58 protein-coding genes and 4 riboswitches (1 of these 62 running past the window's edge) are annotated in these 57,671 nt (G+C 38.5%); of the genes, 47 read left to right on the top strand and 11 right to left on the bottom strand.

Features of this window, described 5'->3' with window-relative positions:
• From LMF89_RS12125 to thiC, 20 genes are all read left to right on the top strand, one after another.
• A protein-coding gene (locus LMF89_RS12125) for a VRR-NUC domain-containing protein (RefSeq protein ID WP_229535307.1) crosses the window boundary here: on the top strand, positions 1 to 358 show its 3' portion. The gene continues 35 nt to the left of window position 1, outside the view; only the last 358 of its 393 coding nucleotides appear in the window; the start codon falls outside the window, past its left edge; the stop codon is at positions 356 to 358.
• A gap of 51 nt (positions 359 to 409) precedes the next feature.
• Positions 410 to 706 carry a hypothetical protein gene (locus tag LMF89_RS12120; protein ID WP_229535306.1) on the top strand — a complete coding sequence of 99 codons (297 nt, stop codon included), beginning with the start codon at positions 410 to 412 and terminating at the stop codon, positions 704 to 706.
• A 27-nt stretch (positions 707 to 733) separates the two neighbouring features.
• Positions 734 to 1,558 (top strand): DUF2935 domain-containing protein, encoded by an 825-nt coding sequence (locus tag LMF89_RS12115; RefSeq protein ID WP_229535305.1) that lies wholly within the window; start codon positions 734 to 736, stop codon positions 1,556 to 1,558.
• A 342-nt stretch (positions 1,559 to 1,900) separates the two neighbouring features.
• The gene (pdaB, locus tag LMF89_RS12110) at positions 1,901 to 2,641 is read left to right on the top strand and encodes a polysaccharide deacetylase family sporulation protein PdaB (RefSeq protein ID WP_007957817.1); all 741 of its coding nucleotides are present in this window, start codon (positions 1,901 to 1,903) and stop codon (positions 2,639 to 2,641) included.
• A gap of 148 nt (positions 2,642 to 2,789) precedes the next feature.
• Positions 2,790 to 3,893, top strand: coding sequence for an aminofutalosine synthase MqnE (gene mqnE / locus LMF89_RS12105; RefSeq protein WP_229535304.1), 1,104 nt, complete (start codon positions 2,790 to 2,792; stop codon positions 3,891 to 3,893).
• Positions 3,886 to 4,725 (top strand): menaquinone biosynthetic enzyme MqnA/MqnD family protein, encoded by an 840-nt coding sequence (locus LMF89_RS12100; RefSeq protein WP_229535303.1) that lies wholly within the window; start codon positions 3,886 to 3,888, stop codon positions 4,723 to 4,725. The genes mqnE and LMF89_RS12100 overlap by 8 nt, the downstream gene beginning before the upstream one ends.
• The gene (gene mqnC / locus LMF89_RS12095; protein ID WP_229535302.1) at positions 4,722 to 5,756 is read left to right on the top strand and encodes a cyclic dehypoxanthinyl futalosine synthase; all 1,035 of its coding nucleotides are present in this window, start codon (positions 4,722 to 4,724) and stop codon (positions 5,754 to 5,756) included. Before LMF89_RS12100 ends, mqnC begins: the two co-directional genes overlap by 4 nt.
• Positions 5,757 to 5,835: 79 nt before the next feature.
• Positions 5,836 to 6,657, top strand: coding sequence for an MTAP family purine nucleoside phosphorylase (locus tag LMF89_RS12090; protein ID WP_439651941.1), 822 nt, complete (start codon positions 5,836 to 5,838; stop codon positions 6,655 to 6,657).
• A gap of 55 nt (positions 6,658 to 6,712) precedes the next feature.
• Positions 6,713 to 8,254, top strand: coding sequence for a glutamine-hydrolyzing GMP synthase (gene guaA, locus LMF89_RS12085; protein WP_229535300.1), 1,542 nt, complete (start codon positions 6,713 to 6,715; stop codon positions 8,252 to 8,254).
• Positions 8,255 to 8,542: 288 nt separating this feature from the next.
• Positions 8,543 to 8,704 carry a Spo0E family sporulation regulatory protein-aspartic acid phosphatase gene (locus tag LMF89_RS12080; protein ID WP_369412589.1) on the top strand — a complete coding sequence of 54 codons (162 nt, stop codon included), beginning with the start codon at positions 8,543 to 8,545 and terminating at the stop codon, positions 8,702 to 8,704.
• Positions 8,705 to 8,977: 273 nt separating this feature from the next.
• A complete protein-coding gene (locus tag LMF89_RS12075) occupies positions 8,978 to 9,343 on the top strand; it encodes a GNAT family N-acetyltransferase (protein WP_229535298.1) in 366 nt (121 codons plus the stop codon).
• Between the two features lie 253 nt (positions 9,344 to 9,596).
• Complete coding sequence (locus LMF89_RS12070; protein WP_229535297.1) at positions 9,597 to 10,646, top strand: AI-2E family transporter; 1,050 nt, start codon at positions 9,597 to 9,599, stop codon at positions 10,644 to 10,646.
• A gap of 263 nt (positions 10,647 to 10,909) precedes the next feature.
• Entirely contained in the window at positions 10,910 to 13,021 is a 2,112-nt protein-coding gene (locus LMF89_RS12065) for a sensor histidine kinase (protein WP_229535296.1), read from the top strand.
• Positions 13,014 to 14,558: a DUF3369 domain-containing protein gene (locus LMF89_RS12060; RefSeq protein WP_229535295.1), complete on the top strand. Its 1,545-nt coding sequence runs from the start codon at positions 13,014 to 13,016 to the stop codon at positions 14,556 to 14,558. The genes LMF89_RS12065 and LMF89_RS12060 overlap by 8 nt, the downstream gene beginning before the upstream one ends.
• A gap of 45 nt (positions 14,559 to 14,603) precedes the next feature.
• On the top strand, positions 14,604 to 15,305 hold the full coding sequence (gene deoD / locus LMF89_RS12055; protein WP_229535294.1) for a purine-nucleoside phosphorylase: 702 nt from the start codon (positions 14,604 to 14,606) through the stop codon (positions 15,303 to 15,305).
• A gap of 47 nt (positions 15,306 to 15,352) precedes the next feature.
• A riboswitch (TPP riboswitch) is annotated at positions 15,353 to 15,453 on the top strand.
• A gap of 85 nt (positions 15,454 to 15,538) precedes the next feature.
• A riboswitch (TPP riboswitch) is annotated at positions 15,539 to 15,641 on the top strand.
• Between the two features lie 70 nt (positions 15,642 to 15,711).
• On the top strand, positions 15,712 to 15,912 hold the full coding sequence (thiS, locus tag LMF89_RS12050) for a sulfur carrier protein ThiS (protein WP_007957792.1): 201 nt from the start codon (positions 15,712 to 15,714) through the stop codon (positions 15,910 to 15,912).
• A 5-nt stretch (positions 15,913 to 15,917) separates the two neighbouring features.
• Entirely contained in the window at positions 15,918 to 16,709 is a 792-nt protein-coding gene (locus LMF89_RS12045; protein WP_369412591.1) for a thiazole synthase, read from the top strand.
• Positions 16,710 to 16,846: 137 nt separating this feature from the next.
• Positions 16,847 to 17,950: a 2-iminoacetate synthase ThiH gene (thiH, locus tag LMF89_RS12040; RefSeq protein ID WP_229535292.1), complete on the top strand. Its 1,104-nt coding sequence runs from the start codon at positions 16,847 to 16,849 to the stop codon at positions 17,948 to 17,950.
• 29 nt (positions 17,951 to 17,979) lie between these two features.
• A complete protein-coding gene (gene thiE / locus LMF89_RS12035; RefSeq protein ID WP_229535291.1) occupies positions 17,980 to 18,630 on the top strand; it encodes a thiamine phosphate synthase in 651 nt (216 codons plus the stop codon).
• Entirely contained in the window at positions 18,630 to 19,928 is a 1,299-nt protein-coding gene (gene thiC, locus LMF89_RS12030) for a phosphomethylpyrimidine synthase ThiC (protein ID WP_007957785.1), read from the top strand. The genes thiE and thiC overlap by 1 nt, the downstream gene beginning before the upstream one ends.
• A gap of 196 nt (positions 19,929 to 20,124) precedes the next feature.
• Here the strand turns inward: thiC and trxA are convergent, their stop codons facing one another.
• Together trxA and trxB are read right to left on the bottom strand one after the other, a co-directional pair.
• Positions 20,125 to 20,454, bottom strand: coding sequence for a thioredoxin (trxA, locus tag LMF89_RS12025; RefSeq protein ID WP_229535290.1), 330 nt, complete (start codon positions 20,452 to 20,454; stop codon positions 20,125 to 20,127).
• Positions 20,455 to 20,477: 23 nt separating this feature from the next.
• Positions 20,478 to 21,398 (bottom strand): thioredoxin-disulfide reductase, encoded by a 921-nt coding sequence (trxB, locus tag LMF89_RS12020; RefSeq protein ID WP_229535289.1) that lies wholly within the window; start codon positions 21,396 to 21,398, stop codon positions 20,478 to 20,480.
• Positions 21,399 to 21,628: 230 nt separating this feature from the next.
• Here trxB and LMF89_RS12015 point away from each other — a divergent pair, with 230 nt between their 5' ends.
• The 9 genes from LMF89_RS12015 (at position 21,629) to purD (ending at position 31,470) form a co-directional block, all read left to right on the top strand.
• Positions 21,629 to 22,276, top strand: coding sequence for a TerC family protein (locus LMF89_RS12015; protein WP_229535288.1), 648 nt, complete (start codon positions 21,629 to 21,631; stop codon positions 22,274 to 22,276).
• A gap of 101 nt (positions 22,277 to 22,377) precedes the next feature.
• Positions 22,378 to 22,479: riboswitch (purine riboswitch) on the top strand.
• Positions 22,480 to 22,737: 258 nt separating this feature from the next.
• Positions 22,738 to 24,105 (top strand): NCS2 family permease, encoded by a 1,368-nt coding sequence (locus LMF89_RS12010; RefSeq protein WP_007957778.1) that lies wholly within the window; start codon positions 22,738 to 22,740, stop codon positions 24,103 to 24,105.
• 147 nt (positions 24,106 to 24,252) lie between these two features.
• A complete protein-coding gene (gene purE, locus LMF89_RS12005) occupies positions 24,253 to 24,744 on the top strand; it encodes a 5-(carboxyamino)imidazole ribonucleotide mutase (protein ID WP_229535287.1) in 492 nt (163 codons plus the stop codon).
• A 22-nt stretch (positions 24,745 to 24,766) separates the two neighbouring features.
• Complete coding sequence (purC, locus tag LMF89_RS12000; protein ID WP_229535286.1) at positions 24,767 to 25,477, top strand: phosphoribosylaminoimidazolesuccinocarboxamide synthase; 711 nt, start codon at positions 24,767 to 24,769, stop codon at positions 25,475 to 25,477.
• Positions 25,474 to 26,913, top strand: coding sequence for an amidophosphoribosyltransferase (gene purF / locus LMF89_RS11995; protein ID WP_229535285.1), 1,440 nt, complete (start codon positions 25,474 to 25,476; stop codon positions 26,911 to 26,913). Before purC ends, purF begins: the two co-directional genes overlap by 4 nt.
• Positions 26,910 to 27,959 carry a phosphoribosylformylglycinamidine cyclo-ligase gene (gene purM, locus LMF89_RS11990; RefSeq protein WP_007957773.1) on the top strand — a complete coding sequence of 350 codons (1,050 nt, stop codon included), beginning with the start codon at positions 26,910 to 26,912 and terminating at the stop codon, positions 27,957 to 27,959. Before purF ends, purM begins: the two co-directional genes overlap by 4 nt.
• Positions 27,952 to 28,560 carry a phosphoribosylglycinamide formyltransferase gene (gene purN, locus LMF89_RS11985; protein WP_229535284.1) on the top strand — a complete coding sequence of 203 codons (609 nt, stop codon included), beginning with the start codon at positions 27,952 to 27,954 and terminating at the stop codon, positions 28,558 to 28,560. The genes purM and purN overlap by 8 nt, the downstream gene beginning before the upstream one ends.
• Positions 28,561 to 28,579: 19 nt before the next feature.
• Complete coding sequence (purH, locus tag LMF89_RS11980) at positions 28,580 to 30,121, top strand: bifunctional phosphoribosylaminoimidazolecarboxamide formyltransferase/IMP cyclohydrolase (protein WP_229535283.1); 1,542 nt, start codon at positions 28,580 to 28,582, stop codon at positions 30,119 to 30,121.
• A 53-nt stretch (positions 30,122 to 30,174) separates the two neighbouring features.
• Positions 30,175 to 31,470 (top strand): phosphoribosylamine--glycine ligase, encoded by a 1,296-nt coding sequence (gene purD / locus LMF89_RS11975; protein ID WP_229535282.1) that lies wholly within the window; start codon positions 30,175 to 30,177, stop codon positions 31,468 to 31,470.
• 169 nt (positions 31,471 to 31,639) lie between these two features.
• Here purD and LMF89_RS11970 read toward each other — a convergent pair whose 3' ends face one another.
• From LMF89_RS11970 to LMF89_RS11960, 3 genes are read right to left on the bottom strand one after another with little or no spacing between them, the layout of a single operon-like run.
• Complete coding sequence (locus LMF89_RS11970) at positions 31,640 to 32,152, bottom strand: D-lyxose/D-mannose family sugar isomerase (RefSeq protein WP_304622603.1); 513 nt, start codon at positions 32,150 to 32,152, stop codon at positions 31,640 to 31,642.
• Positions 32,142 to 33,089 carry a carbohydrate kinase family protein gene (locus LMF89_RS11965; RefSeq protein ID WP_229535281.1) on the bottom strand — a complete coding sequence of 316 codons (948 nt, stop codon included), beginning with the start codon at positions 33,087 to 33,089 and terminating at the stop codon, positions 32,142 to 32,144. Before LMF89_RS11965 ends, LMF89_RS11970 begins: the two co-directional genes overlap by 11 nt.
• 33 nt (positions 33,090 to 33,122) lie before the next feature.
• Complete coding sequence (locus tag LMF89_RS11960) at positions 33,123 to 33,968, bottom strand: ketose-bisphosphate aldolase (protein WP_229535280.1); 846 nt, start codon at positions 33,966 to 33,968, stop codon at positions 33,123 to 33,125.
• A gap of 250 nt (positions 33,969 to 34,218) precedes the next feature.
• On the opposite strand from LMF89_RS11960, the gene LMF89_RS11955 reads away from it, so the two are divergent.
• From LMF89_RS11955 to LMF89_RS11930, 7 genes are all read left to right on the top strand, one after another.
• Entirely contained in the window at positions 34,219 to 34,935 is a 717-nt protein-coding gene (locus tag LMF89_RS11955; protein WP_229535279.1) for a hypothetical protein, read from the top strand.
• Positions 34,936 to 34,978: 43 nt separating this feature from the next.
• Positions 34,979 to 35,272, top strand: a complete 294-nt coding sequence (locus LMF89_RS25785) for an ABC transporter permease (RefSeq protein WP_255711262.1) — start codon at positions 34,979 to 34,981, stop codon at positions 35,270 to 35,272.
• Between the two features lie 56 nt (positions 35,273 to 35,328).
• Positions 35,329 to 35,766 (top strand): ABC transporter permease, encoded by a 438-nt coding sequence (locus LMF89_RS25780; protein ID WP_255711261.1) that lies wholly within the window; start codon positions 35,329 to 35,331, stop codon positions 35,764 to 35,766.
• Between the two features lie 84 nt (positions 35,767 to 35,850).
• Positions 35,851 to 35,951: riboswitch (SAM riboswitch) on the top strand.
• Positions 35,952 to 36,035: 84 nt separating this feature from the next.
• Positions 36,036 to 36,230, top strand: coding sequence for a hypothetical protein (locus LMF89_RS11945; protein ID WP_229535278.1), 195 nt, complete (start codon positions 36,036 to 36,038; stop codon positions 36,228 to 36,230).
• 102 nt (positions 36,231 to 36,332) lie between these two features.
• Entirely contained in the window at positions 36,333 to 37,145 is an 813-nt protein-coding gene (larE, locus tag LMF89_RS11940) for an ATP-dependent sacrificial sulfur transferase LarE (RefSeq protein ID WP_229535277.1), read from the top strand.
• A gap of 168 nt (positions 37,146 to 37,313) precedes the next feature.
• Positions 37,314 to 37,898 (top strand): hypothetical protein, encoded by a 585-nt coding sequence (locus LMF89_RS11935; protein ID WP_229535276.1) that lies wholly within the window; start codon positions 37,314 to 37,316, stop codon positions 37,896 to 37,898.
• Positions 37,899 to 37,986: 88 nt separating this feature from the next.
• Positions 37,987 to 38,814, top strand: a complete 828-nt coding sequence (locus tag LMF89_RS11930) for a HipA family kinase (protein WP_229535275.1) — start codon at positions 37,987 to 37,989, stop codon at positions 38,812 to 38,814.
• Positions 38,815 to 38,842: 28 nt separating this feature from the next.
• Here the strand turns inward: LMF89_RS11930 and LMF89_RS11925 are convergent, their stop codons facing one another.
• The gene (locus LMF89_RS11925; protein ID WP_229535274.1) at positions 38,843 to 39,313 is read right to left on the bottom strand and encodes a MarR family winged helix-turn-helix transcriptional regulator; all 471 of its coding nucleotides are present in this window, start codon (positions 39,311 to 39,313) and stop codon (positions 38,843 to 38,845) included.
• Positions 39,314 to 39,811: 498 nt separating this feature from the next.
• Positions 39,812 to 40,228 carry a C-GCAxxG-C-C family (seleno)protein gene (locus LMF89_RS11920; protein ID WP_229535273.1) on the bottom strand — a complete coding sequence of 139 codons (417 nt, stop codon included), beginning with the start codon at positions 40,226 to 40,228 and terminating at the stop codon, positions 39,812 to 39,814.
• Between the two features lie 400 nt (positions 40,229 to 40,628).
• Between LMF89_RS11920 and LMF89_RS11915 the strand changes: the two genes are divergently transcribed.
• Entirely contained in the window at positions 40,629 to 41,171 is a 543-nt protein-coding gene (locus tag LMF89_RS11915; RefSeq protein WP_229535272.1) for an HDIG domain-containing metalloprotein, read from the top strand.
• 126 nt (positions 41,172 to 41,297) lie between these two features.
• Here the strand turns inward: LMF89_RS11915 and LMF89_RS11910 are convergent, their stop codons facing one another.
• The gene (locus LMF89_RS11910) at positions 41,298 to 42,749 is read right to left on the bottom strand and encodes an aminotransferase-like domain-containing protein (protein ID WP_229535271.1); all 1,452 of its coding nucleotides are present in this window, start codon (positions 42,747 to 42,749) and stop codon (positions 41,298 to 41,300) included.
• Between the two features lie 127 nt (positions 42,750 to 42,876).
• On the opposite strand from LMF89_RS11910, the gene LMF89_RS11905 reads away from it, so the two are divergent.
• The 3 genes from LMF89_RS11905 to ygiD all read left to right on the top strand — a co-directional run bounded on the left by LMF89_RS11905 (position 42,877) and on the right by ygiD (position 45,392).
• Positions 42,877 to 43,488, top strand: coding sequence for a LysE/ArgO family amino acid transporter (locus LMF89_RS11905; protein ID WP_229535270.1), 612 nt, complete (start codon positions 42,877 to 42,879; stop codon positions 43,486 to 43,488).
• Positions 43,489 to 43,573: 85 nt separating this feature from the next.
• Positions 43,574 to 44,431, top strand: coding sequence for a Cof-type HAD-IIB family hydrolase (locus LMF89_RS11900; RefSeq protein WP_229535269.1), 858 nt, complete (start codon positions 43,574 to 43,576; stop codon positions 44,429 to 44,431).
• A gap of 184 nt (positions 44,432 to 44,615) precedes the next feature.
• Positions 44,616 to 45,392: a 4,5-DOPA-extradiol-dioxygenase gene (gene ygiD / locus LMF89_RS11895; RefSeq protein ID WP_229535268.1), complete on the top strand. Its 777-nt coding sequence runs from the start codon at positions 44,616 to 44,618 to the stop codon at positions 45,390 to 45,392.
• A 143-nt stretch (positions 45,393 to 45,535) separates the two neighbouring features.
• Here the strand turns inward: ygiD and LMF89_RS11890 are convergent, their stop codons facing one another.
• On the bottom strand, positions 45,536 to 46,459 hold the full coding sequence (locus tag LMF89_RS11890) for an AraC family transcriptional regulator (RefSeq protein ID WP_229535267.1): 924 nt from the start codon (positions 46,457 to 46,459) through the stop codon (positions 45,536 to 45,538).
• A 138-nt stretch (positions 46,460 to 46,597) separates the two neighbouring features.
• On the opposite strand from LMF89_RS11890, the gene ddlA reads away from it, so the two are divergent.
• The gene (gene ddlA, locus LMF89_RS11885) at positions 46,598 to 47,692 is read left to right on the top strand and encodes a D-alanine--D-alanine ligase (RefSeq protein ID WP_229535266.1); all 1,095 of its coding nucleotides are present in this window, start codon (positions 46,598 to 46,600) and stop codon (positions 47,690 to 47,692) included.
• A gap of 74 nt (positions 47,693 to 47,766) precedes the next feature.
• Here the strand turns inward: ddlA and LMF89_RS11880 are convergent, their stop codons facing one another.
• Positions 47,767 to 48,201 carry a universal stress protein gene (locus LMF89_RS11880; protein WP_229535265.1) on the bottom strand — a complete coding sequence of 145 codons (435 nt, stop codon included), beginning with the start codon at positions 48,199 to 48,201 and terminating at the stop codon, positions 47,767 to 47,769.
• Positions 48,202 to 48,370: 169 nt separating this feature from the next.
• Between LMF89_RS11880 and LMF89_RS11875 the strand changes: the two genes are divergently transcribed.
• Positions 48,371 to 48,886 (top strand): DUF456 family protein, encoded by a 516-nt coding sequence (locus LMF89_RS11875; RefSeq protein ID WP_229535264.1) that lies wholly within the window; start codon positions 48,371 to 48,373, stop codon positions 48,884 to 48,886.
• 17 nt (positions 48,887 to 48,903) lie between these two features.
• Here the strand turns inward: LMF89_RS11875 and LMF89_RS11870 are convergent, their stop codons facing one another.
• Positions 48,904 to 49,602, bottom strand: a complete 699-nt coding sequence (locus LMF89_RS11870; protein ID WP_229535263.1) for a DUF421 domain-containing protein — start codon at positions 49,600 to 49,602, stop codon at positions 48,904 to 48,906.
• Between the two features lie 235 nt (positions 49,603 to 49,837).
• Here LMF89_RS11870 and LMF89_RS11865 point away from each other — a divergent pair, with 235 nt between their 5' ends.
• The 5 genes from LMF89_RS11865 (at position 49,838) to nifJ (ending at position 57,626) form a co-directional block, all read left to right on the top strand.
• On the top strand, positions 49,838 to 51,025 hold the full coding sequence (locus LMF89_RS11865) for an MFS transporter (RefSeq protein WP_229535262.1): 1,188 nt from the start codon (positions 49,838 to 49,840) through the stop codon (positions 51,023 to 51,025).
• A 34-nt stretch (positions 51,026 to 51,059) separates the two neighbouring features.
• Positions 51,060 to 51,386 carry a DUF1904 family protein gene (locus LMF89_RS11860; RefSeq protein ID WP_007957710.1) on the top strand — a complete coding sequence of 109 codons (327 nt, stop codon included), beginning with the start codon at positions 51,060 to 51,062 and terminating at the stop codon, positions 51,384 to 51,386.
• Positions 51,387 to 51,797: 411 nt separating this feature from the next.
• A complete protein-coding gene (locus tag LMF89_RS11855; RefSeq protein WP_229535261.1) occupies positions 51,798 to 53,237 on the top strand; it encodes an NAD(P)/FAD-dependent oxidoreductase in 1,440 nt (479 codons plus the stop codon).
• A 152-nt stretch (positions 53,238 to 53,389) separates the two neighbouring features.
• Positions 53,390 to 53,839, top strand: coding sequence for a hypothetical protein (locus tag LMF89_RS11850; RefSeq protein ID WP_229535260.1), 450 nt, complete (start codon positions 53,390 to 53,392; stop codon positions 53,837 to 53,839).
• Positions 53,840 to 54,083: 244 nt separating this feature from the next.
• Entirely contained in the window at positions 54,084 to 57,626 is a 3,543-nt protein-coding gene (gene nifJ, locus LMF89_RS11845; protein ID WP_229535259.1) for a pyruvate:ferredoxin (flavodoxin) oxidoreductase, read from the top strand.
• Positions 57,627 to 57,671 lie beyond the last annotated feature (45 nt).

Raw genomic sequence — 57,671 nt, 5'->3', positions numbered from 1 at the left:
TAGAATAGCTATTTCCGAAAATAGTTTAGGAGTTTGTTTTAGGGCTAACGTTGGGGTGGCTTGGGTTGGAAATAAAATAATAAAACAAAAAGATGGGTCAATTCTTATTAAAGAACCCCGCCCATTTAAGACTGGATTACCAGAAGGATTTTCTGATTTATTGATCATTCAGTCACTAGTAGTTACGCCAGAAATGGTTGGTCAACAAGTTGCCCAAGCCTCATTTCTTGAAATAAAAAAACTTACGGGTAAACCTAGTTCTGCTCAGCTCAATTTTATTGAACAGATGCAAAGGTTAGGTGCTAAAGCAGGTGTGGCCAGATCCGTAGAGGACGCACTAAGCATCTTGGAAATTTGAAGAAAGGATACATTTGTTATGTTAAACCGCATGCAACAGTAGGTTTTGATCGTGAAAAAATGGTGGTTAGACGGTAACGAGCAGATTTTTAAAATTGCCGGCTATGCTGGTACAGGTAAAACTGCAATCTCGAAATATTTAAATGTGGGCAGATCAGTTTATAGCTGCCGAAAATCTGCTTCACTAACCCATGTAATCATGACGTATGTTGAGAATATGATTGATTTATATGAGGTTTACGCATTACGTAAGGGTGAGAATGAGCAGAGAAAATTGAGGGTATTAAAGGCTTTTATTATTAATGTTATAATTTTGGCTCAATATTCTCCTTTTTTACATATTGTATAGTAAATATGTAAAAAAGGAGAATATAGTGTGGATATATTTTGTTGCGAAGTAAAACCTTACGAATGCTTGAATATGAAGCGTGTTCAATTCTGGCTTAGAATTATGAAAGAACATTCTCTATTTATGAAACTTGGTTTTGCATGCTCCGATGTTGAACTTATACGACAAGCGGAAGAATTTTATAATGTTTTTGAAGGTTTTGAAAAACAATCATGTAAGATAAAGCGTGATGAAGAATTTATGAATTTTGTCTGTAGGATTATGGTTGCAGTTAAAAATATCTTTTCTTTTAAACGTCATGTATTGCATCTAATTATTGAGTGTGAAATTGGAGGCTACAATTATCCCTTATTGATAGATCATATTTCACGCGAAGCTATGTATTTTTTGAAGCTTCTACAAAAAATACAAGATGGTGAAATGGATAGCCCAGTTGATTCTATTGTTAGTGACAATGTTTTTTGGCTTAGACATATGGCCGATCATGCAAGGTTTATTGCTGGTTTACTTGATCCATCTGAACGAGGTTTTGTTGAGCAGGCTAATGCTTTTGCGGTTCAATTTGAACAGTTACAGCTTCAGGCTCGCGATCTAGATAGTATGCTGTGGCGATTTCGTCCTAATAATGATCTTATTAGATTTGAGATGGATGCAACTAAAGCAACGATTCAAATTCGTGATTTTAAAAAAGCAGCTCGAGATTTAATTTCATCTTGTAAAATAGTCTCTTTGATCCCTCCATTATTAGCTGATCATGTTTTGCGTGAAGCTGAATATTTTTTAGAAGTTCTTGAACAAATAAAAGATGAAATTCATAATATTGATGAACCAATAATTATGTGTGATTATTAGTGTATAATAGAAAATTTAGAGCGTCCTACGGGGCGCTTTCTTATATCTAAAACCAAGGAGGTGTACACCACATATGCAACTACACTGTAATAATAAACTCTGTAAATACAACGATCCTGATAAACTGTGTGGTGCTACAGTTTGTTAGGAGAAAATAAAAAAACGGGAATGATCCCGGGTTTTTATGGAAAAATCTTAAGAGTTTATTGAGAGGCAGAACTTTGTTGAGCCTGACTGATAACCGATTGAACTCTGGAATGAGCTGGCATTTTTCATTTTTCTCTTCATAATTTTCACTTTGTATGCATACATACTATTGTATGGGGTGGGAGGGGGAAAATTATGGTTCTCAATTTGCGGCGATTATTTCATCATCGGCATTTATTTTATGGCATGGTGGGGCTCTTTGCCATTGGTGCTGTTTATGTACAAGTGGCAGAATTGATTTCTGGCGGACCAATAGCAATTGCTGGTACGCGAACAGAACGAAAGGTTGTAGCGTTAACCTTTGATCATTCTTGGGGTAATAAATTTACACCGTCCATATTGGATACCTTAAAGCAGCATAATCAGAAGGCGACCTTCTTCATCATGGGGCCATGGGCTCAAAAATATCCAGATGTGGCAAAGCGTATGGTAACGGATGGGCATGAGATTGCCAGCCATGGGTATCGTCATGAGAATTATGGGGATCGGACGAGAGAATGGGTAACAGAGGATATTGAAAAGTCACATAAATTAATTAAAGAAGTGACAGGGGTGGATGCTACCCTGATTCGACCTCCAAACGGTCATTATAATCAGCAGTCACTAAAGGCTACAGATGATCTAGGTTACAAAACGATTATTTGGAATATAGACTCGTTGGATTGGAAAAATCCTGGTAGAGATGTTATTATAGAAAGGGTAATGAAACGTTTAAAACCTGGAGGAATTATTCTTATGCATGCATCTGACACTCCGGTGCAGACTGCAGATGCTCTACCTATCTTATTAGACAAAATAAAAGCAGAAGGTTATGAAATTGTTACTGTGGGTCAGCTATTAAATGAGCATGCCGAAAATGGAATACTACGACATTAATAGATTGCTTATGAGCAATCTTATTTTTTTGCATTCTGGGGCAGGGAAAAGGTTATAATATCGCGAAGATATATAAGTTTCATAAACCAATGAAGTGGATTGTATGGTTACGTCCTTCTTTATGCGATAAATGAGGTGACAGGAAAAAATGAATATCATCGAGATCGCCTCGAGAAAAATAGATAACGGTGAGCGCTTGAATTTTACAGAGGCATTGGCACTATATCAGCACAATGATATCCTAAAGATGGCTGGCTTAGCGCGCATCGTTAAAGAGCGTAAGTCCGGTCAATATGTGTATTATAATGTGAATCGGCATATTAACTTAACCAATATATGTGTATCAGGTTGTCCGTTATGTGCTTTTGGCTGTAAAGCAGAGGATCAGAAAGCCTATGTAATGCAAAAATCGGAAGTAATCGAAATTGTAAGCCAGACAATGAGAGAAACACCTGATCTTAGTGAAATACACATGGTAAGTGCATTACATCCCGATAAACCATTTTCTTATTATTTGGATATTGTTGCGGCAGTAAAGAAGGCAGCGCCTCAAGTGCATTTAAAAGCATTTACCCCTGTGGAAATTGTTCATTTTGCTAACATCTCGCAACTGGGTATATCGGCAGTATTAGAACAACTAAAAGCAGCAGGTTTAGATTCTTTGCCAGGTGGCGGCGCGGAAATTCTAGATGATAACGTGCGTAAGATTATTTGTCCCAATAAAGCTACGACGGCTGAGTGGATTGATGTAATTACAACGGCTCATTCTCTAGGATTGCCTACCAATGCTACGATGCTCTATGGTCATGTCGAAACAATCGAACAGCGGATACAGCATTTAATTACATTGCGGGATATTCAGGATCGAACAGGCAGATTTCAAGCCTTCATTGCGTTTCCTTTTCATCCTGCCAATACTGGATTCACTAACTTACAGCGAGTAAGTTCATGGGAAGATTTGAAGATGATTTCCTTAGCACGATTGGTGTTAGATAATTTTGATCATATAAAGGCATTCTGGATGATGCTGACACTGCCGATTGCCCAGCTGGCGTTAACTTTTGGTGCAGATGACCTAGATGGAACGGTTGTGGAAGAAAAGATCATTCATGCGGCTGGTGCTACTACAAAAAAAGGAATTACGAGAAAAGAGATTATCAGTTTTGTTGAAGAGACAGGTTACCTTGCAGTAGAAAGAGATACTTTTTACCGCCCACTGAAAATCTCAAGTGGAGTGAAATCATATGGATAATCAAAGCTTAGGAAATATCAAATTTATTAACTGTTTGCCACTGCACTATGGGTTATCTCATGGCGGCTTTGGAGAAAAACTTTCGATCTATTCAGCAACTCCGGCCCAGCTTAATCAACTAATAGTTACGGAACAATTAAATATTAGTCCTGTATCTTCTATTATATATGCACAAAACAGTGAGAAATTAGTAGTGCTGCCCCATGTGTCCATCAGTGCAGAGAAAGCATTAGAGAGCATTATCTTAGTATCAAAACATCCCATTGAGCAGTTAAAGCAGGCTCGTATTGCACTGACATCCAAATCAGCGACTTCTCATGGATTGTTAAAAATCATTATGCATCATGCATATCAAGCTTCCCCGAAATATTTTGTCAGCCCATTATCTCTTGATGAAGGGGTATTAGATGATGCAGAGGCAGCATTATTTATTGGTGATGATGCTCTTATGGCTTATCATCATCAATTGAATGGCTACTATTATTATGATCTGGGAGGGGAGTGGAAGAAACTCACCGGACTTCCTATGGTATATGCGGTATGGGTAGTCAATCGTAAGTTTGCTGATCTAAATAAGGACTATGTACAAATGGTATATGAGAAAGTGACTGACGGATTTCAATTTGGTCTAACTCATATAGCGGATGCTGCTCATACCTTGCAAGATACGTTCTCTTTAACAGCGGCACAAATTGTTCATTATATTGGCTTGCTCAACTATCAATTTAGCCCTGCTCATGAACAGGCTCTATTGACATATTATAGAATGGCTCATGCTTTAGGGTTAAGTCCTAACATAACAGAGATTGAGTTTGCAAAGGTGGTAAAATGAGTAGGATACTAGCAACGAATCAAGCTGTAGAGATGTTATCTACTGGAGATATTTTAGAACTGGGACAGGCAGCAAATGAAATGCGGCAGAGGATGCATCCGGGAAATGTAGTTACCTTTATTATTGATCGTAATATCAACTATACAAATATCTGTACAAGTGAATGCCGATTTTGCGCTTTTTATCGCAGGCAAGGGCATCCCGATGGCTATACCCTATCTCAAGCTACTATCTTTGATAAGCTGACAGAAACTATTGAAGCAGGCGGCACGCAGGTCATGCTCCAAGGTGGTCTAAATCCAACCTTGGGTTTGGATTATTACGTTGAATTACTCACCTATATCAAAAAGAATTTTAATATTGCCATTCACTCTTTTTCCCCTGCAGAAATTATGCATATTGCAAAAAAAGAAGAACGATCGGTAATTGAAATACTAAAAAAGCTAAAAGCGGCGGGTTTAGACTCGTTGCCAGGCGGCGGTGCTGAGATCTTGGTGGATGAGGTGCGGCAAAGAGTTAGTCCTAAAAAAATCAGCGCTGGAGATTGGTTGGCGGTTATGGAAGCTGCCCATCAGGTAGGGCTTGAAACAACAGCGACGATGGTGATTGGTATGGGAGAATCCTATGCCCAGCGTATGGAACACATGGAAAAGATAAGGAATTTGCAGGAGAAAACAGGAGGCTTTCGCGCTTTTATTATTTGGTCCTATCAACCTGGCAATACAGAGCTGGGTGGGGAAAAAGTATCTACTTGGGACTATTTAAAGACACTGTCTGTAGCTAGATTGTATTTCCACAATATCAAACACATTCAAGGTTCCTGGGTAACCCAAGGGCAGAATATTGGGCAATTGACATTAGCTTTTGGTGCTAATGATTTGGGCAGTATTATGCTGGAAGAAAATGTGGTCAAGGCTGCCGGAACATCTTTTCAAATGTCAATTGAAAAGATGATAGCTCTCATTGCCGAAACTGGCAAACAGCCAGCGCAGCGTGATACACAGTATAATATAATAAGAACCTTTGAGTAAGAGTATTTTAACGTAATAATAAAAATTGATATGTATTGATAATTTTTTAAAAGGTCAATACATAGTAAGGATGGTTAGTGTGGATATACAGGCAGACTATGCGGTAATTGGCGGCTCAGGAACCTTATCGAGTAATTTTCCTTTAGGAAGCAGTGATCCGGGTGTAGTAATGATTGATGATCATGTACAGTTTGCTACACCCTATGGACTTAGCCCTATCTTTTCCTTGTTTAGCGTGGATGATTGCCAAGTGCTTACGTGCAAAATGCACGGTTGGCGCAGCGGGGTGAGTCGGGCGGATGCTTCAAGGCAAATCTTTTGGGTCTTTCGTAAGGTGGGTGTAAAGCGTATCATCAGCGAAGGTGGTGTAGGTACTGCAAATCACCTATTAGATCCTCGTGATTTTGTAATACCAGATGATTATCTTGATCTATCCGTACGAAAAGATGTGGAGCTGGATGGTAAATATCTACTCATTATGAGAGAAGCATTGTGTGCTGAAGTGCGCAGCACGTTAGTAAAAGCTACTCGCAAACATTATGACGGTCGTATTTTTACTCGGGGTATTTATGCAAATACTGATGGTCGTCACTTTGAAAGTCCGGCAGAGGTTGCGATGATGAAAGGGCATGCTGATATTATTGGTCAGAGTATCTGCCCAGAGGTGTATTTAGCAAGGGAAATTGGGGCATGTTATGCAGGACTTTACTTTGTAGTCAATTATGGTGAAGGATTGGTCAAAGAATGGTCGCATCAGGATTTAAAGGATATTTTTTATGATGATGCTCCGATGATTAGTAGGATCATTTTAGATACAATTCGGAATTTGTCGGCAACAGGAAAATGTGCCTGCCGCGATTTACGGAAGGAAACTTTGCTAAAGGGCATTTACAATAAGTAGCATTGTATGCTATATTTTGATTTAATATCTACATGTAGGAGGAATCTTTTTTACTATGCAAAATAAGCAAAATCAATTAATTCTAATTATGGACTTCGGTGGTCAGTATAGTCAGCTGATTGCCAGACGTATTCGTGAGTGCGGCGTGTACTGTGAAATTGTGTCATTTAAGATATCAATTGAAAAAATAAAATCTATGAGTCCCATTGGTATTGTTTTTTCTGGTGGTCCTTCCAGTGTGTATGGAGATAAAGCACCGAAATGTGATCCGCAAATCTTTGATTTGAACATTCCTATTTTGGGGATTTGTTATGGAATGCAATTAACAGCTTACACCTTAGGTGGTAAAGTTGCACATTGTGAATCTCGTGAATATGGCAATACACGTTTATTAATTGATAAAAATACAGATATCTTTTCGGAGTTAGGATCAGAAACACAAGTATTGATGAGCCATGGTGATTATATTGAAACGCCTCCAGCTAATTTTGTGGTTACAGCACATACGGCTAATACTCCAGTAGCAGCAATGGCGAATGCACTGCGTAACATCTATGGCGTACAATTCCATCCAGAAGTAGTACATACGCCAGAAGGAATGAAAATAATCCGGAACTTCTTATTTGATATCTGTCAATGCCGTGGCGATTGGAATATGGGTTCTTTTGTGGATCAGGCGATTGCAGCCATCCGCAAACAAGTGGGCAATAAACGTGTGCTTTGTGCCTTAAGTGGCGGTATTGATTCCTCGGTAGCTGCTGTACTAGTGCATCGGGCTGTTGGTGATCAATTAACTTGTGTATATGTTAATCACGGTTTTATGCGTAAGAATGAATCGGAGCAGGTGGTTAAAACCTTCCGTGATGGATTTAATATGAATTTGGTATACGCCAATGTTCCTGAGCGCTTTATGAATCGTATTGCCGGAGTTACAGAGCCGGAAGCAAAACGTAAAATTATTGGTGACGAATTTATTCGCGTATTTGAAACGGAAGCCAATAAATTAGGAGACATAGACTTTTTGGTGCAAGGTACTTTGTATCCTGATGTCATTGAAAGCGGTACGGATACGGCTGCTGTCATTAAAAGTCACCACAATGTAGGCGGCTTACCGGAAGATATGAAGTTTGCATTGGTGGAACCATTACGTGATTTATTTAAAGATGAGGTTAGGGCGCTGGCTAGAGAACTGAATTTACCAGAAGAAATTGTATGGCGTCAACCTTTTCCTGGTCCTGGTCTTGCGATTCGGATTATCGGCGAGATTACAGAAGAACGTTTGGAAATCTTGCGTGAAGCCGATGCAATTGTTCAAGAGGAAATTAAAAAAGCGGATATGTATCGCAAAGTATGGCAATCCTTTGCTATCTTGCCTGCCATGAAGAGTGTTGGTGTTATGGGGGATGAGCGTACCTATGCTTATACAGTCGGATTGCGTATCGTGTCCAGTGAAGATGGTATGACAGCTGATTGGGTAAGAATGCCATATGAAGTACTAGATCAGATTTCTCGTCGTATTGTAAATGAAGTAAAAGGTGTAAATCGCATTGTGTATGATGTTACATCAAAACCGCCTTCTACAATTGAGTGGGAATAAACAATAAAATGCCTTGCAACCTTTATGATATAAGGGTGTTGCAAGGCATTTTTTTATGAAGCGTACTATAATTAAGATCAAGCTGCATCTGGTAAAAGGTGAAGATGTTTGTATAAGATATACCTGTAAGGTCATGGGTAGCAGGTTAATTTATATGATGATGAAGGAAAAGGGGCTATTGAATATAAATAGGAAAATAAAGTTTATCTGAGAACTGTACTTCGACAAATTTTGTATTAATGTATACATTATAATGATTAATGTATAAAAAATAGAAAGGAAATTGTCATGAAAAATTTATGGTATATGATAGATCACTTACGCGAAGAGATGCACGTAATGGCACTCAAAAAGGGAATATCACATCCAGACGTTTTAGTGGTTAGTCAGAGGCTGGATGAAGCAATAAATGAATTTTATAATGTTGACCTAATTCGAAAAGCTGGATAAGAATGAATTAAATATTTGCCTAGTGTGATGGTTGGGCAAATCCTTATTAAGTGCGCCTAGAAACCTTATTAAGGGCTTGTAGGCGCTTTATTATGAAGCATACTAAAAAAATACTGTTTTTATAGATTGAGCTTTTGCTGTTTCGTTATGAAGATTCTTTCTAAGGTAGGTTGAATTGTAATAAAACTGATATATATGTTATAGTTAAGAGAGTCTGATAAGGAGGGGAGTAAAATTGATGTAAGAGAGATTTCTGCAAAAGAGACATGGTATTTGAGATATAAAGTAATGTGGCCAGAAAAAGATATCGAATATATAAAATTAAAAGATGATGAATTGGGAAAACATTTTGGTTTATTTGTGAATCATCGCTTAGTTTCTGTAATATCGCTTTTTGAAAAAAATAATGTAATCCAATTTCGAAAATTTGCAACCCTGCAAGAATTGCAAGGTAAAGGTTATGGAAGCGTGTTATTGAATTGTGCATTAAAAGAGGCAGAAAAACAAGGTGCAAAGTCATTTTGGTGTAATGCAAGAGTGAATAAAATCGATTTCTATAAAAAATTTGGCTTTGAAGAAATAGAAGAGGCTGTAACAAAAGATGGAATGAAATATGTGAAGATGAGTAAGAATTTTTAAAAAACGTCACAACAGATGTGACGTTTTTATTCATAGCTAAGATAGAAAGATCGTAAAATTTGTTATATAATGTGAAGCGTGGCTAAAATCTGAAGGACCGTAATGGTGTTTGAGAGATTAGGGGAAAGACTAAAATAGACGTAGGATAGGGATACTAAAATGCATGAAATATGCATCCTATGCTAGATGAGCAGCGATTATCAAAAATAGGTATTTTTACTATGCTGATCTTTGCTGATAAGGGGAGATAATTATGGTTAGTGATAATAAGAGAATGACTCCATTACAGTGGGGGACTCTCTGGAAAGATTGTATTTTTATTTTTTTCATATTTTTTATTGGTTTGGTATCGGTGTTATATATATATGCTAAATCCTTATTGATACTTTTATTTGTTACTGCATTATTGTTTATCTTGCTCGATCCGATAGTGCTTCGGCTTTCTCGTTCAATTTCCCGTGGAGTGGCAGTACTCTTGGCTCTATTCGGTTTTTTTGGTGTGCTGGCAGTGCTTATGAGTGTGATTTTTCGCACCATATTACCTGATTTAGCAGGTTTTATCCGCGAGTTTCCAAGCTTTATTATTCATTTTGATTCTTCTGTTGTGGTTAATATGCTACCCGCTGAATTTGCAGAGTATGGCAATCAGGTGTTGCGTGATACGGTTGTTTTTGCCGTGAATATGGTAAAAGAATCGGTGATACCTTTAATTCGTACTTTTTCAGGAGTTGCAGAAATGATTGCAGTACCTTTCTTAACTTTTTATTTATTAAAAGATGGGCGAAAGATTGCCTCTTCTATAGCAGAATTTTTACCGCCTTTACAGGTTAAGCGCTTTGCTGCTTTCTTTGGTGATATTAATATTGTGCTGGGCGGTTATATCAGAGGACAGATGTTAATTTCTATTTTTTCAGGTTTTGTTGTGTTTCTGGGAAGTTATATTTTTGGTCTGCCTTATGCTCATGTTTTGGCATTAGTATCTGCTTTATCGGAGTTTGTACCTGTTATTGGTTCTATAATAGCCACGGTTCCAGGTACTTTGCTTGCTTTGTCCTATTCTCCCTTGTTAGCTTTTAAAGTACTGCTATTTTATATTGTTTTATTAAAGGTAAATCATAATATTATATATCCCAAAGTAGTCGGCAAAGCGATTAAGGTTCACCCTGTATTTATCATGGTTACCATTTTACTTTTTGGTCATCTTTTTGGCATCACAGGAATGTTATTTGCCGTACCGACGGTTGCAGTAGGTCGAGTATGGTTAATTCATTTGCTGGATAAATCCAATACTCTTCATGAGTGATCTCTATGCTATCTGTTCTTAAAATGAAGAATGAGACTTATAACCTAATGCTTAGGCTATAAGTCTCATTTTTCTTAGCAATAAGGAAATGAAGCTCTTCCAAAGTCCAATTAAGATCTGATCTCATTGTAAAAAACGATTATTTTAGCCACGGGCAGATTGGCTGGATATGAAGATTTTCCAATGAATAGGAAGGTTCTGGATGAAAAATGGCGAAAGTTGTATAAAGAATTGAAACGTTTGATACGCAGGAGGAAATAACTGTGAAATATGCAGTTTCTTTTACGTTGCTAACGGTGCTGATTATTACATTTTTATTAGGTGGAACTTTCATTTTGCTTATTAAGCAAGAAATAGCAGGAGAAATCATTCCTTGGTCAAGATATAAGGATGGGAGTATTGCCCTTTCAGAGGCTAATGACAATGATCGATTATACCATAAAGACAGAAAAAAGATTTTGGTACTTCATTCCTATCATTCGGAAATGCCTTGGGTAAAATTAGAAGAACAGGGCATTAAGTCGGTCTTCCAACAAGATAAGCAGGCAGTACTGTATTTTGATTATATGGATACGAAACAGAATATTACTTCTGATTATTTAGACAGTTTATATAAGCTCTATGAGCAAAAATACAAAGGAAAGAAATTTGATGCAGTCATTGTTACGGATAATGCAGCTTATGATTTTGCATTAGCACATCAGCAAACACTTTTTCCTTCTACCCCGATCATTTTTTGTGGTGTAAATTATTTTGATGAGGCTGATATACAAGATAAAGCATGGGTAACTGGTATCATTGAGGACGTTGATATAAAGAGTACGATTGAAGCGGCCTTATCGTTACAGCCACAGGTGACAAAAATTGTTGTCATCAATGATGAGACGACAGTTGGTAAAGCTAACAAGCAATTACTCGAAAAAATCATGCCTAGCTTCGATAGCAAAATACAGTTTATTTTTCTAGAGAAAATGGCGATGTCTGAAGTGTTGGAGAAGATAGCTGCTCTTTCTGATGATACAGTAGTCTTGCTGATGACTTTCAATGTGGATAAAGATGAAACTATTTTTAGCTATGAAGAAGCAGGGAAACTAATTGGAGCGAATAGTAAGGTGCCTGTATACTGCTTTTGGGATTTTTATTTAAAGTCTGGTATGTTGGGCGGTAAGGTAACCAGTGGGTTTAATCAAGGGAAAATAGCTGGTGAATTAGCTCGGAAAGTTGTCTTCGAAAGAATTCCTCCAGTTGATCTACCTGTGATAAAGGAAAGTATTCAGCAGTATATGTTTGATTATCATGCATTGCGTAAGGCTGGAATTAAAGAAGAAGCCTTGCCTGTCGGCAGTGTTGTTGTAAATAGTCCTATTACCTTCTATGAGACATATAAATATTTAGTGTGGTTCTTAACAGTGGTATTTATGATATTGCTATTGCTGGTTGCCATATTGGCGATTAATATAAACAGTCGAAAAAAAGTTGAAGAAGAAATTCGTCATTTGAATAGGGAACTAGAGAATCAAGTATCCGAGCGAACAAGGGCATTGCAGGATACGAATTCTGCAATGCGGCATACCTTAGAAGATTTGCAGCAAACTCGTAGTCATTTAGTAGAGGTTGAAAAGATGGCTTTATTAGGAGAGTTAGTAGCGGGTGTGGCACATGAAATTAATACGCCAGTGGGGAATAGCATTACGGCAATTTCCCATTTGTCAGAGAAAACAGGCGAATTGGATCGGAAATTTTCAGATGGACAGATGAAAAAAACAGATTTACAAATGTATTTAGAGTCTTCGAATCATGTAAGTAAGATTATTTTTACGAATCTGGAACGGGCTGCTGAATTAATCCGCAGTTTCAAAAAAGTGGCAGTTGATCAATTGGTGGAAGAACGACGCAGTTTTCAATTGGAAGAATACATACAAGATGTATTGGTAAGTTTGAGACCGCAATTAAAAAAGACCCATCACAAGGTAAATGTGAATTGTCCAGAGGCAATTAAAGTCTATTGGTATCCCGGGGCTTTTTGGCAAATCATTTCGAATATGTTAAATAACTCTATCATGCATGCTTACGAGCCAGATGATGCTGGCACGATTACCATTGGAATTTCTTACTCAGCTGGGATCATCACCTTAACCTATGCAGATGATGGAAAAGGGATGGCACCGGAGGTGCAGAAGAAGATATTTGATCCTTTTTTCACCACTCGTCGAGGTACTGGCGGTACTGGTCTTGGTATGCATATCGTATACAACTTGGTTGTTTTTAAAATGGAGGGTACGATTGAATGTGCCAGTCAGTTAGGGGTTGGTACTGTGTTTACAGTAAAGCTTCCTGAACGTATCCAAGGAAAAGGAGAAACGAATCATGTATGATGAATTATTATTTGCAGATGAAACCGATGTAGTAGAGCCAAAGATAGTTGATAAGATAAAGGTTTTAATTGTTGATGATGAAGAAGAAGTGCATATTGTTACGAAGCTCGTATTAAATGATTTTGTTTTTGAAGGAAAAAAGATTGAGCTGCTCAGCGTTTACTCTGCCAGTGAGGCGAAGGAAGTATTACTTAAGCATGAAGATATTGCCCTTATTTTATTAGATGTAGTTATGGAAAGGGCGGATGCTGGTTTGCAGCTGGTGAAGTATATTCGGGAAGTGATGGGCAATAACCTAGTTCGGATTGTATTACGTACAGGGCAGCCAGGGGAAGCCCCGGAGGCAAGAGTCATTGTAGAATATGATATTAATGATTATAAAGAAAAGACAGAGCTGACAGCGCAAAAGCTGCTGACAACTTTGATTTCTGCTTTGCGTTCCCATCGAGATTTGTTGACAATTGCCATGAATAAAAGAGGTTTAGAAAAGATTATTGAGTCTTCACCGGAAATTTTCCGCATGCAATCGATGCAGAATTTTGCAACTGGCGTATTAATGCAGCTGATTGCTATGTTAAGGCTAAACAAAAATAGTTTGTATTTGAAAGTATCCAGCTTTGCTGCTACCCGTAAAAAGGATGGTGAAATTAAAGTATTGGCAGCAACTGGTGATTTTCACATACAAAATTATGAGAAGCTTTCTCAAGATATACATGACAAGCTGGACTATGTCCTGGCGGCAAAACAAAGTATATTCTTAGAAGATTATTTTATCTTATATTGGCAAAGTGCTGATGAACATGTATATTTGATTTACATGGAAGGCGATCAAAGACTTAGCGATCTGGACCGACGCCTATTAGATGTTTTTTGTCTGAATGTTTCATCTGCTTTTGAAAATTTAAAACTGCATTTAGAGATGTATGATACGCAGCGGGAAGTTTTCTTTCGTTTGGCGGAGGTGGCAGAAACAAGATCCAAAGAAACGGGCAATCATGTACGGCGTGTAGCAGAATATGCTCGTCTTTTAGCAATGAAATACGGGTTGTCAGAAAAAGATGTAAATACCCTTCACTTAGCTGCTCCCATGCATGATATCGGCAAATTGGGTATACCTGATGAAATCTTAAATAAACCAGGGAAATTAACGCCGAAAGAGTTTGAAATTATTAAGCTTCATGCTAATATTGGATATGATATGTTAAAGGGGTCCCATTTGCATATGTTGCAGGCAGCGGCTATTATTGCAAAAGAACATCATGAGCGATATGATGGAACAGGATATTCTTCTGGATTACAAGGTAATGAGATTCATATTTTTGCTAGAATAACAGCCGTAGCGGATGTGTTTGATGCGCTGAGCTGTAACCGGGTATATAAGAAAGCTTGGCCATTGGAAGATGTATTATCTTATTTCCAGGAAGCTAAAGGAGGGCAGTTTGATCCTGAATTGGTAGAGTTGCTTTTTAGCAATTTAGATGAATTCTTGCAGGTGCAGGAAAAATTTGCAGATGATTTTCATCATACAAGTGTTTAAAAATAGGCAGAATAATACTTAAATAAATGGAGGTTGAAATACAACATGAGTCTACATATTAATGCAAAAAAAGGTGAAATTGCCAGTACGGTGCTAATGCCTGGTGATCCTCTAAGGGCTAAATTTATTGCTGAGAACTTTTTAGAAGATGCAGTTTGCTATAATGAGGTTCGGGGCATGTATGGATACACTGGATTTTATAATGGGAAAAAAGTTTCAGTGCAAGGTTCGGGAATGGGAATCCCTTCCATATCGATTTATGCTAGTGAACTAATGACAAGTTATGATGTGAAAAATATTATTCGTATTGGTACTTGTGGTTCGCTGCAAGAACACGTAAAGATCAAAGATGTTGTTTTGGCTATGGCAGCATCTCACGATTCCAATATTAATCTTCAACGTTTTGCAGGTATGACCTATGCACCGACTGCCAGCTTTCAGCTATTAAAAAAAGCATACGATGTTGCTGCGAGTTTAGGGATTGAAGCAAAAGTGGGGAATGTGTTAACAACCGATACGTTTTATCATGATGACCCTGAAGATTGGAAACGCTGGATGAAATTCGGTGTTTTGGCAGTAGAAATGGAGACGGCAGGGTTATATACCTTAGCTGCCAAACATGGTGTAAGTGCTTTGACCATTGTTACAGTGAGCGATAGCTTAGTAACAGGTGAGGCTACATCGGCAGCAGAACGTCAAACCACTTTTACGCAAATGATGAAAATTGCTCTTTCGATGGCAGAATAAAAACATTGCATATTAGAGGTACCTGTATTATACTTTAGTCAATCGAATAATAATGCTAGGGGAGCCGTTTGGCAGAGCGGGAAGAAATTCCTGACCCTTTGAACCTGATGTGGTTAGTACCAACGTAGGGAAGCTGCTTTATATTTATAGCAATTGATATAAGCTTATCCTTTTTGGGGATAAGCTTTTTTATTTAGAAATAAATCAGTATAATACGATTCGAAAACAATTGAATAATTGGCTGGGGGAGCCGTTTGGCAGAGCGGGAATAAAAATTCCTGACCCTTTGAACCTGATGTGGTTAGTACCAACGTAGGGAAGCTGTTTTTATATATTTTATATAAATATTGATAAAAGCTTATCCTCTTTGGATAGGCTTTTTTATTATATTGAGGAGGTGAATGGGGTGGAGGTAGTGTTAAATGGAACAGTTGCGAATGTAGATAAGGAGATGAATTTGTGGGAGTTTTTGCTTTCTAAGGAACTGGATCTTGAAACAATTATTGTAGAATATAATGAGGTAATTGTAAAAAAGCAAGAATGGAATATGATTATTCTGCAAGATAAAGATCGTTTAGAAGTATTGAAATTTGTTGGCGGAGGTTGATTAAAATAATGGATCAATTAGTAATTGGCGGTAGAAGCCTGCAGAGTCGTTTATTTATTGGTACAGGTAAGTATTCAGCAGATACGCTGATTCCTGAGATTGTTAAAAAATCTGGCTCAGAGGTTATAACAGTGGCGTTACGCAGGATTGATTTTAATTCTCCTACGGGGAATGTGATGGATCATATTCCTTCCGGCATGCAGCTATTACCTAATACTTCTGGGGCCAGAAATGCCCAAGAAGCAATACGGATCGCTCGCTTAGCAAAAGCGGCGGGGTGTGGTAATTGGATTAAAATAGAAGTCATTTCGGATAATAAATATTTGCTGCCCGATGGTTACGAAACCATTAAGGCCACAGAAGTTCTAGCAGGAGAAGGGTTCGTTGTATTACCTTATATCAGTCCGGATTTAATGGTGGCTAAGCAACTAGTTGAAGTTGGTGCAGCGGCAGTTATGCCCCTGGGTGCGCCGATTGGCAGTAATCGAGGATTAAAAACCAAGGAACTTCTGAGAATTCTGATAGAGGAAATTGCTTTGCCTGTAATTGTTGATGCAGGTATTGGTAAGCCTTCGGATGCCTGTGAGGCTATGGAAATGGGAGCAGCAGCTTGTTTGTTAAATACTGCTATTGCCAGTGCCAACCAGCCAGAATTAATGGCGGAGGCATTTGGCATGGCTGTAGCTGCTGGACGAAAAGCGTATTTGGCAGGACTGGGACGTTCTGAGAAGTATGCTAGTTCATCATCACCTCTTACAGGATTTTTACATAGTAGTATCTCGGAAAATCCTATTTAGGACGACAAAGGATAAACATAACTAACGCTTCAGCCTGCTACTTAACCTACGCTTATAGTTATGTTCGTCCTTTGCCTGTTTATGGCTATAGATAGTTCTTCTCCGAGAGAATACACATAATTAGGGGAGGGGAGAATATGAGTTTTTATGACGAGTATTTACAGTATTCAGAAGCAGATATGGAAGAAGTCTTTCAGCATACAACTTCTGCAGACATTGAAAGGATTATTGGAAAAGACAGATTGACCCCAAGGGATTTTCTAGCCTTACTGTCACCTAAAGCAGAAGATTATTTGGAATGGATGGCACAAAAAGCGAATCAATTGACGGTACAGAACTTTGGACGTGTCATTTTACTCTATACGCCAATGTATTTGTCAGATTACTGCACGAATAAATGTACGTATTGTGGCTTTAACGTAACCAATGCCTTTACTCGTAAGCAATTGACCATGGAAGAAGTGGAAAAAGAAGCGCAAACGGTTGCAGCTTCAGGGATTCAGCACATTCTAATTCTTACAGGTGATGCTCCTGCCATTGCGGGTGTTCCTTACATGAAAGAGTGTGTGGCAATCTTAAAGCGCTATTTTTCATCCATTGCGATCGAAGTCTATGCGATGGAAGAAGAAGAATACGCTCAATTAATGGAAGCAGGGGTAGAAAGCATGACGATGTACCAGGAAACATATAATCCGATTCTGTATGATCGTCTTCATGTAAAAGGTCCTAAGAAGGACTATCGTTACCGTTTAGATGCACCGGAGCGAGCTTGTAAGGCTGGTATGCGAGCGGTTAATATTGGTGCTTTATTAGGTCTTGATGATTGGCGGAGGGATGGTTTTTTTACAGGACTGCATGCTAATTATTTGCAAAATAAATATCCGGGTGTCGAAGTGAGTATTTCCTTGCCTCGCATACGTCCTACTATGGGGAACTGCGAGACGGGAAATAGTGTAAATGATAAAAGCATCGTGCAATTTATGACGGCTTTTCGCTTGTTTATGCCAAGGGCGGGTATGCCTCTTTCTACCAGAGAAAATGCAGAATTCCGCAATCACGCGATTAAATTAGGTATTACCAAAATGTCTGCCGGTGTACAGACGGCCGTAGGGGGGCATATTGATAGCCAGGAAAACTCTGGTCAGTTTGCTGTCTCTGACACTCGCAATGTAAAAGAAATGTCAGATGCGATCCTGCAATTAGGATATCAGCCTGTGTTTAAAGATTGGCAAGCTATATGACGAAGAAACAAAAGGGGGGAGTGAGTGGTATGAACCGGAAGAATCCTTTACCTACTGATTTATATTGTATTACAGCAGAAGACTATTCTTTAGGGCGCAGCAATGTTGAGATCGTAAAACAATGGATTGCTGCGGGCATCAAGGTAATTCAATATCGTGAAAAAGACAAGGATATGAAAAAAAAGTATGAAGAATGCAAGATCATACGGGAACTAACCAAAGAGGCTGGCGTTATGTTCATTGTAAATGATGATATTGATTTGGCTATGATGGTACAGGCTGATGGAGTACATATTGGCCAAGATGATTTTCCCTTAGAAGCTGTACGACAGCTGGTTGGCGATCAAATGATCATTGGTATTTCTACTCATTCGCCGGAGCAAGCACAAGGCGCAGTCAAATCCGGGGCTGATTACATAGGGGTAGGACCCATTTTTAAAACCTCCACCAAGAAAAACGTGTGCGATCCAGTTGGTTTAGAATATTTGAAATATGTAGTTGATAATATATCCATTCCTTCTGTGGCGATTGGAGGAATCAAAGAAAGTAATGTGATCGAGGTTGTTCATTGTGGTGCAAAATGTATTGCCATGGTAACAGAAATCACTCAGGCTCAAGATATTGGCAAAAAGATTAATGGGATCAGAAAAATAATAAAAGGCATGGAGGAGAAAAAATAATGGCTTATACCACACAAATGGATGCAGCGAAACAAGGCATTGTAACGAAAGAGATGACCGCGGTGGCTCTTAAGGAGAACGTAGACGTCGCTGTATTGCTGCAATTAGTGGCTCAAGGAAAGATTGCCATACCTGCGAATAAGAATCATACTTCACTTGATCCAGCAGGCGTTGGACAAGGACTAAGTACAAAAATCAATGTTAATTTAGGTGTGTCAGAAGATTGCTGCGATATTGAGCAGGAAATCTGTAAAGTAAAAAAGGCGATTGAATTAAAAGCAGACGCGATTATGGATTTAAGCTGTTTTGGCAAAACCCGGGAATTTCGCCGCAGGTTAATTGAATTTTCACCAGCGATGATTGGTACGGTTCCCATGTATGATGCCGTTGGTTTTTTGGATAAGGAACTGAAACATATTACTGCGGAAGAATTTTTATCTGTGGTTAAGAGGCATGCAGAAGATGGCGTGGACTTTATGACCATTCATGCTGGACTAAATCGTGAAACAGCAAAGAAAGTTAAGCAGGAAAAAAGGCTCACAAATATTGTATCCAGGGGTGGTTCGTTACTATTTGCCTGGATGGAATTAAACAATCAGGAAAATCCTTTTTATGAGTACTACGATAAAGTATTAGATATTTGTGCTGAACATGATGTTACGATTAGTCTGGGAGATGCCTGCAGGCCTGGATGTACTCAAGATGCAACAGATGCGTCTCAAATCCACGAATTAATTGTATTAGGGGAATTAACCAAACGAGCTTGGGCAAAAAATGTACAAGTCATTGTAGAAGGACCTGGTCATATGCCTTTGAATCAAATTACAGGTAACGTGATGCTGCAGAAAAAATTATGTCATGGTGCGCCATTTTATGTACTGGGACCTTTGGTTACGGATGTGGCACCCGGATATGATCATATTACCAGTGCCATTGGGGGAGCGATTGCTGCTGCTGCTGGTGCCGATTTCTTATGTTATGTAACCCCTGCGGAACATTTGCGACTGCCAACTATGGAGGATATGAAAGAAGGTATTATCGCCTCGCGAATTGCTGCTCACGCTGCTGATATTGCCAAGGGAGTGCCAGGAGCACAAGAGTGGGATAATCAGATGAGTCAGGCTCGGGCTGATATTGATTTTGATAAAATGGTTGAGTTGTCCATCGACCCTGAAAAGTCAGGAAGGTACCGCAAAGAATCCTTACCGGAACACGAAGACACTTGCACCATGTGCGGTAAAATGTGCGCCATGAAAACAATGAAAAAAATCCTAAATGGCGAAGAAGTAGACATTTAAACAAAGTAAGATAAAGAAGGCAGCTTGCAGAATGAATTCTGTGAGCTGTCTTCTTTTTTGTAGAAGTTATAAGCTTTTGTAAGGGAAAAAGATGTGATCTATGAACCACAAAGGCACAATGCCGCTGCGAATCCTTTGTGTCCTTTGCGCCTTTGTGGTTCATTTTATATCTTTTGACGCCCAATATTTTTCTTACCTAATCCAAAATCACTTTCAAATGTTCTTCCAGTTCTTCGCGGCTTATTGCGCCACGTACTGTTTTCTTAATGGTGCCGTCCTTGTAAAAGTGCAGTGTCGGTATGCTCATTATGTTGAACTGTTGAGTTAGGCTGCGATTTTCCGAAGTATTTATTTTGCAGAACTTCACTTTCCCTGCATAATGCGCTGCTAATTCTTCGAAGATAGGCATGAGTCTTTTACAAGGGATACACCTGGGACCCCAAAAATCAAGTAATACTGGTAATTTGCTTTTAAGGACTTCTTCTTTAAAGTTCTCTTTGGTGATTTCAATAATTTCATCCATCATTTCTTTCCTCCCTAAATTTATAATTAAAAATGTTCTTCTATATATTTTTCTCCATGATAGGCAGCAATGGCCCCATCGCTGACCGCAGTAACGACTTGGCGCAACAGCTTTTGCCTTACATCACCCACTGCGTAAATTCCTGGGATATTGGTACGCATGAATTCGTCTGTTTGGATATATCCTTCTTCCGTAAGTTCTATGAGGCTCTTAACAAAAGAGGTATTTGGTTCATTGCCGACATAAATAAAGATACCATTGACTGGCATTTCAGTAAGCTGTTCTGTTAGTAAATTTCTAAGGATGACGTTTTGGACCATCTCGTCTCCCCTAATTTCATGAATTACAGTATTCCAGATGAATTCTAATTTGGGGTTTGTCAGTGCTCTGTCTTGGATGATTTTCGTAGCTCGCAGCGCATCTCTACGATGTACTAGGCTAACTTTGTTAGCAAATCTAGCAAGATAGCAGGCTTCTTCAACGGCAGAATTTCCCCCGCCTACGACGACGATATTAGATGCTTCATAAAAAGGGCCATCACAAGTGGCACAGTAGGAGACGCCGCGAGTGCGATAGGTAAGTTCACCTGGGCAGTTTAACGGTTTTGGTGCAGCACCTGAAGCGATGATGATAATTTTGCCGATGAAATCACCTTTTGTGGTTTTAACAATACGGTATGGATCTGCAAGCTCTAAACCTAGTACTTTGGTAAGTAAAGGCTTTGCACCAAATCGCAGTGCTTGCTCTTCCATCTGCAGGGATAAATCAAAACCACTGATGCCACGAGAAAATCCTGGATAATTCTCTATTTCATCAGTGGCAGCTACTTGACCGCCTGCTCCTAGAGTTTCCAGGTATAACGTACTCAGTTTGCTCCTGGCACTATATAAGGCTGAGGTTAAACCAGCAGGTCCTGCACCAATGATGATGACGTCATAAGATTGCATGAGAAATCTCCTTTACAGTACTAAAATATATTAATTCCAATACCTTACAATGTTTCCTGCACCGCACAGTTCTAGCGTAGTGCAGAGTCTTTAAAATCTACATGGGAATAAATAATAAGGGAATACTAATAAATAACAAAAGGAATTTCTTACATTATATTCGGGGTACAAAGCAAAGAAAACTTGTCCTCCTATAAATTAAAAATTTACATAAAAAGGCGGTCGGCGGGATGGAATATGGATTGCAATTGTTTAGTATTGTACTCATTAATCTTTTGCTCAGCGGCGATAACGCCCTGGTCATTGCGCTTGCTAGCCGCAATTTACCTCTTCATCAGCAGAAAAAGGCTATGTTGTATGGTTGTATTGGCGCCATTGTTCTTAGGGTTGCCTTAACCTTCGTTGCTATTTTTTTACTAAAAATACCTTATTTGCAAATGATAGCGGGCATCTTGTTATTATGGATTGCCATTAAGCTAATGGCAGACCAAAAGGGCTGTGAGCAGCGTTTGACCGGAAAGAAAAGTGTGAGCGGAGTGATTAAGACCATTATCACTGCTGATTTTGTTATGAGCCTTGATAATGTAATAGCCATTATTGGCATAGCAAAGGACAATATAAGCCTAGTAGTCCTCGGACTGGCTATTAGCATACCCATCATTATCTGGGGAAGCAAATTCGTCTGCGCGTTAATGCAAAAATGGCCAATTATCATTAGCTTTGGTTCCTTCTTCTTAGGGTGGACAGCTGCTCAGATGATCCTATCAGATCACTATATAGTTCTCTTAATGGGTTCTTATTTTTGGGCGAATGATCTTATTTCTGGGATTAGTGGCTTATTTGTTGTCGCTATTGGTAAAATTTTAGGGAAAAAATAGAAGTGCATAGTAAGTACTATTATAAAAACCGAACAATATATAATGAAAAAATAAAAATGTTCATAGTTTATTGACAGGTGTTTTGATATGCTATAAAATAAGACAGTAAACAGAATATAACTCGTATATTTTTGAGAATAAGGCTCAAGCGTTTCTACCAGATAACCGTAAATTGTCTGACTACGAGTGAAAGTGTACCTAGGGTTCCGCATAACAAAAACAGAGAATCTCTGTTTTCTTATGGTCTGTGACCAAGTGGTACAGGCACTATGACAGTGTTACACCGATGGGATAAAAACCCGGGCGGGGAGGTTTCGCTCATGACCTGAAGCGATTCTCCCTGCCCGGGTTATTTTTTGCGTTGGAGGTGATACTAGTAATACAAAAGAAAAATAAAAAAATGATGAAAATTTTCATATAGCGTTGATTGATATAAAAAAGGGATTGAAGGAGAGTCATATATGTTAGAACGATTATTTAAGTTAAGTGAGCGAAATACCAATGTACAAACGGAGGTAATGGCTGGTATTACTACATTTATGACAATGGCATACATATTATTTGTCAATCCCAGCATTTTAGGATCTGCTGGAATGGATAAAAATGCAGTATTGCTTGCAACTGCGATTGGTTCTGCCGTCGTTACGATGATGATGGGGATATTTGTGAATTACCCTATCGCTTTAGCACCTGGTATGGGGCTCAATGCCTTTTATGCCTTTACAGTGGTTATTGGTATGGGGATTTCTTGGCAAGTGGCTTTGGGAGCTGTATTTATTTCAGGTATTATTTTCTTAATTCTAACATTAACCCAAGTCCGCCAATTGTTAATTGAAGGCATGCCTAACTCTTTAAAACATGCGATTACCGTAGGGATTGGACTTTTTATTACAATTATTGGTTTAAAGCTTTCTGGTATTATGAATATTCGTTTATCCTTAATTCCACCAACTTTAGAAAAAATTGTTGCTGCTAAGGGGAATGGATCACCCCTATCTTTTGAGACGATTATAGAACTGGGTAAATTGGCTGATCACCATGTTTTACTAGCTGTTTTTGGTCTTATTTTCATTAGTATTTTAATGGCACGTAAGGTAAAAGGGGCTATGTTATTTGGTATTCTCATTAGTACCCTTGTTGGTATTTCAATGGGAGTCGTCAATGTTCCGACAGGATTTGTTCCTGTAGCAATTCCTGACTTTAGTAACAATGCCTTTTTTGCGCTGGATATTCCTGGTGCTATTAGTATGGGGTTAACAACGATTATCTTCACATTTACCTTTGTTGAATTATTTGATACCATGGGTACCTTGGTAGGTACTACCAGTAAAGCTGGCTTAATGAAAAAAGATGGTAAGATTCCTGGCATCGGTAAAGCCATGTTGGTAGATGCTACAGGCGTAAGTCTTGGAGCTGTTTTAGGGACAAGTACCATTACTGCCTTTGTGGAAAGTGCTGCTGGTGTAGGAGCAGGTGGTCGTACTGGCTTGACCGCTGTCGTCTGTGGGGTTTTGTTTCTTTTAGCATTGTTCTTTACTCCGGTTGTTGCCTTAATTCCTGATGCTGCGACTGCTCCTGCTCTTATTATTGTAGGTTCATTAATGATGGAAAGTGTAAAACACATCGATTTCGGTGATTTTACAGAAGCTATGCCAGCTTTCATGACTATTATTATGATGCCCTTTACCTATAGCATTGCCAATGGTATTTCTTTTGGTCTAGTGTTATATCCACTGTTAAAATTAATTACTGGCCGCGGTCGGGAAGTACATTGGATTGTATATATATTAGCTGTTTTGGTTGTTGTGCGCTTATTCTTTCTTGCGTAGATAAAGTAATAAACCCAGATACTAACATAGAAAAGTATCTGGGTTTACCATTCGGTGCATGAAACGTATGTTCCATTCTCTAATCATATGAAAGTATGTAGGGATGATATAAATTCTGATAAGGATCAAAAAAAGGAGGAGCTTTTAGTGAAAGTAGCTATTATTATGGGAAGTGATTCTGATTGGTCCATTGTGCAGCCAGCAGTTGACGTATTAAAAGACTTTGGCATAGCCACAGAAGTGGTTGTAGCTTCAGCTCATCGCACACCTGACAAAGTTCATGGATTTGCAGCAGGGGCCCGAGAACGGGGCGTTGAGGTGATTATTGCCGCTGCTGGAGCAGCAGCTCATTTGCCGGGAGTGATTGCAGCATATACAACGTTGCCGGTAATTGGAGTGCCTATTAATAGTACGTGCTTAAATGGGCTTGATGCATTACTTAGCATTGTACAAATGCCTGCTGGTATTCCAGTAGCTACAATGGCAGTGAATGGAGCCAAAAATGCAGCTATATTTGCGGTACAAATTATGGCTGGAAAACATGTAAAGTTGGCTGAAAAATTAGCAGAAAATCGTAGAACGATGGCTGATGAAGTAGAAGAAAAAGCAGCCAGACTTTCTACTAAATTGTTAGGATAAAAATATTAGGAGAGTGTTAATTATGGAAAAACAACCATTATATGAAGGCAAAGCAAAGAGAATCTACAGTACAGATGTGGCTGATGAATTGTTAGTGTATTATAAAGATGATGCGACAGCTTTTAATGGATTAAAAAAAGGTACGATTGATAGCAAAGGGGTACTCAATAATAAGATTACAACATTTTTCTTTGATTTATTAGGCAAAAACGGCATTCCTCACCACTTTATCAAAAGAGTAAGCGAACGGGAGCAGCTTGTTAAGTCCTTGACAATTCTCCCTGTAGAAGTAGTAGTACGTAATATTGCAGCAGGTAGTTTGGCAAAACGTATTGGCTGGGAAGAAGGCAGAAAACTTCCTGTACCAATCGTTGAAATGTATTATAAAAATGATGAGTTGGGTGATCCTTTAATTAACCAGCATCACATTAAAATATTAGAATTGGCTACGGAAGAGCAAGTGAAAACATTAGAAGAGTATGCTTTTAAAATTAATGAAATTTTGACCAATTATTTACGGGAAAAGAAAATCGAACTGATTGATTTTAAATTGGAATTCGGTGTTCATAATGGCCAAGTATTATTAGGCGATGAGATTTCACCAGATACTTGTCGTTTTTGGGACAGTGAAACAGGTGAAAAACTTGATAAGGATCGCTTCCGCCGTGATCTTGGCAATGTGGAAGATGCTTACAAAGAAATATTGTTCCGTTTAACAGGTGAAAAAGCATGATCAACCAGTTCGTGGAAGTTGATAAAATGGAGGAAGAATGCGGAGTCTTTGGCATATATTCCCGGGAAAATAATGTCGCATTAAATACCTATTGGGGATTATATGCCTTGCAGCACCGCGGGCAAGAAAGCGCAGGTATTGCAGTAACAAATGGCTCTTGGATGGATGTATCAAGAGGAATGGGGTTGGTAAGTGAAGTGTTTCGCCACCAGCTTCCGGATTTACCGGACCAGCATATTGGCATAGGGCATGTTCGCTATTCAACCACTGGCTCTAGTTCCCTCATGAACACACAACCTTTAAAAGTCAAGTATTCAGGTGGGCACATTAGTTTAGCTCATAATGGGAATCTGACCAATGCACGAGTACTGCGTGAGGAAATGGAAGAGCAAGGCAGTATCTTTCAGACAACCATTGATAGTGAAGTCATTGTAAATTTGATAGCCAGGTCTCGTAAAGCTACATTAGAAGAGAAAATTGTAGAGAGTTTATCTCAAATTGAAGGTGCATACTGTCTAGTGATTATGACAGAGGAAAAACTAATTGGTGTGCGTGATCCTCATGGTCTTCGCCCATTATGCATTGGTAAAGTGAAGGATGGTTTTGTCCTTTCTTCCGAATCCTGTGCTTTGGATACGGTTGATGCAGAATTTGTAAGAGATGTAGAACCAGGTGAAATGGTTATTATTGATCATACAGGAATAACTGCAGAACGTTTTGGCGATAAAGCCAATCAAGCACTGTGTGTATTTGAATATATTTATTTTGCTCGTCCAGACAGCATTATTGATGGACAAAGTGTGTATCAAGCCCGATTTGAAATGGGACGAACCTTGGCGCGCCAAAGTGGTCTTAAAGCAGATCTTGTTATCTCTGTACCTGACTCTGGAACAACTGCCGCATTGGGGTTTAGTTACGAATCAGGAGTCCCATTTGCGGAAGGCTTAATCAAGAATCGTTATATTGGTCGTACTTTTATTCAGCCTGATCAAAAGGACAGAGATCGAAGCGTAAAAATTAAACTCAATGCGATTAAGTCTGTAGTAAAAGGTAAATCTGTTATTATGGTGGATGATTCCATTGTGCGCGGCACAACCAGTGGTAAGATTGTGCGGATGATTCGTGAAGCTGGAGCTACTGCCGTTCATATGTGTGTCAGTTCACCTCCAATTATCTACCCTTGTTACTATGGAATTGATACGTCAGTACGTAAAGAGCTCATTGCTGCGACAAAGAGTGTAGAAGAAATACGAGACTTTATTGGTGCTGATTCGCTGCATTATCTTACGATAGAAGGATTGGCCACGTCTCTTAAAACAGTGCAAGACAAAAAAATGTGTTATGCCTGTTTTAATTCAGAATATCCAGGCAGCACGCCTTGTGAGCAGCATTGTGGTGGTAATAAGTATGTCTTTGAACAGGAGGGCCCTTTATGAGCCAATTAACATATCGTGATGCTGGTGTTGACATTGATGCTGGTAATAAAGCTGTAGATTTAATGAAAAAACATGTTCGTTCTACCTATCGTCCGGAAGTTTTGGGGGATATTGGTGGCTTTGGCGGTCTATTTGCCCTTGATGTTGCTAAATATCGTCAGCCGGTATTGGTTTCTGGTACGGATGGTGTTGGTACGAAATTATGTATTGCCTTTATGGCTGACAAACATGACACTATTGGTCAGGATGCAGTGGCAATGTGTGTAAATGATATTTTGGTGCAAGGCGCTGAACCCTTATTTTTCTTGGATTATTTGGCAGTGGGCAAATTGTCGCCAGAACAAGTAGCGGCTATTGTCAGCGGTATCGCTGGAGCTTGCCTGGAATCGGGATGTTCTCTGATTGGCGGAGAAACGGCAGAAATGGCAAGTTTCTATAAAAATGGAGAATATGATATTGGTGGCTTTGCCGTAGGTGTTGCAGAACGCTCTAAATTAATTACAGGACAAACCATACAGCCTGGAGACGTGCTGATTGGTCTGCCTTCCAGCGGGTTGCATTCCAATGGCTATTCGTTAGTGCGAAAGATCTGTTTTGACATAAAGCAAATGGATATCAATCAAATTGTTCCTGAATTAGAAAAGACTTTAGGAGAAGAATTATTAATTCCAACTAAGCTATATCCGAAGGCTTGTTTACCTTTAATTGAAAAATTTGCAATAAAAGGCATGGTGCATATTACTGGTGGTGGTTTTTACGAAAACATTCCTCGCGTATTGCCGGAAGGCTGCGGCGCTATGGTGGATACAGAAAGCTGGCCTAAGCCACCTGTATTTGCTCTATTGCAGCAGTGGGGGAATGTAGCTTGGACGGAAATGTATCGAACCTTCAATATGGGGATTGGTATGATACTGGTTGTTTCTCCATCTGACGTCAAGCAGATTCAAGATGATCTTTCTGCAAGAGGCGAAGCATCTTTTGTCATTGGTCAAGTGACGCAAGGAGCCAAGGAGACGGTACTGAAAGGTGGCATCTTTGGTGAGTAAAACCATACTAGGTATATTGGCTTCCGGGCGGGGAAGCAATATGCAGGCCATTTGTAATAGCATTGATGCTGGACTCCTTCATGCTAAAGTTGGTCTAGTGATTAGTGATAAGGCAAATGCCAAAGTGCTGGAACATGCAACGGCTAAGGGAATTCCGGCAATATGCATTGAACGTAAAGATTTTCCGTCAAAACAAGAGTTTGAAGCAGCCATCGCCCAGCAACTTACTTTATATCATGTAGATTTAGTGGTATTAGCAGGATTCATGCGTATTTTAAGTGCATATTTCGTTAATCTTTTCTCAGGCAGTATTATGAATATTCATCCATCATTATTGCCTGCCTTTCCTGGGCTGGATGCTCACGAACAAGCGATTGCCTATGGGGCAAAAGTTTCTGGCTGCACCATACATTTTGTGGATGAAGGTATGGATACGGGACCGATTATCATGCAGCAGGCTGTATCCATACTTGCTGATGATACGGTAGAGACCTTAAGTGAACGCATTTTGGCAGTAGAGCATAAATTATACCCTCAAGCAATTCGTCTGTATTGTGAACAGCGCCTTTGTATCGAAGGTCGTAATGTAAAAATTATATAGCTATAAGTGAGGAATAAAAATGAACATCAAGCGTGCCCTTATTAGCGTTTCAGATAAAACAGGTATTGTTGAATTCGCCCAGCAATTACATCAGTATGGTGTGGAAATTATCTCTACTGGTGGTACGATGAAAACATTGCGGGAAGCAGGAATTCCTGTCAAATATGTGAGTGATATTACTGGCTTTCCGGAAATTATGGATGGTCGCGTAAAAACATTAAACCCTTATATTCATGGCGGAATCTTAGCCGTTCGTGATAATAAGGCTCATGTAGAAGCCATGGAGAAACATCACATTTCAGCTATCGATATGGTAGTTGTCAATTTATATCCCTTTCGCCAAACTATAGAGCGTCCGAATGTGTCACTGGAAGATGCTGTAGAAAATATTGATATTGGCGGACCGGCTATGATTCGTGCAGCATCTAAGAATTTCCAATATGTAACAGTGGTAGTGAATCCAGCACGTTATGGTGATATTTTAAAGCAGTTGGCCCAAGAAAATGATATTTTGCCCGCTTATCGCATGGCATTAGCAAAAGAGGCTTTTCATCATACTGCTGAATATGATGCTTGCATTGCAACTTACTTGGCAGGGCAACTGGGAGAGGGAGCTTTTCCGGATACAGTGCATGTAGTCTATGAAAAAGTGCAGCCGTTACGTTACGGAGAAAATCCTCAGCAACAGGCAGCCTTTTATCGGGAGAAACATGTTGCTGCTGTAGGGGTCGCAAATGCCCAGCAATTACATGGCAAGGAATTGTCTTTTAACAATATTGTGGATGTAGAATCTGCTTACAATATTGTCGCTGAATTTGAAAAACCGGCAGCTACGATTATAAAACACACCAATCCATGTGGTACGGGTGTGGGTATTGATTTGGCAGAAGCCTATTCAAAAGCCTATCAGGCTGACCCTGTATCTGCCTATGGTGGAATTATTGGTTTAAACCGGGATGTAGATGTGGCAACAGCTGTACAAATCAGTAAATTGTTTGCTGAAGCAGTTGTTGCTCCAGGCTATACAAAAGATGCATTAGATTTGTTAACAAAAAAACAGAATCTTCGTCTTCTCGTGGCTGAAAAGCTGCAAACGGGCTGTAAACAGGTGGATATAAAAACAGTTTCAGGTGGCATGTTAGTGCAAGATAAAGACACTGTGGTTGAAAGTTGCCATGATATGAAAGTTGTCACGAAAACTCAGCCAACCACAAAAGAGTGGGAAGAGCTGCTCCTTGCTTGGAAAGTGGTTAAACATGTGAAATCCAATGCCATTGTGATTGCTAATGATAATCAGACCTTAGGTGTTGGCGCAGGACAAATGAATCGTGTAGGAGCTGCTGCTATTGCCTTAGAACAAGCTGGTGCTAAAGCTTTCGGTGCAGTAATGGCTTCCGATGCGTTTTTACCTTTCCGTGATACAGTGGATACTGCAGCAAAAGCAGGAATCAAAGTCATTATTCAGCCTGGTGGTTCTGTGCGTGATCAAGAATCTATTGAAGCTGCTGATGAACATGGGATTGCTATGGTATTTACAGGAACAAGACATTTTAAACATTAAGTATATAAATTTGTGGGGCAGTTGCCGAACAGCCCATTGGAAGGGAGATAGCCATGAATCTATTGGTCATTGGTGGCGGCGGACGTGAGCATGCATTAGTGTCTAAATTAAAAGAAAATAGAGATGTAGAAAAGATATTCTGTATCCCTGGCAATCCAGGTATTGCAAAAATCGCCGAGTGTGTAGAACTTGATATCATGGATAATGCTGCTCTTGTGGTATTTGCTAAAGAGCAGAAGGTTACGCTCACCGTAGTAGGTCCTGAAATTCCTTTATCAAATGGTATCGTAGATGTTTTTCAGGCAAATGGTCTTGCCTGTTTTGGACCTACCCAGGCTGCCGCCCAGATTGAAAGCTCAAAAACTTTTGCTAAAAATTTAATGGAAAAGTATAATATCCCTACTGCTAAATATGCTGTATTTACTCAGGCTGATATGGCAAAGGCATACATAAACTCCCAGGGAGCGCCTGTAGTCGTAAAGGCTGATGGATTGGCAGCTGGTAAAGGCGTTGTGGTTGCAATGACCATTGATGAAGCTCTAGCAGCGGTTGATATGATGATGTGTGACGGAGCTTTTGGTCAAGCAGGCAGTCAGGTCGTCATAGAGGAATTCTTAGTGGGTGAGGAAGCTTCTATATTAGCTTTTACTGATGGGAAGACGATCATCCCTATGGTAGCAGCTCAAGATCATAAGCGAGTCTTTGATCATGATCAGGGACCTAATACAGGAGGGATGGGAGCCTATGCACCTGCTCCGATTATTACCCCAGCGATCAGTGCCCAGGTCCTGAAAGAGATTTTTCAGCCTACAATTGCTGCCATGGAAAGTGAAGGATGTTCCTATTGTGGATGCTTGTATTTAGGGTTGATTATGACTGCAGATGGTCCTAAGGTCATTGAATTTAATGCTCGTTTTGGTGATCCTGAAACTCAAGTCGTACTACCTTTGCTAGATAGCGATTTAGTGACGATTATGAAAGCTTGCATAGAGGGTACATTGGCAGGTACTTCTGTTAATTGGAAGGATGAGGCTGCTGTATGTGTAGTGTTAGCGGCGGGAGGATATCCTGAAGAATATGCTAAGGGCGATATCATTAGTGGTATCGACAAAGCGGAAGAACAAGGTGCCTATGTATTTCATGCTGGCACTGCTGGCTGCGAAGGACAGGTGTTAACGAATGGTGGACGTGTACTTGGTGTAACAGCTACAGACTCTGCCATTAAGCAAGCAGTGGACAAGGCATATCAGGCAATTGGATCTATAAAATTTAAAGGAATGCATTATCGAAAAGATATTGCATTCCGGGCGATAAAGAAAAACGCTGACGCGTCTTTTAAAAACATATAAAATAGAAAAAGGGACCACAGAGAAAAGAGAGATAGGATAAAAATAAAGCATTTTGAACCACGAAGATGCGAAGACTATGAAGAATATATACAGTAAAAAAGTAGGCAGGGATTTCCTTGTCTACTTTTTTACTATATCATCATTTGCAAATCACTACCGTATAATCCTGCTATCGGTAAAGATATCGGTTTCCGTCTGTAGAACGAGTGGAAAATTCTGAAATGACAGCACCTAACCTGCCGGATTGGAACCAATGCAGGGTATCAGGGTAGATTGTATATTGTTCTCCAGGAGTCAGAATAATCTCTTTCCAAACGGTATAGTATTGCTCTGAGCCGCAAGGTGGATTACAGTGAGGACGTTCTATTTTTTCTCCTTCCACATATAGATATACTGTGCCATATCTGCATCTAAAAGTTTCTTCTTTTCCCGCTAGTTCCTTTCTTGTAGGATGCTTATGTTCAGGACAAGTCTGATAAGGCATAAGTACCATTTCTTTAGCGCAAACGCTGTCAGTATTTACATAGGTTATTAATTGTAATCCCGTATTATAAATATCATTCAGACCAAAGTCAGCGATCTCAATACGAATTTTTTCTTCATTGGTTATGGCAATACCGACCCTTTCATAGTACATAAGGATTTTTTGAGCTATAGACTCATACTCTGATTTATTTATCATGATAATTACTCCTATTTTCCATAAATATGATGATTTCTTCTTTGCTTTTAATGCCGCTAGATGCTCCCAGTGCTGTTACGCAATGGGCACCGACTGCATTGGCAAATTCAGCACAGCGTTTCAAATCCCACTTATTGGCGAGCCCTGCTATAAAGCCTGCGACAAATGAATCCCCAGCACCATTGGTATCAATCGCATTGACTCCAAATGCTGGCAAGTAATGCTTTTCCGTGCTGTTTTCCATGTAGCATCCTTTGGCGCCACACTTAATAACGACATTTTGAGTGCCAGCCGTTAAAAAGACTTTAGCCATATCTTCTACGTTGTCCTTGCCACTCAGCATTTGCGCTTCTTCGATACTTGGTATGAATAAGTCGAGGTATGGAAGACAAGGACCGATAGCTGACATCCATTTTTCTGATGCATCCCATGCCGTATCTAGTATTGTATATTTGCCAAATTCCTGAGCTCTTTTTAATAATTTGGCAGTTGGCTCGCCGTCTAAGGTCGGCATTAATAAAGAGCCCGCAATAAATAAAATTTCACACCTTTCAATTACCGAGAAATCAATATCCGCTTCTGCGAGGATACCATTCGCCCCGGGATAATAAAGGAAGCTTCTTTCGCCATCTGGATCTGAAAATACCATTGAGGTAGAGGTACTGATCTGTTCTGTATGTTTTACACCCGTAATATCCACATTTTCTGCTTTTAGTCGATTGAGGATAAAGGAGCCAAGGGCATCACTGCCGATAAGACCGATAACACCTACATCTTCACCAAGTCTCGCTAAATCAATTGCCGTATTCGTTGCGCATCCCCCAGTGTGAAGCTCCATTGTATCCACATTCGTGAGCTTACCCTTTGATGGAAATTGGGCTACAGGCTTTGCAATGAGATCGGCAACCAGTATTCCCAAACAGACAACCTTACTCATGATTCACCTCCACGATTAAAATGTAGTTAGTAGTTATGCTTTATCATTGCTCATAAAGATTTGCAGATGTTTTGTTACAGCTTCATATGTACCTTCTATTGCCAAATCCATGATTGAAAAATAAGGGGGGGATTGATGAGTAGCGCAAAAAGTTTTAATTTTTTTGCTAGACGATAGTAAAAGAGCAGTTCCTATGTTTATTTTATGTATACCTGATTGTATGCATGTTTTAAAATCCATAGGACTAATTCCAGAGCCTCCGTGGAGTACAAGGGGGGTATCTATACATTCTCTTAATTTCGTAAGAGTGTCAAATCTTAACCGAGGCTCTTCTACATATTGTCCGTGAAGATTGCCAATGGATACCGCCAAAGCGTCAACTAAGGTTCTAATGGTAAAGATTCTCGCTTCTTCTACGTCGGTGAGGTGGGCATCAATGTTTTTATTGCCACTCTCGGCTCCGCCTACCTGCCCTAATTCAGCTTCAACTGTCACGCCGAAGGATTTTCCTAATGTAACTACTTCTTTCGTCAATTTTATATTATCTTCCAGTGTATAATTTGCCCCATCAAACATGACGGAGGTGAAGCCATTTTTGATTGCCAGTGCTATGCTTTCAAAGCTTGTGCCATGATCGAAATGTACGCAGACGGGTACTTTTGCTCTATGGGCGGCCTGAATCATTATAGGAGCCATATATTCAATCGGAGCGAAAGGAATATGTACCTCTGCCAATTGTAATATGACAGGAGAGTTTAAGGATTCGGCTGCTCGAATTACACCTCTTATGGTTTCGAGATTTACTACATTAAACGCACCAACGGCATAACTTCTTGCTTTAGCATCTTCCAGAAGTGGCTCTAAAGTTGTTAATGACATGTTTTTATCCCCCTCATTTTAATCGGTCATCAATTACAGAAAATATGCATGTAAGACTTTTGGAGAATATTACAATATGTATTATAGAATTTGGTTAAATAGAAAACATCTGTATTCTGTCATAAGTAGCCAGTTACATTTGTCATTTTATTATTATCAGAAAATTTAGATTAAAGGTAGTGCTATTGACAAACGTCTGCTGCATCTTTCCTCAATCACGTTCTACAAAGGTTGGATAGGGGATAGAAATATGAATCATAAAAATGTATATGTAATCAGAATGATGATGTTTTTTGTAAATTTTATCGTGATATTATTTATGTCAATTATTATTTATGAGACTACGGAACTTATTTGTGATCATTCTATGGCAAGAGATTTTTTGGAAAATATAAAATTTATTCCGACGACTCCCTGGAAGGTCCCTGTGTTTTCTCTTGTTCTTCTTGCCGCGCTGATTCTAGGTGTTGGTATACGAGAAAAATTTGGGGAATATTTAAGACCGGTACTCTATTTATTTTCCATTATAGACATCATGCTTTGTATTGCTATCATGTATTATTTGAATATGAGCTATAAGGGAGTAATGCTGCTACCCATTGCTAATATTGTAGTTTATATAGAAGGAAATAAGAAAAAATACATGTTTTTAGTTGTATCGATACTGGTTTATATACTGTTTGATTACGATATCTTTTCTATAAAATTCAATCTGTTTTCGATCAATGACTATATACAGCACTATACTTTTACACAGCGCCTTTATATTTTTGGTATTCGCAATGTTTTGTTCTCTTTAAATGATGTTCTTTTCATTTTTTTTATGATGATTGTGATTCAAAATCAGGTAGATGAGAGGGTAAGATTGAAAGATTTATACGATACTCTCTATCAAGCAGCCGAAGAGTCGAAAATTTCTACGATACAGTTGCAGGAATATAGCAGAAAATCGGAGGATAATTCTTAATATATTAAGGCAAGTATCTACCAATGCGAACCTTGCTTTAGGCATGACACTTGTCATTATCATTTGCGGTATTGATCTTTCGGTAGGTTCGATCGTAGCACTATCGGGAACTGTTACAGGCGGACTCATCGCATTTAGCAATGTTCCTATACCTGCAGCTGTATTTGCCGGGATTTTAGTAGGAACTCTTGCAGGAGTATTTAATGGTGTGATGGTGGCATACACAGGTATACCATCTTTTATCGTGACCCTTGCCATGTTAAATATAGCCCGTGGTGCCGCCTACGTATATACAGGTGGTCAGCCAATACGTGTCATGAATGAGATTTCAATGTAATTGGTGCTGGCTATTTAGGGGCGATCCCTCTGCCCGTCATTTATTCTTTTATCTTTTTGCTGCTTACAGCGATTATTTTAAATAAGACAAAACTTGGTCGACATATTTATGCAGTAGGCGGAAACAAAGAGGCTGCCAGATTTACAGGTATTAAGATTAAGAGGATTGAAATATTTGTATACACTTTCTCGGGTTTCTTAGCAGCTTTTTCTGGCGTTGTGCTAGCGGCTCGTATGTTTTCCGGACAGCCTACAGTAGGAAATGGCTTTGAACTGGATGCCATTGCGGCAGTTGTACTTGGCGGTACGAGCATGACAGGGGGAATCGGGAAAATCGGCGGTACCTTAATTGGGGTGCTTGTTATTGGTGTTCTTAACAACGGACTGAATCTGCTGAATATTAATTCCTTCTGGCAGTTGATTATTAAAGGTATCGTGATTTTGGCAGCTGTCTACGTTGATATGATGAAAAAGAGAAAAGAAGCACAGGTATAAATATATTGACGCCAGAGAAGTTAAAAAATATATTGCTAACTGTACTATTTCGTGATATATTTATAAATAATTTAATACGATAAACTCTTATCAAGAGTGGTCGAGGGACTGGCCCGATGACACCCGGCAACCGGCAGCAATGCAGAGGTGCTAATTCCAGCAGGATTTATCCTGACAGATGAGAGAGGACTAAAATGTTATTTAAGTCCCCTTTCAGATGAAATGGGAGATTTAAATAACATTTTTTGCATATTAAGGGAGGAAATCAAATGGCGCGGAGTAATCGTCTTGCAGTTGCTGCAATTGAAGATAGAAAAGAGATAGTAATACCACCAAGGAAAATAAGAGCAGTCCCCCAGGGAAATGAAGAGATTGTTATTACTATAAGAAATGGTGTTGTAGTTAAATTTGTACCGAATATTTACTATCCTTCCTTGGAAGGTGTCGATGGGGATGGAATATAAGGTGTCAAATTTTATTGGCAGGAAGGAAAGTGCCATGGTATATTAGAAGTAATTAAGGGCATATGAAATTTCTTATAAACTGGAGTACAAAGGAGAATCACCGTGGGAAATAGTACTGAAAAAATGGAGAAACTGAATAATTTATTAACTGGACTGGGGAGTATTGTCGTAGCTTTTTCAGGAGGGGTGGATAGTAGCTTTTTAGCAGCAGCAGCAGTAAGAGCTGTTGGAGACAAGGCCATAGCCATCACTGCTTTTTCTGAGACATTGCCGGAGAGTGAAAAAAAAGAAGCAATTGAAATTGCAAAGGAAATTGGTATTAAACACATACTTTTAAATATTAGCGAATTAAATAGTCCCGATTTTGTCGAGAATAATAATCAACGCTGTTATTACTGTAAACAAGAACGATTTTCAGTATTAGTCAATTGGGCCAAAGAAAATAATTATAATTGGGTATTGGATGGATCGAATGTAGACGATTTATCCGATTATCGCCCTGGGATTAAAGCGGTGGAAGAACTAGAACATGTAAGGAGCCCTTTGGTTGAAGCTGGTTTAACGAAAAAGGATATTAGGGAAATATCTAAGAAATGGAACTTGCAGACTTGGAATAAATTAAGTGCTGCTTGCCTTTCTTCAAGGGTGGTTTATGGACTTTCGATTACAGCGGAGAGACTTAACCAAATCGAAAAAGCCGAAGCATTAGTAAAAGAGTTTTGTCCAGGACAAGTTCGAGTACGCCACCATGGAGATATTGCCCGCATTGAAGTGGCGCCAGAAAATATTGGACGAATCACGGTTCCAGAGGTAGCAAAGCAAATTGAGCAAGGACTTAAAAAAATTGGCTTTACATATGTCGCTGTTGATTTGTCGGGATATCGAAGCGGCAGTATGAATGAAGTTTTAGTTTAATAATAAGGTACATGGTATTATCTTGATAATAGGCAGGAGAAAATTTCCTGCCTATTTTTTTATTCCTTTTTGAAAACAGATTTAAACAGTAACACTATTAGTTCCTTACTCATACAGTATAGTAAGAATTAAATTAAATAGTATTACCGCATAGGAGGTATATAGTGTATGAGCATTTTTACAGAATTACGGAATCAATCACTCGTTAGAGAACTAGAACGGGAATTAAATACGGATGTAGTCTTGTTTGGTTTTGATGGATTCGCATATTTCGGTAATCTGCAGGCCGTAGATGATTGTCGTATTGCCATTCTTTCTCCAGCGATAGAAGCCAAGTGCAATGCTGTAGAAATTCTAAGTCCGGGGGGAGAAATCTTACATGTGGATTTCACACGCGTTGATTTATGGAACATAGTTGCCAAAGGAACAGCTATAGTAAGAGATCCTTTTGAAAACTTAGACGCTTCTTTAGAATCAGCTAGAACTGATTTCGAAGAAGCAACAGAACGGACGGAAAGTCGTCATTTAGTTAGAGTATTATGCCGCATGGTTGGTGATTCTGTTGTATTAACAACTCTTGGTGGCTTCTCCATCGAAGGAACTCTTATTGCTATTGACGATTGCTTAGCAATTCTCTCAAATACAGATATCTTTGTTCCTGGTAGCAGTACTCCGATCTCAGATAGAAGGATTAGATCAGCTGTGGTAAATCTAGAAGCTTTAACTTCCGTTTCTGGAGTTTGTTGTTGTTGAAATTTTTTATTTAACTATGAAAAGACTCGGCAGAGGTTTCTTACCGGGTCTTTTTTAGTTAGCATTATTTTGAGAGAAGGTAGATGGTATGCTCATTGCTATGAAACATTTTGGGAATGTCGGAGTGGGAGTTACTTCACCTCAATTATTTCGTGCTAATGACAGAAATTTTTATGTAGTCAAATTGCAAAATAATCGACTAGGTTCTAAGGTATTGGTAAATGAATTTTTAGCAGCAAAGTTGGGTGAAATCATGGGATTATGTTTTCCTGTAAGTTCGAGTATTGAAATTGGGGAAGAAACTATACAGCAAAGTCCGCAGCTACAAGCATTAGGAATAGTTGCGGGGCAGCATTTTGCCTCACGGTACCTAAATCATACAGAATATGTGGGAAAAAATAATTTGTTTAAGGCTGATAATATCACTGAAATGGCTGGAATTTTATTATTTGATTATATGTTTCATAATGCTGATCGTACAAATAATAAAAAAAATCTCTTGTTGCGTAAGGACGAAGCTGGATGCAGAATATATGCGATTGATAATTCTCATTTATTTAGAACTGCCAGATGGACGATTGCCCATCTGAATAGTATTAGTAGAATCATCAAACCATATTATCGTTATTCCTATGGATTATTGCTTAGAGATTGGCTTTCTCCTCCTCATTTTCTTCCCTACGTGAAAAAAGTAAAAGAGATGAGTTGTGAATCCATTCATGAGCTAGTTGCAAAAATTCCAGAAGAATGGTTGTCGGATGATGCTGAACGTCAAGCATTGATAGATTATATTATTTTACGCAGAGATATGGTAGAGGATATTGGAGAAGTATTGTACAAACATATCCCAATGTCAAGGGGCGGATATCAATGGTGGTATAGTACTACAAAATCTCTTATAAGAAAAAATAAGTGAGGCCCAAAGGGGCTTTTAGCTCTTAGTATCACTTTGGCGAGGATTTTTCTTGTGAATTTAAATTTTCCTTAATGAGTAGTGCATTTTTGGTCATTTTTTCGAGAAGTATATATGTCATTTGTATTTCTTCTGGTGTAAAACCTTGGGTAAGAGACGTAGTCCATTGTGTAAGTGTGGATTCAAGAATCGGCTGAAATGACCGACCTTTTTCGGTTAGATATACTTGGTTGGCACGTCGATCGAGTCTATCAACATGCCGTTCAATATATCCTAGTGATTCTAATTTCATAATCGCGCGAGCAATGGTTGTTTTGTCAATTGCTACATGCTTGCTGATTGTATCTTGAGTAATGCCTTCTTGCTGATAAAGAAAAGTGAGGCAAGCGTAGTATCCATTACCGCTTCCTAGACTGTAGGTTCCTAAATGATGATCAAAAAAAGATTGTCCAATTCTATATAAACCAGAGATCCATTTTCCAATGTAGGGTATTTTCTGCATGCTGGTCCTCCTTAAAAGACAGTTATATTATATATAATAGCGACATTAGGAATGAGAGAGCAACTATAATTTGAAATTTCTTTGTAAAGATGATGCATAAAAACAAATTTGGATATTGATTGTTAGTCTGTCAGTAATGGAATATGCTATTTCTTTATAAAGATAGTAAGAATGTGATTTCGTGGAAAAATTAACTATGAAATTTTTAAAAAATAGATTGAAGATTAAGTTTATTTGTAATATAATAAACTTAAATCAAGAAAGGAGGATAAAAAAGTAAAAAGTACGAAGGAAGAAAAATGAGATTGGAATGGGGTGGTTCGATTACAGCAGTTAATGAAGGGTGAACCACAATTATATATATAGTCAGTTACGATAATACGAAAGAGTACAACTAACGTTGTACTGGGAACAGAGCAGCGCTACATTGCTCTTCCCATTACGATAGTAAATGTAACGACGATAAAAAGAGGAAGCTTTGCGCTTCCTCTTTTTCATTTATGCTTGATGGCTGTCTTGTTCTTTCTTAATAATAGTATCCAGAGCTGCGGCGGCTTTTGTAATCACATATTTGCATTTGATGTCTTCCCTGCGATAGTGATCTTTTAAAGGAGTGCAGTCAATATCACCCATTTGTTTCTGATAGGTGTCAAATAATTCTTGTGTTAAGATTTTAATTTTGTCACTTTCGTGGGCCCTGTCTTTAACAAACAAGATACCTAATACCATAATAGCTGCTGTCAGAGCTCCGCATACACTGCCAATGGTCATCCCTCCGCCAAAGCCTGATGCAATTCGCAAAGCTTGGCGAGTCAAACCTAATTGATACACTTCATTAGCACCATATAGTATTTTTTCAGCACAGTTAAGATCTTCTGGTTCTCCATAGCCTTGTTCAATCAAAGTACTCAACATAATCCATTTCCCTCCAGTGATGTGGTTTTAAATAAGATTGAGTGATTCGGGATGGAGTACTCCATCCCAGTCATGTTTTTAGATGGGCTAAGATACTCTTTATAATATAGTAAAAGATACTTATATTATAAAGAGTATCTTTCCAAAGAGCCAAGACATTTCTTTTTTATGTTGGCAGCTTTATGAAAAACAGTAGATGTAAGTGGATATAACAGCAGGTTCATTTTTTCTACTCGCTATTCCTTCTATTTATGTTATAATAATCAAATAATTATAAAGCATTATAAGATGATTCGATATGTATCTTGGAAAAAAACAATCAGCCTTGTGCAGAAGAATCATGAATATTATTTCTTAAAGAAGGGGAAGCTTACCCCAAAATGTATTGGAGGAAGAAGAAATGGATACAACAAGAGAAAAGGCGTGGAGTATTTTAACGCAGCATGTTCAAGAAAAACCGCTATTAAATCATTGTTTAGCAGTAGAAGCTGCTATGCGTGCTTATGCTGCAAAATATGGTGAAGATGTAGAGTACTGGGGAGCTGTAGGATTGCTCCATGATGTTGATTTTGAGAAATATCCTGAAGAGCATCCAGGCAACACCGGAAATATGCTAAAGCCTCACGGCTATACAGATCAATTTATCATCGATATAGAATCTCATGCTAGGGACTGGGCACCAGAAAGAAGCTTATTGCAAAAGGTGTTGCTTGGAGTCGATGAACTTACTGGTTTTATTATTGCATGTGCTTTGGTACGTCCCGATAAAAGTATCGCAAATTTGCAAGTAAAATCCGTTATGAAGAAAATGAAGGATAAAGCATTTGCCAGGGCAGTTAACCGTGAAACCATTGTACAAGGTGCTCAAATGTTAGAAATCGAGCTGCAGGAGCATATTGAGTTTGTTGCAGCAGCATTAGCAAAAGATTTTTCCATGTCATAGTAGTAAAAGGTTTACCTCTTTAATAAGGGAAGAGGCAAACCTTTTATTACTATATGCAATGTATTAAAAACTTGCGTATTGATTATTGGTCTGCCAGGAATGGAATAGTGATTCATATATAATGAACTAAGTCTTTAAAGTTTTGATAATTACGGAAAGTCGATACAGTCCTTCTTTCAATTCAGATAATGAGGCATAGGAATAGGATAGGCGAAGATGGCGGTTTGATAAATAGTCATATATACTTCCAGGATGGATTAAAAGACCTTCATTCAAGGCAAGGTTAAAAAGCTTTTGCATGGAAAGGGGATGGGTCAAGCTAAGCCAAATATAAAAGCCACCTGTCGGAACTTGCCAAGTTGCAATATCTGCAAAATGGGTTTGCAAACTTTTGCAAGCTGCTTCGCGACGAATACGCAGTGCCTTTCGTACTTCTTCTAGATGTTGTTGGTACAGTCCGCTGGCAAACCATTCAGCAGCAGTCCATTGGGATAAGGAGCTTGATCCATAATCATTTTGCATTTTTACATCTGCTAACCGTTCAATAACTGGCTCAGGTCCAACAATCCAACCAATTCGTAGTCCTGGGCTGAGTGATTTTGAAAGACTGCCAATGTAGAGCACAAGTCCTTCTCTTTCAAGAGCCTTTAAAGGTATAGGTGGAGGTGAATCGAGCCAAAGTTCCCGATATACATCGTCTTCAATAACGGGTAATTGTTCTTGTTGGCACAAATGGATAAGGTCTCTGCGTCTTTGCTTTGACATTTCGATACCTGTAGGGTTGTGAAAACAAGGAATGGTATATAGTAAATTTGAATTTTTATGTTGTTTTTGAAATGCAATAGGAGCCAGTTCAATCCCTTCTTTATCAAGAGGAATACCAGAAAATTGCATATTCATGGATTGGAACAATTTGAGGGAAAAAAGATAGGAGGGCTTTTCAAGCAAAATAGTAGAGTCTTTTGGCAGTAAGCTTGAACATATGAGTTGCAAAGCTTGCAATGCGCCTGATACGATCATAATGGATGATACAGAGGTATCAATTCCTAAAGAGCGTAAGTAAATACGGATTTGTTGCCGGAGAAAAAGCAATCCTTTGGGTTCTTCATAACCTAAAGAATTAATACGTTCTGGTAAATTTTGCAATATCGAGCTCATCATGTCCCGAGGAAAAAATTCTGGAGAGAGCTCCCCAGTGCCTAAACGGATCATATTAGGTTTGAACTCTGCCTGATTGATTTCTTGAATGATTTGAAGGTTAGGAAGGTAGAGACCCTTATCTAGGTAAGAATTCCAATTCACAGTTGGAGTAGATGCTAACACTGACCAGGTATTGTTGGCTACCCAAGTGCCGCTTCCTGCTCTCGTTTCCAATAGTCCGTCGGCGATTAATTCATCCAGTGCAATGGTCAGGGTACTGCGATTTACTTGAAGAATATGAGCGAGTCTGCGTTGAGGAGGTAATTTACTATGGATTGGCCATTCGCCAAGAGTGATTTTGTTTTTTATATACTCTGTGATTTGTCGATATAAGGGCATGGAATCTTTATGATTAGGTGCCCAGTCAATCGTTAACATAATTTTCTCCTTACTGGCTGTTTTTTTGATTATAACAAATTGGTTGGGATAAAAACAAGCCAATTGGCTGAAGACATTTCAGTTTGATTTCACTATACTGAAGAAAAACGGTATAGGAGCGAGATTAATGCAAGCTTTTTTTCATGGAATGATTCTAGCTATGGGACTCATATTGCCTTTAGGAGTTCAAAACTTATTTGTCTTTACACAAGGAGCAAGCCAGCCAACCTTTTTACGAGCATTGCCTGTGGTCATTACAGCCTCCCTATGTGATACTTTATTGATTGTATTAGCAGTTCAGGGAGTTTCATTGTTTATTGCGAGTTTTGCCTGGATTAAGATCCTTTTCCTGATGATTGGAGTTGGTTTTTTGGCATATATGGGCTGGTTGACATGGAATAGCACGTGGGCAGGAAATGATACTGGTGCAGGAAAGGGGCTTGGCGTCAAACAGCAGATTGTTTTTGCTGTTACAGTGTCTTTGTTCAATCCTCATGCTGTACTTGATACAATTGGTGTTATTGGAACAAGTGCGATTCATTATACAGGAAATGAAAAAATAGTATTTACTATGGCTTGTATTCTTGTATCTTGGTGCTGGTTTTTTCTTCTAGCTGTTGTTGGATGGAATGTGGGAAAGAAAAAGAGCTTTACCCAGCTATTTGGATATATCAATAAGGTATCGGCGATTTTTATGTGGTTATCTGCTGCGTATATGATTTACAATAGTGTTTTGTAAAAAGGATAATCGAAAAGAAGAAGAGAAATAAAAAGAAATAGTAAAATAAGCGTTCATCCCAATATATAGAAAGGTGACAGTACTTATGAGATTAATTGCAACAGATTTAGATGGAACTTTATTAAATGAGGAACATGAAGTAAGTAAAGAAAATATAAAAGCGATCCAGCGTGCGCAAGAGCAGGGGATTGAAGTAATTGTTGCAACAGGCAGGACCTATTTTGATGCTGTTTCTATTTGTAAGAAATTTGGATTGAATACCTATTTGATATCCTATAATGGTGCAGCGATTCATGATAAAATCGGTCAAGAAATTTCATCCTTAACAATGGGGCGGGATGACGTGAGATACATGGTAAACTGGTTGGAGGAAAGAGATTATTATTATGAAGTTTCCACCAATAAGAAAATTTACATTTCTTCTCATGCGAAAGAAATATTGCAGAGGGAGGCGGAGGGGTTAAGAGGCACAGCCTTTGAAGTGGATTCCACTTATTTTGAAGAAATAGTAGAGCAGATCTTCAGTCAAAGCGGTATGACTCCTGTGAAAAACTATGAGGAGGCTATGGATGCTGAGGAAGCGCTTTATAAGGTTTTTTGCTTTTCTTTTGATGATAAAAAAAGGAAAATTGCGATTGATAACTTTGCTGGAATGAAGCAGTTTTTAATGACATCATCCATGACTAATAATTTTGAGTTGGGGAATAAGGATGCCTCTAAAGGCAATGCATTAAAAATAGTGGCAGATCGTTTAGGAATTTCCCTGGATAAGGCGATGGCAATTGGGGATAACTACAATGATGTTTCTATGATGGAGATTGTTGGATTTAGTGTAGCTATGGGAACGGCAAAAGAGGATATCAAAAAATTATGCAGTTTTGTGACCTATGGCAATGATAAACACGGTGTTGCCCATGCAATCGAACAATTTATGTCCATATAAGGTGAAATAGTGTTATTTTAGCGGCTTCTCGGAAAGTCTTATTTAGGACGGCAAAGGATGAACATAACTAACGATTCAGTGCTTTACTGAACCTACTCTTATAGTTATGCCCATCCTTTGCCTGCTTGTGTTGTGTATGGTTGTTTTTGAGAGTACACTTTTAATCATAGGAGGTCGGTTGAACATGAAAAAATCTCCCGTATTATTTTTAGGTCACGGTTCACCCATGAATATCATCCTTGAGAATGAGTATACAGCTAGTTTAGCGCAGTTGGGACAGTCTCTTCCTAGACCAAAAGCTATTTTAGTCGTATCAGCTCATTGGCTTACAAAAGGTACCTATATTACAACCAATAAACAGCCAGAAACAATTTATGATTTTTATGGTTTTCCTCAGGAATTGTACGATATTCATTATGCATGTCCAGGGGCTACGAAAAAGTTAGAAGAGGTAGCATCTATCTTTGAGAATGCCTCTGTTCAATATGACGAGCAACGTGGATTAGATCATGCGGCATGGTCTGTTTTAAAGCATATGTATCCAAAAGCGGATATACCTGTAATGGCAATGAGTCTCGACCATCAAAAGACACCCCAGGAGCATTATGAATTAGCCAAAAAACTGGCTCCTTTACGGGAACATGACATCCTTATAATTGGTAGTGGCAATATCGTACACAATTTGCGTTTGATTGATTGGGATATGGAGGCCAAAGCTTTTGACTGGGCTGTACATTTTGATAATATAGTCAAAGAACATTTAGTAGCTGGCAATCATCAGTCGTTGATCGAATATGAAAAACTGGGTAAAGAAGCCTTATTGTCCGTACCTACCAATGATCATTATTTGCCTTTCTTATATGCTGCAGCATTACAAGATACGGATGACGAGCTTGCTTTTACCTATGAAGGTTTTCAGAATGCATCCATGTCTATGCGCTGCCTTTCTTTTGGGGTGTAATCAGAATTACATTGACAATTTCATGTTTGAACGGCTTTTCGGCACAATGGCAATGGACGTGGTACTTGTTATTATGCTAGGAGGATTTTCTCCCATATATTTGCTTGTATACCTTTCTGATCTAACCGGATATAAAGGCTCCGTTATAAATCTGTTATATTTGGTTGGTGAAGTCGATGATGTTGATTGGCCAATTTTTCTTGTTCTAAGAACATTTTGTAGTGCTTTTTCGGTGAGAGCCCAAAGGATTTTTTAAAAGACCTTACAAAGTTTGAATAATCACCAAAGCCGCATTCAATACACGTTGTGGTAATAGACTTGCCTCTTTTAATTAGAGCATTTGCTGCGATTAACCTTTTTTGTAAAATATAATTGTGGACAGTATAACCTGTTTGTTGTTTAAATTTACGCATTAAATAGTATTTACTCAGATAAAAAATAGAAGCTAGATTGTCCATGGATAAATCTTCTTTAAGATTAGTATTGATATACTCTAATATGCGCCCTATGGTTTCATCGTATTCAATGTCTGGATACTCAGTGTCAATGTCAATACCCAAATACAGTCTGTTTAGCTGAACAATATATTGCAAAAATAATGAGTTCTTTAGCACTTTACTACCAAATTCGTGGCTTTTGCAAGAGTCCTCCAATTGAGATAGAATCCCTTTTATCCCAATGAGTAAATCAGGTGCTAACCGTAGTAAATTTAATTTTTTTTCAGTAGCTAATTCAAAGCATTTTTGCAAATTGCATTCACTATCACTATGTTGTAATAGAAAAGCTGAATTCACCCAAATCACAATGCGCTCGTAGGTTTCACCTTGATCAATCATCGGCTTATGAATCTCATTGTTGTTTACTAAGAGAATATCCCAAGGCTTTAATTTGTATGTCTTACCTTCAATTAAGTAGGTTACTTTGCCAGATATAAAAATAATAATTTTATTGAAATCATGGTAATGAAATTCGAACTGGATATTCTTGTTATCTTTCAAATGGAAAAATTGAAAATCTTTATCCAAATAACCCCTTTTATAATGTATCTCCTTACTTTCCATAGCCATAAAGAGCATCCTTCCTTCTGTGTAGTGTTTGTGATACTATTGTACAGCATTTTTTACAATAATATGAGCATTTTTAGCAATCATTATAGTGAAAAATATTACTATACTAAGGAGAAAGAATAGTTAGGAGCTGAAAAAATGATGAAAATCACTGTGGCGTTACTGTTTGGGGGCAAATCAACAGAACATGAAGTTTCTTTGCAGTCGGCCAAAAACATTATAAATGCAATTGATAAGGAAAAATACGAACTTACTTTAATCGGAATTGATAAAAGAGGGCAATGGTTCTTATGTGATCAAGAGGATTTCTTGATCAATGGGGATAGCCCTAAAGACATTATGTTAAAGCACAAAGGCTTAGCTGTTGCTTTTCAGATGGGCAAGGACTCAGAACAGCTTATCTGTTTTGCAGAAAAAACATTTACGAAAAGTATTGACGTAGTCTTTCCCATTCTCCATGGGACATATGGAGAGGATGGTACCGTGCAAGGATTGCTAACCCTAGCCAATATACCTTTTGTGGGACCAAGTCCTTTAGGATCAGGAATTGGGATGGATAAAGATGTTGCCAAACGTCTTCTTAGAGATGCTGGTATTCCAGTGGCGAAGAGTTTGACATATCATCAGTGGGAACAGCCTGGGATAAACTTTGAAGCTGTGGTGGAGCAGCTAGGACTGCCAGTTTTCGTAAAACCCGCTAGTCTTGGTTCATCAGTGGGGATTAGTAAAGTGAAACAGCAAGACGAACTTTTTGCGGCGATAAAAGAAGCCTTTGCCTTTGACCACAAAATTATAATAGAAGAGTGTATTGAAGGGCAAGAAATTGAATGTGCCATATTGGGCAATGAAATTCCGATTGCTTCTGCAGTGGGCGCTATTATTCCCCAGCAAGAGTTTTATTCTTATGCTGCAAAATATATTGACGATCAAGGAGCTGCGATTCAAATTCCTGCAGATATTCCAAAAGAAATAGCTGCATTGGTACAAGAGCTAGCAATCAAAGCCTTTCAGGTATTGTGTTGTGAAGGGATGGCTCGTGTTGATTTTTTCTTAACGAAAGAACATAACGTCTTGATCAATGAGATTAATACGATTCCAGGTTTTACAAAAATAAGTATGTATCCTAAGTTATGGGGAATTAGCGGTATTTCTTATACTGATCTGATCGATCGATTAATTCAATTGGCTTTGGAAAGAAATATAAAAGATAAAAGCATCAGAAAATCCTATTAATTATTTTTTTGTCATATATAATAAGCAGTCAGGATACATAAATCATCCTGACTGCTTTTATTACAAATAGTATATTATTTGATGATCATTACTGGGACAGGAGAAGATTGCGATACATTATTACTAATACTTCCTAGAAAGAATTCGCTAATGCCACTCAAGCCTCTGGAGCCAATTACAATTAAATCATAGGCATTATTTGATGCCAAAGATATTATGCGTTCCGCTGGATGACCAAACTCTAAGTTTGTTTCGAATGTAGGGTAGTCACCAATCCGCTCTTTTGCTAATTCAATGATTTTGTAACCTGTTGCTTCTACCTCTTGAATATTAAGTGAAATAAAAGGAATTTCTCCATTGATTCCAACTGTTGGTAGTGTATAATGAGCTTGAACAACATGAACAATAGTGATGGTACTATGAAACTTTTCTCCTAAGGCAGTGGCGTATTCCAAGGCACGCCAAGCGGCTTCAGAGCCATCAACAGGAACTAAAATTTGATTAAACATCACTACACCCCCATTTATTGTTAAGATAAGAGTGATTCTTAGCTTATCTATAGTGTAACATAAAGAAGAGGAAAGTGATATGAAAAAGTCCGATAATTTAGTTAAAAGGTAAAATAGAAGATAAGAGGGAATATTATAAATTACAACATTGAATGAAAGGGTGTGGCCTGTGGAATATACAGGGCTGATCATTAGTATACTATGTGTTCTCTTCATCTTAGCTGGAGTTGTCATGACCATAATGGGGTTGCCTGGAAATACCTTGATTTTATTGACGGGGCTGGCATATGGCTATTATGATCATTTTGATAGGATGGATTATGCTGTTTTGGTGATTGTATTTGGTATTTTTATTATTGGAGAGATTATTGAATTTGTGGCAGGGTTAATTGGTGCAAAAAAAGAAAAAGCATCGAAAAGGGCAATGCTCGCTCCCTTTATCGGCACGATTGTGGGAGGGATAGGGGGAACGGCCTTATTGCCGATTATCGGTTCTTTGTTAGGAGCTTTATTAGGGGCGTTTATTGTTACTGTGCTAGCAGAGTATAGTAAAACCAAAGATTTAACACAAGCTAAAAAAGTGGCTAAAAGTGTGGTAAAAGGACAAATTTTTGGTATTATTATTAAGTCTGCTACTGCAGTCGGCATGGCGATTCTATTAATTTATCAGCTAAAATGGCAGTAATCGAAATGAGTTTTCAGTTAATCTTGATGGCTGCCTTTGGCGCTTATAAATAATTGTCCTTTTGAATCAATGACTCCGTACATGACATGAGAGGCACTTTTAATATTTCGAGCTGACAATTGTTCTTCTAGCCAGGTATGAGTAAGATTTTGTTTCTGTAAATTTTCTTCGATAATCTCGCCGTCCATAATCAATTCTACAGGAAGCATAGGATCCGGGAGATGGATATTCATATCACTCTTAGTTAACGGCTGGAAACCTGATTTTTTAATAATACTCATTTCTCCTGTTGTTTCAAGAATTGCATACTGTACCTCACTTATATCGACAACATCTTTGCTTCGTAGTAAGGCATTCAGCTCGTCTAGATCAAAACGAAGAGATTTCATATTCTCTTTAATGATACGACCATTTTCAATTAAAATACTGGGTGAACCTTCAATCAGTGTTCGAAATGGTCGGCTTTTTAAAGCACAGAGGGAAATGATGTAAGTAAGTACTGCAAATAGGATTAGATCATAATAATTACTCCATATTTTATCGGGATCGGATGCAGCAATGGTAGCGGCAAGTGATCCGATCGTAATACCACTGACATATTCGTAAAAGGTTAGCTGTCCCACTTGGGTTTTGTCTAGTAGGCGGGTAAGAATCAATAAAGTAACAAAAATTAGAGTTGTTTGCCAAGTATCTCGTAAAAAATCATTCCAGTTCATTTGTTATCTCCCTCTTATTAACCAAATTTCTAGTACTTCATCTGTACTAAAGTAACAGAGCTTTTAGTGCAGATGAAGTGCTAGATATCTATCCGATGAGCAAACTATTCTAGGCGTTTATCTTTGCAATAGTAGTAAGATCTTACGAAAGTTAAAATTTCACCAGAATTAGGTCTTTATTATAGAGTAGACCAATTGTGAAAAATATATTAATATTTTTTTAGGAGTGATCATATTGTTTTCCATTGTTTCCAAGCTTCCCAAAGCCTTGTGGATTGTTGCTATTGCTCATGGTGTTACCGATTTGTCTGCAGGTGCTTTATTAGTAGCGTTACCCTTTTTAAAAGCAAAGTTTGCTTTAACCTATGCCCAAGTAAGTGCGATTGCCCTTATGCAGAATTTAACATCCTCTGCTAGTCAGCCTTTATTTGGATATTTCAGTGATCGAAGCCCCCGGCCTTGGCTTATGCCTGCCGGCTGTTTGCTTTCAGGAGTGGCGATGTTGGCTTCATTGTGGGCTCCTCACTATTATCTTACATTGTTATTTACGGCGATTGCAGGGCTTGGTATGGCAGCATTTCATCCAGAGGCGGCTAAGACTGCCAGCCAATTAAGTGGCAAAGCGAAAGGCAAAGGAGTCAGTTTATTTGCTGTAGGAGGCAATGCGGGTTTTGCCGTAGGTTCATTGCTATTAGCGACACTATTGTACGGCGGATTCAGTATAAAAGTGCTTCTTTATATTTTGCCTTATGTATTACTGGGAATTCCTTTGATACAAATGACGCGGAATTTAGTTAGACCAGAAGCCAAACAGCCTGGGAGCCTGAAAAGCTTTAGGGCGTCTATCAATTGGCCTTTGCTATCACTTTTAGGGATGGTACTGTCAAGATCAACAGTTGCTGCGGGTATTAGTACCTTTGTACCTCTATATTATGTATCATATTTACATGGCAGTGAGATATATGCGAGTTCTTTGCTAACCGTGTATTTAGCGACGAGTGCTTTTGGGACGCTGATGGGCGGTGCGATGAGTGATCGTTACGGCAGTAAACGTGTAATGATCTATTCGATTTTACCCATTTCTCTTCTATTGTATTTATTCCCTATTGCTGGTGATATTGGAGCCTTTGTTGTGCTGTCTCTTGCTAGTATATTATTATCTGCAACCTTTACCAGCAGCTTGATCTTAGCCCAAAGAATGATGCCCAATAATGTAGGGATGGCTTCGGGATTAACGATTGGTTTAAGTGTAGGATTAGGTGCAATGGGAGTACTGGCATTGGGAAAAGTGGCTGATGTTTGGGGAATGCCTCTAATTTTTACGGTATTAGCCTGTTTGCCAGTTATTGGATTTATATTAACTTTATTTGTGAAAGAACCAGAGGAGGCAGCAGTAGGATTAGTCGTTCAAGTTAGTAAATAAATGAACATAATAAATACGAAAGGGGGAGAATGAAATGCCGCAATTTCTTATTAAAGGTATGAAAGTAAAAGAGATACAAAATATCAGTACACAACTGGTAAATGAGCTGGAAGAGATTATTGGTTGTCCCCGTGACTATTTTAGAATTGAATGTGTGGATTCCACCTTGATTAAAGATGGAGATATAATTGCAGAATGTCCTATGGTGCAGGTGAATTGGTTTGATAGAGGACAAGACATTCAAGATAAAGTGGCTGCTAGTTTAACGGAAAATATTAAACGAGCTGGTTACGAACAAGTAGAAATATTTTTTATTGTCCTAGAACGAAATAAATATTATGAGAATGGAAGGCATCTCTAATTTCACGTTGTCATAATGAGAAACAGGTCTGCATTATTGTTAACAGTAATGCAGACCTGTTTCTTTAGTTTAAATAAAGAGTAGTCTCAAGCTTCTGGCGACTCAATTAATTCATAGACTGCTATTTCGCCAATTTCCCTAATTAGCAGCAAGAATTACATCAGTGTTGGTTTTGTTAAGTACGGCTATATTGCTAGGACCGCCTTTATTATCGATGGTGAAATGTTTAATTTTCTTACTCGTATCGTCAATAAAATCAATCTTGCATATTAATGCCTCATTTGTTAGTATTAAACTATTCAGACAATTAAACGGATATAAAATGGCGTTTAACCAGTTAAAAAGAAACTAAAATAGTTGCTAAAATCAATCCAGGATTGTATACAATTCAGCAATTGAGGAGGATGTAGCATGTATGATATATGTATTATTGGTGCTGGGGTTGTAGGGACGAATATCGCGCGGGAATTAGCAAAATATCAGGTACGTGTATGTCTTGTAGAAAAAGAAGAAGACGTGGGCTGTGGTGCATCGAAAGCAAATAGCGGGATTGTCCATGGCGGCTACTCGGATGAACCAGGTACTCTAAAAGCAGAGTTATGTGTAAAAGGGAATCGAATGTACGAACAGTTAAATAAAGAATTGAATTTCGGCTATCGAGAAACAGGTTCCGTAGTATTGGCTTTTCGCGATGAGGATATGAAAACATTAGAAAAACTATATCAATATGGTATAAAAAATGGTGTTGGTGGGCTTGCCATTATTGATGGAGAAAAAGTAAGAGAGCTAGAACCTTATGTGAGTAAGGAGGTAAAGGCTGCTCTTTATTGCAGGAATGCAGGTGTAACTTCTCCTTATGAGTTTGTTATTGCCTTGGCGGAAAATGCGATAACAAATGGGGTTGAATTAAAATTAAATACTGCCGTGGTTGGAATTGAAAAGGTAGATGATTATTTTAAAGTAGCTACGAATAAGGGAGAAATACAAACCCAATATGTTATCAATGCCGCTGGCATATATTGTGATAAAATTTCCAGTTTGATCGGTATTGATGATTTTCATATTATTCCTCGCAGGGGTCAATATGTTTTATTAGATAAAGAACAAAATTATCTGGCTAATTCTGTAATCTTTCAAGTGCCTACTGAACTGGGAAAAGGAATCTTGGTAACGACTACATATCACGGCAATCTGATGGTAGGCCCGAATGCGGAAGAGATAAATGATAAAGATGACGTAGGTACAACTCAAGACGTATTGGAAAACATAGTGAAAACAGCTAGAATGTCCGTGCCTGATTTTGATATGAAACAAGCAATTACATCCTTTGCTGGGAATCGTCCTATTTCCAGTAAAAAAGATTGGATTATTGAAGAGAGCCGCGTAGCCGGATTTATTAATTTGATAGGTATTGACTCTCCAGGGCTTACAGCTTCCCCAGCCATTGCTTTAAAAGTCGTTGAGCTACTAAAGCTGGCAGGTTTGGAACTGAAAAATAAGAAGGATTTTATGGCGTATCGTAAGCCTATCATTCAAGTAAAAGATGAAAACTTCAAAGGCGATATAAATTCGACAAATCCTGATGAGCATATTATTTGTAGATGTGAGCAGGTAACTGAAACTGAGATTATTGATGCTCTGCACCGTAACATCGCGATCAAATCCATCGATGCGATTAAGAGGCGTACAAGAGCAGGTATGGGCAAATGCCAAAGTGGATTTTGTCTCTCGCGGGTAAAGGAAATCATTGCTCGTGAACTTCATATTCCAGTAGAGGAAGTAACACAGCGAGGGAAGGATTCACCTGGACTGCCGGAAAGAGCAAAACGAGGAAAGTATATAAAATTGTAAACTCTGAGAGTAAATAGCCTTAACTTATTAAGAGTTAGGCTATTTATTTTTTTAGGACCGTTTCCCTGCGTATAAGGTTTTTGCTTATAGCAGGATTTTTAGATAAAGATAGCTAAATAGAATTATGTATTTTTTAAAAAAAGGGAGAAAATATGAAGATTAATATCACTAAAAAAGAGTATCAGTTGTTTTTGGATATGGTGTACCTAAATGACTGGGTACTACATGCTCATTCAGAAGAAAGAACGGAGAAAGAAAAGCCTTATAAAGAATTGGAACAAAAGATACTGGCTTTCGCAAATGAATTTGGGATGGAAGAGATGGTGGAAAGGAACGAAAAAACAGGAGAGCATTTTCTTAATAAAGAATTTACAACACATAGTCAAATCGTAAAACATATTGAGAATTTTGAAAACGCTACTTTTTGGGAGGAGTTAATTGAAAGACTTGCCAGAAGGGATTTTATCAAAAAATATGGTGAGGAAGCCATTTTACAAATGTCTATTAGCGAACGATTTGAAAAAGAGATGTCTTTTCATCAAGAATACCATAAAGAGTTTGGTGAAAATGGTCTAGATAATTTGCAAATTCACAATTTGTAGAAAGAATAAGTGAATAATAGAACTTATAATTTATCAGAAAATTTAGCAAATGTCAATAAAGTTTGCAAAAAAAAGAATATTTTTTTTGTAGTTATATAGGAATTTTGATTTCAATGTCGAATGATAACTGAGTAGAAAATTGTGGTGAAGTAATTTTGTATGGATTCATGAAGAAAATTTATGAATATTGTATACAATATTGCTTGTCGCATTTAGTAACATAAAGAGAAAGAAGGAGATACTTATGAGAAAAATGAAGACAATGGACGGGAACACTGCTGCAGCTTATATTTCTTATGCCTTTACAGATGTGGCGGCAATTTTTCCAATTACCCCATCTTCACCTATGGCAGAAGCTGTTGATGAATGGTCGGCTCAAGGAAAGAAAAACCTTTTTGGACAAACCGTAAAAGTTATGGAAATGCAGTCAGAGGCTGGTGCTGCTGGTGCAGTGCACGGTTCTTTACAAGCAGGTGCTTTGACTACGACTTACACTGCATCTCAAGGTCTCTTGCTTATGATTCCTAACATGTATAAAGTTGCTGGGGAATTACTTCCAGCTGTTTTCCATGTTAGTGCTAGAGCATTGGCTACCAATGCGCTTAATATATTTGGCGATCATCAGGATGTTATGGCCGCTAGACAAACTGGCTGTGCATTGCTTGCTGAAAGCAGCGTACAAGAAGTTATGGATTTGAGTGCTGTTGCACATTTAGCAGCATTAAAAGGGAAAGTTCCTTTTATCAATTTCTTTGATGGTTTTAGAACCTCTCATGAAATACAAAAAATTGAAACCATCGAATATGATGAACTAGCTAAATTGTTAGATGTAAATGATGTAGATACTTTCAGAAGAAATGCATTGAATCCTGATCATCCAGTACTTCGTGGTACTGCACAAAATCCTGATATTTATTTCCAAGAAAGAGAAGTTTCTAATAAATATTATGATGCGTTACCTGAAATTGTAGAAAATTACATGGCTGAGATTAATAAGATTACCGGTAGAGATTACCATCTCTTTAATTATTATGGTGCACCAGATGCGGATAGAATGATTATTGCTATGGGTTCAGCCTGTGAAGCGATTGAAGAAACGGTAGATTATTTGAATGCAAATGGTGAAAAAGTTGGTTTATTGAATGTTCATTTGTATAGACCATTCTCCATTGAACACTTCTTTAAGTATATCCCTGAAACAGTAAAAAAGATTGCTGTTCTTGACAGAACAAAAGAGCCTGGTTCTTTGGCTGAACCTTTATATCTTGATGTAAAAACAGCCTTCTATAATCGTGGAACTCACCCTGTGATTGTAGGCGGAAGATATGGACTTGGCTCTAAAGATGTAGTACCTGCTCATATTGTTGCCGTTTATGAAAATTTAAAAGCCGATGCACCTAAAGATGGATTTACCATTGGTATTGTTGATGACGTAACCTTCAAATCTTTGCCAACTGCTGCAGATGTTGATACGACTCCTGAAGGAACAAAAGCTTGTAAGTTCTGGGGTCTTGGTTCAGATGGCACGGTTGGTGCGAATAAGAGCGCAATCAAAATTATCGGCGATAAAACGGATATGTACGCACAAGCTTATTTCGCTTATGATTCTAAAAAATCTGGCGGTATTACAGTTTCCCATCTTAGATTTGGTAAAAAACCAATCAAATCTCCATATTTAATTAACAAAGCTGATTTTGTAGCTTGCCATAATCAATCCTATGTAGATAAATATGATGTATTAGTTGGATTAAAACCAAATGGCAGCTTCTTGCTCAATTGCATTTGGGACCAAGAAGAATTAGAAACAAAATTGCCAGGCTTTATGAAACGTTATATTGCACAAAACAATATTAACTTCTACACACTGAATGCTGTCAAAATTGCGCAAGAAATTGGATTGGGCGGCAGAATCAACATGATCATGCAGTCTGCGTTCTTTAAAATTGCTCATATTATTCCAGTTGAAGATGCGGTTAACTACTTAAAAGATGCAGTTGTTGGTTCTTATGGTAATAAAGGTCAAAAAGTGATTGACATGAATAATGCTGCTATTGATAAAGGCGTGGAATCCATTGTCAAAGTTACCATTCCAGAAAGCTGGAAAACTGCTAGTGACAGCATAAAAGATGAAGCTCATTTTGCTTGTGCTTGCAGCAATGCGAATCAAAAACAAGTACCTGAATTTATTGAAAAAATCCTTGTACCAATGAATAGACAAGAAGGCGATTCATTACCAGTGAGTGCTTTTACTGGCAGCATGGAAGATGGTACTTTCCCTCTTGGAACATCTGCCTTTGAAAAACGTGGTATTGCAATTAATGTTCCTGAATGGCAAATGGACAAATGTATCCAATGTAATCAGTGCGCGTTCGTATGCCCTCATGCTGTAATCAGACCTGTCTTAGTGAATGAAGAAGAGATGAAAAATGTACCTGAAGGCTTTACTGCAAAAGCAGCTGTTGGTGTAAAAGACTTGCAGTTCAGACTTGCTATTTCTCCTCTTGATTGTACTGGCTGCGGCAACTGCGCACAGGTATGTCCTGCAAAAGAAAAAGCATTGATTATGAAACCGTTGGATACACAATTACATGAAGTGAAATTATGGGATTATCTTGCTAATATTTTACCTAAAGAAAATCCTCTGAAAAAGAATACTGTAAAAGGCAGCCAATTTGAACAGCCATTGTTAGAATTCTCTGGTGCTTGCGCAGGCTGCGGCGAAACTCCTTATGTTAAACTTGTTACCCAATTGTTTGGTGATCGCATGATGGTTGCTAATGCTACTGGTTGTACATCCATCTGGGGTGGTAGTGCTCCATCGATACCATACACAACAAATCATGAAGGACATGGTCCAGCATGGGCGAATTCCTTATTCGAAGATAATGCTGAATTTGGTCTTGGTATGCATTTAGGTGTAAAAGCACTGAGAGATAAATTAGCGGTTACGGTTAAAGAAGCTATTGAACTTAATATTAGTGCGGAACTAAAAGCTGCTTTGGCAGATTGGTTGGAGCATAAAGATAGCGGTGAAGCAAGTCGTTCCAGAGCAAACCTTGTGGCTAGTCTTGTAGCTGCAGAAAAAGGCGACAATGCTTTATTGAATGAAATTGATAAAAATAAAGATTTCTTGGTGAAAAGATCACAATGGATCTTTGGTGGCGATGGCTGGGCTTATGATATCGGCTACGGCGGTTTGGATCATGTATTGGCATCTGGTGAAGATGTGAATGTTTTGGTACTTGATACTGAAATCTATTCGAATACTGGCGGACAGGCTTCCAAGTCCACTCCAGCTGCTGCAATTGCGCAATTTGCTGCTAGCGGTAAAACCACGAAGAAGAAAGATCTTGGTATGATGGCTATGAGCTATGGTTATGTGTATGTTGCACAAATTGCTATGGGCGCTGATAAAAATCAGACTTTAAAAGCAATTGCTGAAGCAGAAGCATATCCAGGTCCATCTCTTGTCATTGCATATGCTCCTTGCATAAGCCATGGTTTGAGAAAAGGTATGGGCTTTAGTCAGCTTGAAATTAAAAATGCCGTAGAATGCGGATATTGGGGAATGTATCGCTATAACCCAACATTAAAAGAAGAAGATAAGAATCCATTCATTCTGGATTCCAAAGAGCCAACAGCTAACTTCCAAGAATTCTTGATGGGTGAAGTGCGCTTTGCATCCCTTAAGAAACAATATCCAGATTTAGCTGATGCCTTATTTGCGAAAACAGAAAAAGATGCTAAGGAAAGATTAGCAACTTATAAAAGACTTGCACAATCATAAGTAGTAATTTCTATTAAAAGAGGCATTTGGCAGCTCGCTAGCGAG

This window comes from Pelosinus baikalensis (assembly GCF_020819555.1).
GTDB classification, from domain to species: Bacteria; Bacillota; Negativicutes; order DSM-13327; family DSM-13327; genus Pelosinus; species Pelosinus baikalensis.
Note: the sequence above shows the minus strand (reverse complement) of the source record. Positions and strands in the feature narration are given on the sequence as shown.

Bases quoted from the DNA above. Each gene is read 5' to 3' on its own strand.
- LMF89_RS11910 (WP_229535271.1), bottom strand. From the start codon at position 42,749: ATGTTAACGATTGACTGGGCACCTAATCATAAAGATTCCATGCCCTTA.
- LMF89_RS11945 (WP_229535278.1), top strand. From the start codon at position 36,036: ATGGCGCGGAGTAATCGTCTTGCAGTTGCTGCAATTGAAGATAGAAAA.
- LMF89_RS11925 (WP_229535274.1), bottom strand. From the start codon at position 39,313: ATGCAGAAAATACCCTACATTGGAAAATGGATCTCTGGTTTATATAGA.
- LMF89_RS11965 (WP_229535281.1), bottom strand. From the start codon at position 33,089: ATGAGTAAGGTTGTCTGTTTGGGAATACTGGTTGCCGATCTCATTGCA.
- LMF89_RS11870 (WP_229535263.1), bottom strand. From the start codon at position 49,602: ATGAACTGGAATGATTTTTTACGAGATACTTGGCAAACAACTCTAATT.
- LMF89_RS11920 (WP_229535273.1), bottom strand. From the start codon at position 40,228: ATGTTGAGTACTTTGATTGAACAAGGCTATGGAGAACCAGAAGATCTT.
- LMF89_RS11860 (WP_007957710.1), top strand. From the start codon at position 51,060: ATGCCGCAATTTCTTATTAAAGGTATGAAAGTAAAAGAGATACAAAAT.
- LMF89_RS11960 (WP_229535280.1), bottom strand. From the start codon at position 33,968: ATGTCATTAACAACTTTAGAGCCACTTCTGGAAGATGCTAAAGCAAGA.
- ygiD (WP_229535268.1), top strand. From the start codon at position 44,616: ATGAAAAAATCTCCCGTATTATTTTTAGGTCACGGTTCACCCATGAAT.
- LMF89_RS12060 (WP_229535295.1), top strand. From the start codon at position 13,014: ATGTATGATGAATTATTATTTGCAGATGAAACCGATGTAGTAGAGCCA.
- mqnE (WP_229535304.1), top strand. From the start codon at position 2,790: ATGAATATCATCGAGATCGCCTCGAGAAAAATAGATAACGGTGAGCGC.
- LMF89_RS11905 (WP_229535270.1), top strand. From the start codon at position 42,877: ATGCAAGCTTTTTTTCATGGAATGATTCTAGCTATGGGACTCATATTG.
- thiC (WP_007957785.1), top strand. From the start codon at position 18,630: ATGGCTTATACCACACAAATGGATGCAGCGAAACAAGGCATTGTAACG.
- LMF89_RS12010 (WP_007957778.1), top strand. From the start codon at position 22,738: ATGTTAGAACGATTATTTAAGTTAAGTGAGCGAAATACCAATGTACAA.
- purF (WP_229535285.1), top strand. From the start codon at position 25,474: ATGATCAACCAGTTCGTGGAAGTTGATAAAATGGAGGAAGAATGCGGA.
- LMF89_RS11955 (WP_229535279.1), top strand. From the start codon at position 34,219: ATGAATCATAAAAATGTATATGTAATCAGAATGATGATGTTTTTTGTA.
- LMF89_RS11930 (WP_229535275.1), top strand. From the start codon at position 37,987: ATGCTCATTGCTATGAAACATTTTGGGAATGTCGGAGTGGGAGTTACT.
- nifJ (WP_229535259.1), top strand. From the start codon at position 54,084: ATGAGAAAAATGAAGACAATGGACGGGAACACTGCTGCAGCTTATATT.
- LMF89_RS11855 (WP_229535261.1), top strand. From the start codon at position 51,798: ATGTATGATATATGTATTATTGGTGCTGGGGTTGTAGGGACGAATATC.
- LMF89_RS11880 (WP_229535265.1), bottom strand. From the start codon at position 48,201: ATGTTTAATCAAATTTTAGTTCCTGTTGATGGCTCTGAAGCCGCTTGG.
- purC (WP_229535286.1), top strand. From the start codon at position 24,767: ATGGAAAAACAACCATTATATGAAGGCAAAGCAAAGAGAATCTACAGT.
- thiH (WP_229535292.1), top strand. From the start codon at position 16,847: ATGAGTTTTTATGACGAGTATTTACAGTATTCAGAAGCAGATATGGAA.
- LMF89_RS11850 (WP_229535260.1), top strand. From the start codon at position 53,390: ATGAAGATTAATATCACTAAAAAAGAGTATCAGTTGTTTTTGGATATG.
- LMF89_RS25785 (WP_255711262.1), top strand. From the start codon at position 34,979: ATGACACTTGTCATTATCATTTGCGGTATTGATCTTTCGGTAGGTTCG.
- ddlA (WP_229535266.1), top strand. From the start codon at position 46,598: ATGATGAAAATCACTGTGGCGTTACTGTTTGGGGGCAAATCAACAGAA.
- purM (WP_007957773.1), top strand. From the start codon at position 26,910: ATGAGCCAATTAACATATCGTGATGCTGGTGTTGACATTGATGCTGGT.
- trxB (WP_229535289.1), bottom strand. From the start codon at position 21,398: ATGCAATCTTATGACGTCATCATCATTGGTGCAGGACCTGCTGGTTTA.
- guaA (WP_229535300.1), top strand. From the start codon at position 6,713: ATGCAAAATAAGCAAAATCAATTAATTCTAATTATGGACTTCGGTGGT.
- deoD (WP_229535294.1), top strand. From the start codon at position 14,604: ATGAGTCTACATATTAATGCAAAAAAAGGTGAAATTGCCAGTACGGTG.
- purD (WP_229535282.1), top strand. From the start codon at position 30,175: ATGAATCTATTGGTCATTGGTGGCGGCGGACGTGAGCATGCATTAGTG.
- LMF89_RS11915 (WP_229535272.1), top strand. From the start codon at position 40,629: ATGGATACAACAAGAGAAAAGGCGTGGAGTATTTTAACGCAGCATGTT.
- LMF89_RS11890 (WP_229535267.1), bottom strand. From the start codon at position 46,459: ATGGCTATGGAAAGTAAGGAGATACATTATAAAAGGGGTTATTTGGAT.
- LMF89_RS12100 (WP_229535303.1), top strand. From the start codon at position 3,886: ATGGATAATCAAAGCTTAGGAAATATCAAATTTATTAACTGTTTGCCA.
- thiE (WP_229535291.1), top strand. From the start codon at position 17,980: ATGAACCGGAAGAATCCTTTACCTACTGATTTATATTGTATTACAGCA.
- LMF89_RS12015 (WP_229535288.1), top strand. From the start codon at position 21,629: ATGGAATATGGATTGCAATTGTTTAGTATTGTACTCATTAATCTTTTG.
- pdaB (WP_007957817.1), top strand. From the start codon at position 1,901: ATGGTTCTCAATTTGCGGCGATTATTTCATCATCGGCATTTATTTTAT.
- trxA (WP_229535290.1), bottom strand. From the start codon at position 20,454: ATGATGGATGAAATTATTGAAATCACCAAAGAGAACTTTAAAGAAGAA.
- LMF89_RS11935 (WP_229535276.1), top strand. From the start codon at position 37,314: ATGAGCATTTTTACAGAATTACGGAATCAATCACTCGTTAGAGAACTA.
- LMF89_RS12080 (WP_369412589.1), top strand. From the start codon at position 8,543: ATGAAAAATTTATGGTATATGATAGATCACTTACGCGAAGAGATGCAC.
- LMF89_RS12070 (WP_229535297.1), top strand. From the start codon at position 9,597: ATGGTTAGTGATAATAAGAGAATGACTCCATTACAGTGGGGGACTCTC.
- mqnC (WP_229535302.1), top strand. From the start codon at position 4,722: ATGAGTAGGATACTAGCAACGAATCAAGCTGTAGAGATGTTATCTACT.
- LMF89_RS11900 (WP_229535269.1), top strand. From the start codon at position 43,574: ATGAGATTAATTGCAACAGATTTAGATGGAACTTTATTAAATGAGGAA.
- LMF89_RS11970 (WP_304622603.1), bottom strand. From the start codon at position 32,152: ATGATAAATAAATCAGAGTATGAGTCTATAGCTCAAAAAATCCTTATG.
- purH (WP_229535283.1), top strand. From the start codon at position 28,580: ATGAACATCAAGCGTGCCCTTATTAGCGTTTCAGATAAAACAGGTATT.